General features: G+C 49.5%; 40 protein-coding genes and 1 riboswitch (2 of these 41 cut by a window edge). Of the genes, 11 read left to right on the forward strand and 29 right to left on the reverse strand.

Features of this window, described 5'->3' with window-relative positions:
- From ftsY to nagB, 7 genes are all read right to left on the reverse strand, one after another.
- Window positions 1-732, reverse strand: the 5' portion of a protein-coding gene (ftsY, locus tag NGM62_RS00525; RefSeq protein ID WP_262245096.1) for a signal recognition particle-docking protein FtsY. The gene continues 231 nt to the left of window position 1, outside the view; only the first 732 of its 963 coding nucleotides appear in the window; the start codon lies at window positions 730-732; the stop codon falls past the left edge of the window.
- 78 nt (window positions 733-810) lie between these two features.
- Window positions 811-996: a DUF4295 domain-containing protein gene (locus NGM62_RS00530; RefSeq protein WP_262245098.1), complete on the reverse strand. Its 186-nt coding sequence runs from the start codon at window positions 994-996 to the stop codon at window positions 811-813.
- 46 nt (window positions 997-1,042) lie between these two features.
- On the reverse strand, window positions 1,043-1,225 hold the full coding sequence (gene rpmG / locus NGM62_RS00535) for a 50S ribosomal protein L33 (protein ID WP_079718388.1): 183 nt from the start codon (window positions 1,223-1,225) through the stop codon (window positions 1,043-1,045).
- 45 nt (window positions 1,226-1,270) lie between these two features.
- The gene (rpmB, locus tag NGM62_RS00540) at window positions 1,271-1,504 is read right to left on the reverse strand and encodes a 50S ribosomal protein L28 (RefSeq protein ID WP_262245102.1); all 234 of its coding nucleotides are present in this window, start codon (window positions 1,502-1,504) and stop codon (window positions 1,271-1,273) included.
- 334 nt (window positions 1,505-1,838) lie between these two features.
- The gene (locus NGM62_RS00545; protein ID WP_262245104.1) at window positions 1,839-3,749 is read right to left on the reverse strand and encodes a RagB/SusD family nutrient uptake outer membrane protein; all 1,911 of its coding nucleotides are present in this window, start codon (window positions 3,747-3,749) and stop codon (window positions 1,839-1,841) included.
- 17 nt (window positions 3,750-3,766) lie between these two features.
- Entirely contained in the window at window positions 3,767-6,835 is a 3,069-nt protein-coding gene (locus NGM62_RS00550; RefSeq protein WP_262245106.1) for a SusC/RagA family TonB-linked outer membrane protein, read from the reverse strand.
- A gap of 527 nt (window positions 6,836-7,362) precedes the next feature.
- Entirely contained in the window at window positions 7,363-9,288 is a 1,926-nt protein-coding gene (gene nagB, locus NGM62_RS00555) for a glucosamine-6-phosphate deaminase (protein WP_262245109.1), read from the reverse strand.
- Window positions 9,289-9,897: 609 nt separating this feature from the next.
- Here nagB and NGM62_RS00560 point away from each other — a divergent pair.
- The 5 genes from NGM62_RS00560 (at window position 9,898) to NGM62_RS00580 (ending at window position 19,626) form a co-directional block, all read left to right on the forward strand.
- A complete protein-coding gene (locus tag NGM62_RS00560) occupies window positions 9,898-12,903 on the forward strand; it encodes a SusC/RagA family TonB-linked outer membrane protein (RefSeq protein ID WP_262245324.1) in 3,006 nt (1,001 codons plus the stop codon).
- A gap of 11 nt (window positions 12,904-12,914) precedes the next feature.
- Entirely contained in the window at window positions 12,915-14,618 is a 1,704-nt protein-coding gene (locus NGM62_RS00565) for a RagB/SusD family nutrient uptake outer membrane protein (RefSeq protein WP_262245110.1), read from the forward strand.
- Window positions 14,619-14,710: 92 nt separating this feature from the next.
- The gene (locus tag NGM62_RS00570) at window positions 14,711-16,639 is read left to right on the forward strand and encodes a heparinase II/III-family protein (protein WP_262245112.1); all 1,929 of its coding nucleotides are present in this window, start codon (window positions 14,711-14,713) and stop codon (window positions 16,637-16,639) included.
- Between the two features lie 51 nt (window positions 16,640-16,690).
- Entirely contained in the window at window positions 16,691-18,346 is a 1,656-nt protein-coding gene (locus NGM62_RS00575; RefSeq protein ID WP_262245114.1) for a beta-N-acetylhexosaminidase, read from the forward strand.
- A 95-nt stretch (window positions 18,347-18,441) separates the two neighbouring features.
- Window positions 18,442-19,626, forward strand: coding sequence for a glycoside hydrolase family 88 protein (locus NGM62_RS00580; RefSeq protein ID WP_262245116.1), 1,185 nt, complete (start codon window positions 18,442-18,444; stop codon window positions 19,624-19,626).
- 140 nt (window positions 19,627-19,766) lie between these two features.
- Here NGM62_RS00580 and NGM62_RS22140 read toward each other — a convergent pair whose 3' ends face one another.
- Together NGM62_RS22140 and NGM62_RS00585 are read right to left on the reverse strand one after the other, a co-directional pair.
- The gene (locus tag NGM62_RS22140; protein ID WP_390936059.1) at window positions 19,767-20,024 is read right to left on the reverse strand and encodes a Txe/YoeB family addiction module toxin; all 258 of its coding nucleotides are present in this window, start codon (window positions 20,022-20,024) and stop codon (window positions 19,767-19,769) included.
- A complete protein-coding gene (locus NGM62_RS00585) occupies window positions 20,021-20,245 on the reverse strand; it encodes a DUF2683 family protein (RefSeq protein WP_262245117.1) in 225 nt (74 codons plus the stop codon). Before NGM62_RS00585 ends, NGM62_RS22140 begins: the two co-directional genes overlap by 4 nt.
- 373 nt (window positions 20,246-20,618) lie before the next feature.
- Between NGM62_RS00585 and NGM62_RS00590 the strand changes: the two genes are divergently transcribed.
- Window positions 20,619-22,040, forward strand: a complete 1,422-nt coding sequence (locus tag NGM62_RS00590; protein ID WP_262245119.1) for a Gfo/Idh/MocA family protein — start codon at window positions 20,619-20,621, stop codon at window positions 22,038-22,040.
- A 22-nt stretch (window positions 22,041-22,062) separates the two neighbouring features.
- On the opposite strand, the gene NGM62_RS00595 is transcribed toward NGM62_RS00590, so the two are convergent.
- Both NGM62_RS00595 and NGM62_RS00600 read right to left on the reverse strand, forming a co-directional pair.
- On the reverse strand, window positions 22,063-23,217 hold the full coding sequence (locus NGM62_RS00595) for a methionine aminotransferase (RefSeq protein WP_262245121.1): 1,155 nt from the start codon (window positions 23,215-23,217) through the stop codon (window positions 22,063-22,065).
- Between the two features lie 14 nt (window positions 23,218-23,231).
- On the reverse strand, window positions 23,232-23,588 hold the full coding sequence (locus NGM62_RS00600; protein WP_262245123.1) for a helix-turn-helix domain-containing protein: 357 nt from the start codon (window positions 23,586-23,588) through the stop codon (window positions 23,232-23,234).
- Between the two features lie 275 nt (window positions 23,589-23,863).
- Window positions 23,864-23,967: riboswitch (SAM riboswitch) on the forward strand.
- A 161-nt stretch (window positions 23,968-24,128) separates the two neighbouring features.
- Here NGM62_RS00600 and NGM62_RS00605 point away from each other — a divergent pair.
- From NGM62_RS00605 to NGM62_RS00620, 4 genes are all read left to right on the forward strand, one after another.
- Window positions 24,129-25,529, forward strand: a complete 1,401-nt coding sequence (locus tag NGM62_RS00605; protein WP_262245325.1) for an amidohydrolase — start codon at window positions 24,129-24,131, stop codon at window positions 25,527-25,529.
- Between the two features lie 10 nt (window positions 25,530-25,539).
- A complete protein-coding gene (locus NGM62_RS00610) occupies window positions 25,540-26,532 on the forward strand; it encodes a TlpA disulfide reductase family protein (protein ID WP_262245125.1) in 993 nt (330 codons plus the stop codon).
- Between the two features lie 114 nt (window positions 26,533-26,646).
- Window positions 26,647-29,823: a SusC/RagA family TonB-linked outer membrane protein gene (locus tag NGM62_RS00615; RefSeq protein WP_262245127.1), complete on the forward strand. Its 3,177-nt coding sequence runs from the start codon at window positions 26,647-26,649 to the stop codon at window positions 29,821-29,823.
- Between the two features lie 19 nt (window positions 29,824-29,842).
- A complete protein-coding gene (locus NGM62_RS00620) occupies window positions 29,843-31,345 on the forward strand; it encodes a RagB/SusD family nutrient uptake outer membrane protein (RefSeq protein WP_262245129.1) in 1,503 nt (500 codons plus the stop codon).
- A gap of 160 nt (window positions 31,346-31,505) precedes the next feature.
- Here the strand turns inward: NGM62_RS00620 and NGM62_RS00625 are convergent, their stop codons facing one another.
- Both NGM62_RS00625 and NGM62_RS00630 read right to left on the reverse strand, forming a co-directional pair.
- Window positions 31,506-32,753: a YeiH family protein gene (locus NGM62_RS00625; RefSeq protein WP_262245133.1), complete on the reverse strand. Its 1,248-nt coding sequence runs from the start codon at window positions 32,751-32,753 to the stop codon at window positions 31,506-31,508.
- 21 nt (window positions 32,754-32,774) lie between these two features.
- Window positions 32,775-34,202 (reverse strand): phytoene desaturase family protein, encoded by a 1,428-nt coding sequence (locus NGM62_RS00630; RefSeq protein ID WP_262245134.1) that lies wholly within the window; start codon window positions 34,200-34,202, stop codon window positions 32,775-32,777.
- Window positions 34,203-34,473: 271 nt separating this feature from the next.
- On the opposite strand from NGM62_RS00630, the gene NGM62_RS00635 reads away from it, so the two are divergent.
- Window positions 34,474-35,112: a DUF6266 family protein gene (locus NGM62_RS00635; protein WP_262245136.1), complete on the forward strand. Its 639-nt coding sequence runs from the start codon at window positions 34,474-34,476 to the stop codon at window positions 35,110-35,112.
- A gap of 10 nt (window positions 35,113-35,122) precedes the next feature.
- On the opposite strand, the gene NGM62_RS00640 is transcribed toward NGM62_RS00635, so the two are convergent.
- The 16 genes from NGM62_RS00640 to NGM62_RS00715 all read right to left on the reverse strand — a co-directional run.
- Complete coding sequence (locus tag NGM62_RS00640; protein WP_315975840.1) at window positions 35,123-35,599, reverse strand: methylated-DNA--[protein]-cysteine S-methyltransferase; 477 nt, start codon at window positions 35,597-35,599, stop codon at window positions 35,123-35,125.
- A 32-nt stretch (window positions 35,600-35,631) separates the two neighbouring features.
- Window positions 35,632-36,510, reverse strand: a complete 879-nt coding sequence (gene lipA / locus NGM62_RS00645; protein ID WP_262245137.1) for a lipoyl synthase — start codon at window positions 36,508-36,510, stop codon at window positions 35,632-35,634.
- Between the two features lie 197 nt (window positions 36,511-36,707).
- On the reverse strand, window positions 36,708-37,439 hold the full coding sequence (locus NGM62_RS00650; RefSeq protein ID WP_262245138.1) for a (Fe-S)-binding protein: 732 nt from the start codon (window positions 37,437-37,439) through the stop codon (window positions 36,708-36,710).
- Window positions 37,436-38,221, reverse strand: a complete 786-nt coding sequence (locus NGM62_RS00655) for an SDR family oxidoreductase (protein ID WP_262245139.1) — start codon at window positions 38,219-38,221, stop codon at window positions 37,436-37,438. Before NGM62_RS00655 ends, NGM62_RS00650 begins: the two co-directional genes overlap by 4 nt.
- A 24-nt stretch (window positions 38,222-38,245) precedes the next feature.
- Window positions 38,246-38,884, reverse strand: a complete 639-nt coding sequence (locus NGM62_RS00660) for a LutC/YkgG family protein (RefSeq protein WP_262245141.1) — start codon at window positions 38,882-38,884, stop codon at window positions 38,246-38,248.
- 4 nt (window positions 38,885-38,888) lie between these two features.
- The gene (locus tag NGM62_RS00665) at window positions 38,889-40,247 is read right to left on the reverse strand and encodes a LutB/LldF family L-lactate oxidation iron-sulfur protein (protein ID WP_262245143.1); all 1,359 of its coding nucleotides are present in this window, start codon (window positions 40,245-40,247) and stop codon (window positions 38,889-38,891) included.
- 29 nt (window positions 40,248-40,276) lie between these two features.
- Window positions 40,277-40,750, reverse strand: a complete 474-nt coding sequence (locus NGM62_RS00670) for an L-rhamnose mutarotase (RefSeq protein ID WP_262245144.1) — start codon at window positions 40,748-40,750, stop codon at window positions 40,277-40,279.
- A gap of 2 nt (window positions 40,751-40,752) precedes the next feature.
- Window positions 40,753-42,408: a sodium:solute symporter gene (locus NGM62_RS00675; protein ID WP_262245146.1), complete on the reverse strand. Its 1,656-nt coding sequence runs from the start codon at window positions 42,406-42,408 to the stop codon at window positions 40,753-40,755.
- A 3-nt stretch (window positions 42,409-42,411) separates the two neighbouring features.
- Window positions 42,412-44,442 carry a hypothetical protein gene (locus NGM62_RS00680; RefSeq protein WP_262245148.1) on the reverse strand — a complete coding sequence of 677 codons (2,031 nt, stop codon included), beginning with the start codon at window positions 44,440-44,442 and terminating at the stop codon, window positions 42,412-42,414.
- 35 nt (window positions 44,443-44,477) lie between these two features.
- Entirely contained in the window at window positions 44,478-45,863 is a 1,386-nt protein-coding gene (locus NGM62_RS00685; protein ID WP_262245149.1) for an alpha-L-fucosidase, read from the reverse strand.
- 26 nt (window positions 45,864-45,889) lie between these two features.
- Complete coding sequence (locus NGM62_RS00690) at window positions 45,890-48,154, reverse strand: alpha-L-fucosidase (RefSeq protein WP_262245151.1); 2,265 nt, start codon at window positions 48,152-48,154, stop codon at window positions 45,890-45,892.
- Between the two features lie 103 nt (window positions 48,155-48,257).
- A complete protein-coding gene (locus NGM62_RS00695) occupies window positions 48,258-50,606 on the reverse strand; it encodes an alpha-L-rhamnosidase-related protein (RefSeq protein ID WP_262245153.1) in 2,349 nt (782 codons plus the stop codon).
- Window positions 50,549-51,865, reverse strand: a complete 1,317-nt coding sequence (locus tag NGM62_RS00700; RefSeq protein WP_262245154.1) for a DUF4998 domain-containing protein — start codon at window positions 51,863-51,865, stop codon at window positions 50,549-50,551. The genes NGM62_RS00695 and NGM62_RS00700 overlap by 58 nt, the downstream gene beginning before the upstream one ends.
- A gap of 26 nt (window positions 51,866-51,891) precedes the next feature.
- The gene (locus NGM62_RS00705; RefSeq protein WP_262245155.1) at window positions 51,892-53,127 is read right to left on the reverse strand and encodes a DUF5000 domain-containing lipoprotein; all 1,236 of its coding nucleotides are present in this window, start codon (window positions 53,125-53,127) and stop codon (window positions 51,892-51,894) included.
- A 48-nt stretch (window positions 53,128-53,175) separates the two neighbouring features.
- Window positions 53,176-55,122: a RagB/SusD family nutrient uptake outer membrane protein gene (locus tag NGM62_RS00710; RefSeq protein ID WP_262245157.1), complete on the reverse strand. Its 1,947-nt coding sequence runs from the start codon at window positions 55,120-55,122 to the stop codon at window positions 53,176-53,178.
- A 12-nt stretch (window positions 55,123-55,134) separates the two neighbouring features.
- Window positions 55,135-57,671: the 3' portion of a SusC/RagA family TonB-linked outer membrane protein gene (locus NGM62_RS00715; protein WP_315975841.1), read on the reverse strand. 676 nt of this gene lie beyond the right edge of the window; the window shows 2,537 of its 3,213 coding nt (coding positions 677-3,213); its start codon lies beyond the right edge, outside the window; its stop codon occupies window positions 55,135-55,137.

Below are 57,671 nucleotides of genomic sequence, written 5' to 3' on the forward strand. Positions count from 1 at the left end.
CACAAGCAGGATTTCATGTGGCGCACCGGGCACGATCTTCTGCATCACCTGCTTGATTTTGGTCAGCTCGTTCATGAGGGCCACCTTGTTATGCAGCCTTCCGGCTGTATCTATGATAGCCACATCGTCGCCGTTGGCTACCGCCGATTTAACCGTATCGTATGCTACAGAGGCGGGGTCAGACCCCATGGCCTGGGCAACCACACGCACGCCTACCCGCTCACCCCAAAGCTTGATCTGGTCTACGGCAGCAGCCCGGAATGTATCTGCTGCACCCAGCACCACACTATTGCCGGCCTGCTTAAGCTGGTGGGCAAGCTTACCGATGGTAGTTGTTTTCCCTACACCGTTTACACCCACCACCATAATCACGTAGGGCTTATGGTCGCCGTATTCGAAGTGCTCGAAATCAGCACTGTTGTTTTCAGCAAGCAGCCCTTGGATCTCGTCGCGCAGAATCGCGTTGAGCTCTGATGTGTTGATGTATTTATCCCGCGCTACCCGCGCTTCTATACGGTCGATGATTTTCAGGGTGGTAGTTACACCTACGTCCGAGGTGACAAGCACTTCTTCCAAGTCGTCGAGCACATCATCGTCTACGGTAGACTTGCCCACAACGGCCTTGGTAATCTTCGCCAGAAACCCCTCTTTGGTTTTTTCGAGGCCCTTATCGAGTGCTTCCTGGGCTTCGGGTGTTTCCTGCTTCTTCTTGAAAAAATCAAATAGTCCCATAGCTGAATGCAAACATAACAAAAAAGCCCTTCCGGTAACATCCCGAAACGGCTTTTCGCAATATCATATATGCAGAAATTATTCTGCTGCCGACTCTGCAACGGCTTCTTTAGCTACCTCTACGGCTTCTTTGATTTGGTCGTTGTGTGCGATAAGCTCCTTAAAGGTATACGCCCCCGTTTTTGGCGACCTAACAGCGGTAATAACCTTCGTATAGTCTTTACCTTTACCTGTCTTGAGTGATGCTACTGCTTTCTTTGCCATCTCTTTTATTCTTAATGCAGGTTGCTAATTGAAAGCAACCGCTGATTTACTTAATCTCTTTGTGAACGGTAACACGGCGCAACACGGGATTGAATTTCTTCAATTCAAGCCGCTCGGTGGTGTTTTTCTTATTTTTCGTGGTGATGTAACGCGACATCCCCGGCAGACCGCTCTCTTTATGCTCGGTGCATTCTAGAATAACCTGCACCCTGTTTCCTTTTTTTGCCATTGCTTCGTTGTATTAATGATCCGCCCAACCGGTACGGATGGTTTCTCACACGTATCCCTTTTTGATAAACTTATTGATAACGGCAGTGATACCGTTTTTGTTGATCGTTTTTATCGCTGAGGCAGATACTTTCAGGGTAATCCAACGGTTTTCTTCAGGGATGAAGAACCGCTTGGTATGCAGGTTGGGGTAAAACTTGCGCTTCGTCTTCGCATTCGAATTGGAAACGTTATACCCGTTCATCGCCCCTTTTCCTGTTAAATCACAAACTCTTGACATGATGATATGCTATTTTATACCTATTAAACACCTTTTCGCAAAGGGTTTGCAAATATCAGCATTTGTTTTTTATTATACAATTATTTTTTCGAATTGACGGCTTTACAGGATTGTTGTCATTGTTCTGCACCTCTTGTTGCCGAAAACGCTACGCTTTTAATTACCGCTTGCACTTACGCCTAGAGATCTCCCACAGGGCCAATTCGCCTCTTGTTTATACAATTCCTTGAAACGGTAAAGCTATCGCAGACCGCAGATTCGAACCGACACGAACGGATACGGGCGGCCCCGACTGATTGGTGGCCGCCCGTATTGCCTGTTGCACGATGATGTCTTAGCTTCCGGCTTGCGGCCCCAATACGGTGCCTTCTTCAGGTACCTGAAGCGGTTCTACATTTCGCTCAGCACCGGGGTAACCAATATTTTGATTAATCACACCCTTGATGTTCGTGTTAATCGCATTGGCTGGCACTGGCCACAGGATGTGGTGCACGCTGATCTTATATTCAGCCCACTTATGCTTAACGCCTTTATTATAAAAATTGCTCCTCGCTACCACGCGATCATACCAGAAATTAACACCTTCCTGTTTGACATTGGAACCCGTTCCGCCCGGCCCACTGAGGTTCTGCAGATTGTAGGTGCGTCCCCCGAATATTTCGCAGGGTTTGCCCGTTCTCGCATAAATGTAGGAAATCCTGACCAGCTCCACATGGCGGTTTTCTTCGTAATACAGCTCTCGCGCACGCTCATCCAAGATTTCGCCGATATTAATATCGCCGGCAGTGAGTGGCTCGGCCCCCGCCCGTGTGCGCACCTCATTCAATGCTTCAGCAGCGAGCGCCGGTTGGTCTTTCCAATAATAACACTCTGCGATCAATAGGTAAACTTCGGCCGACCGGTAAATGTACCACGGGGTTTCGCCACCGGCCCAGGTCGATTGCAGCGGATCGGGTACAAACGTTTTGAAATGCGGCCACGGATACCATGTTCTGATGGTATCTTCCACACTCATGCTTGCCGGCTTTTCAAAGTGTTTGCCATACCAGGGACTTCCGCTGGTTTTCAATCCGGGTGCATTATACCTCAAGTCTTCCATCCGTTTCCAGCTATCGCGGTTGTAAATGCCCCGCATATCATCAACCTCCTTATCTGCTCGCCAAATATAACTGGTGAAATAAGACGTGGAGCGCAAGCGGCCGATACCGCGTCCATAGGTCTTATTGAGGTCCATTTCGGGATCGGTCTCACCGGCCGCTGGCGCGATGCTTGTGCCGCCTTGTCCGTCGGGGGTTCTAATACTCCCACTATTCCAGAAGGGGACAGCATTTCGCATAATCTGGATGCGCGCTGAACCTTCCTGTTCTGGGTAAGACACCACATACATCAACCCTTCGGTATTGGACATATCCAGCTTTGCCTCAACACTGTGCAAATCAAACATCAGGTTGGTATTCGGCTTACTCTGATTTGGGGTAAATCGATTCCTCATCAACGGATGCTTCGCTACAATTTCTTGTCCAACCTGTATAGCCCGGTCAAAGTCGCCCAGCACCATACAGATTTTCATCAGCAACAATCCGCAGGCAGCTTTCGAAGTCCGCCCACGGTCCACGACTTCGGGCACCCATTGGTACGCAAATTCCAGATCTTTACGCATCCGTTCGAGTATACCCCATCGATCGTATGAGTAGAAATCATACTTGGGCGCTTCGATTTCCCAGTCCAGATAGGGCACATCACCGAATTGATGAGTAAGTTTGTAATAGCGGTATGCCCGGTGGAAATAGGCCGATCCCAACACGGCATTACGCTCTTCCTCACTGCCAAATTCGGCATTATCGATCCGTGAAATCACCGTGTTTGCGTACTTGACGCCCTTGTAGCCCTCGTACCAGTACCATCCCACCTTGGTAAAATCCGTATGATTCAATTGTGCGTCGGGTAATAGGGCGACGTCCATATCCATCTGTGGCCCCGCCTTGTCTGTCGTGCCCTCAACAGCCACTTCCGAATGAATAATCTCCGTCAATATCGGTGCGGCATCGCCGAAATATTCATGCCGCATATTACGCTCCAACGTGGTAAGAGCAGAATACATCCCTTCGGCATTGGACAGGGCGACACCGGGTTCGTAAAATGACAATGGCTTGGGTTGGAGCCAATCTTCGCTACAGCTTACTGTAGTTAAAGCTAAGGTGGCGAGTGCCAAGGCAGCCTTTGTATATATCTTGTTATTATTCATTTTCTTATGTTTTGATGTTATAGCGAAAAATTGACACTCATATTGTACGTCCTTGGAGTGGGCATCCCACCCAAATCGGCGTTATCGTATGACTCTGGATCGCCGAACGTCCAATCCGGCGCCCAAACCGCTACGTTACGCACGGTGGCCGATATCCGTAAATTCTGGATGTTAAACCGCTGCAGGAACGTGTTGGGCACGGTATAGGACAGCGACACGTTATCCAATCGGATAAACGATCGCGAAACGTAGTTGGAGCCAATGTTTTTAGAACCAATACGGCCGTAGTCATTAATCGGGTTATCCGGCGTCCATCTGGGCTGTGCATAGTCGGTGGCCCGGTCGGCAAAGTTCGCGTTGTTTGCAGCCCGATTGTAGGTATCGTAATGCCCCCAATTGGAATAGATGAAAAATGAGAAGTCAAAATTGCCATAACGGAAGTCATTCCGGAGCGACCACCTGAACCGGGGTGTCGTCCATTGTTGGAAAACACGGTCTTCATCGGTCATTACTCCATCTTCGTTTTGGTCTTTGTATTTGAAGTCGCCCGGCTGTAACCCGTAAGGCTCAGCTTCTGCCTCTTCGCCTACCTGCCACACGCCAATCCGCTCGTAATGCCATATCCGATCGGGATCCTGGCCGATAAACCACCGGTTTTTGATATCGTCGGCTTCGCGTTGTCCGATGACATTGCCATTGTCATCCAGGATGTCTACCATATCGCCATAGAGGTGTTTGATTTCCCGACGGTTGAGCATAAAGATCGCCGAAGCGTTCCAATTGAACTTCTCGCGCTCGATAATCCGGCTATTCAGCGCAACTTCAAAGCCTTTATTCTCTAACTCACCCAAGTTGGCCGCCACACTATTGAATCCGATGATTTCGGGAAGTGCTCGGTCTACCAGCAAATCCATCGTAGTAGACGTATAAAAATCCAATGCGCCTCCTATCTTATTGTTGAACAGCGAGAAATCGAATCCGACATTATAGGACGATTTGTTTTCCCACCGCAACCCTAAATTGGCCATGCGATTCACATACAGTTGGGAGTAGAGATAGATGTTGCCATTTTGGTCGATATAGGGGTGCAGGCCGGAGGTCATATCCGATAAGGCTTCGTACTGGCCGATGTCTCGGTTACCGTTACGCCCCCAAGACAACCGGAGTTTACCATAATCAAGCCAGCTTGAGGCACTTTCCATGAACTTTTCGTCAGAGAGGTCCCAGGCGAAAGCTAAAGCGGAGAATGTTGCCCGCGGATTTTGGGCGCCAAATGCAGAATAGCCGTCGCGCCGTACGGAAGCAGTGAGCATGTAGCGATCGTGCAACGAATAAAACAAACGAGCCATCAAGGCGTCGCCCGTGCGATAGGTATCATTGCTCTCGTTAAGAGGGACAGCGCCTGCTTGCAGCCGGTGCCACCCGAGGATGTCACTGGGACTGTAGTTGGACGCTGTCGCTTTGGTAGACCAGTACTGACCCTTCTCCGCATTTTGCAGAAGAGTTACCTCAAAGTTGTGTGCGTCGAACCGCTTGTTCCAGCGCAGCACATTATCGATTTGCCAGTTATAGGTTTTCTGGAACGTACGCTCCGAACTCCCCCCACGGTTGGCCCATTCGGGGTTCTGTGAAGATTCGTGGTTGTAATATTCTCGCCACACATACGACGGGGTGAAGTTGGTTTGGAATTCGACCCCAAACGGCAACGAAATCACACCATATAAGGAGGCATTAAGGGTATTGTACCGGTCAACGCGGTCCCGATATAAATTATCAAAGAACGGGTTCTGCGGCGTAACATCACCTGTTGGGAAACGCTGATAAGGGCTTTCGGGATCGCCGATATTATTAGATCCATAGGGCGATATAACGGCCGACTGACCCCAATTGGCCTGTAAAAAGCCTTCGTTGCGCGTGGCAAAGTTTGCATTGGCACCTACCCGAAGGAAGGACGTGACAGTTGATTCGAGGTTCAGCCGGGACCGTAGGTTTTTGAATCGATTCCCTACGATGATGCCCTCACGATCCACATGGTTTAGCGACCAATAATAATTAACATTGTCTGTCTTATTGGAGATACTAACCGAATAATCCTGCTGAATGCCCTGCTGGAAAACGAGGTCTTGCCAGTTCGTAATCCGATTAATCATGTAATTGTCAATTTCAGGCGTCTTCAGCTCAAGCCGAGATAACCAGCTACGTACGAGTTGCTCCTCCGTAACGGAAGATACGGGGTCATTTTGATCGTAGTTATACCAAGTCAATTGATCGACTTGGCTTAATTTGCGGGGGTCCACAAACATTTCAGGGTACTCTTGATGATACTCATCGGTACGTCGCCCCATTTCGTAATCGTAGCGGTAAGCGAGGAACTCCTCTCCGGTCATAACACGCGGCATATTTGCGTTTTCAACAAAGCCAATATTACCGTTGAACGAAATCCTGGGTTTCCCGACCTGGCCTTTTTTCGTGGTGATTAACACCACACCGTTCGCAGCCTTGGCGCCATACACCGCCGATGCACTAGCATCTTTCAGGATATCGATAGATTGGATGTCATTGGGGTTGAGGTCAGATAATGCTCCGTCGAATATCACCCCATCCACCACATGTAATGGACTGCTACCCGCCTTCAATGTCCCCTTCCCGCGGATAAGCAACGAAGCATCGCCTTTAGCCGTATTGCCTTGCCCTATAATCATACCAGCCGCATTTGCGCGGAGCAAATCTTGCACCGAGCGGGGTGCTTGGGTCTCGAGCTTCTCAGCTTGGACAGAAGAGATAGCTCCCGTGAGGTCTTTTCGCTTCGCCGTACCATACCCGATTACAACAACTTCATCGAGGTCCTGGATGTCTGCATTTAATACGACATCAATCACAGCACGTTGCCCCACTTGTACTTCCTGCGTACTGTATCCGGTGGATGAAAATACTAATATAAGCCCATCCGCTGGCAAGGCAAGGCTGTAACGACCCTCCGAATCAGTTTGGGTACCCGTACCGGAGCCCTTTATAATTACGGTTACCCCTGCTAATGGAAAGCCCGAACCACCGGTGACCGTACCGGAAACAGTACGCTGGAGCATACTGCTATTGTGATACGGAACGCGGGGTTCGGATAAAACATATTGTACGCAAAAAAGCGCCAATATCAATAATGACAATTTTGGAAACTGTTTGCTCATCGGTTCATTTTTTGGTTAAACAAATACAAATAACAATCGGCTTGGTTGCGCCCCACTGTTGCTGTAAAGCCGCTCTGTATTACGTAGGGCACCAATCCGCTTGGCCAATGATAATCCGATTTAGTATAATACAAAACTGTTTCATGGAAGATTCCTCCTATAATTAGGGGTGTATTAATTGGTAACCCGCCCAACGGAAAATCGTTGTTGATTTTTATTACCCGTAGTGCTTGTTCAAATATAATGAAAGTTATCTCCTCACCATATTGCCAGCGGGCAAACAAGCACAATTAAATTACAAAACCGTGTTTTTAACACTATTCAATCGGTGGACTGATTTCACAATGGGTAATAACGGACAGGAATAGGATATAGGCCAAGAATAGGAGAAAAGTTGCCCATGGTAGTCCATGGGCAACACAAGCGGTTTATTCGTCAAATTTCCACCGCACGAACGCTTCGATGGCCTCGTATTCAGCCATGCCCAGACGGTCGTACAGCTTTGCCGTTTCGCGGGTCCGGTCTTCGGCACGCACCCAAAACTCACGCGCATCATCGCCGGGGAAAACCGGCAGGTCTTTCTGCGATTGGTGTTTGAATATCGCATGCCGCTTGCGCAACACCTCTTGCGGCGATAGCGGAACGGCCATTTCAATTTCGTGGATTTCAAATTCATGCCACGCACCGCGGTAAAGCCACAGCCAGCAATCCTTGGTCCATGCTTCGGTTTTGCGGAGCCGCACCATCGCTTGGTGGATGATATCGAAGCACACCTTGTGGGTGCCGTGCGGATCGGCGAAGTCGCCAGCAGCAAAAACCTGGTGTGGCTTGATCTGCTGGAGCAGCTCCATCGTGGCTACGATATCGTCTTCAAAATCGATCTCTTTGCTGTATTTGCCACGATCGTAGAAAGGCAGGTCCTGGAAATGGATGTTTTCATCGGGCAGTCCGGCAAAACGGGCACCGGCAATGGCCTCCCCTTTGCGGATAAGCCCCTTCACAGTGAGCAGCTCGGCTGTGTCCACCTGATTAGGCTTCTTTTCAGCGATAAACCTGCGCGCATCATGATAGAGTACCTCCAGTTTCTGCGTATCGATGCCCTGCGATTTCACGAAATCGGTGGCAAACTCGATGAAGCGGAGCGCATCGTCATCCCAAACGGCAGTATTGCCGGAGGTCTGGTAGGCTACGTGCACCTCGTGCCCCTGATCGGCTAAGCGGATGAAAGTCCCCCCCATGGATATGACATCGTCATCGGGGTGCGGTGAAAAAATAATCGCACGTTTTTTCGCGGGATCACGTCTTTCGGGCCGCTGGCTATCATCCGCCCCCGGCTTTCCCCCGGGCCAACCGGTTATGGTGTGTTGCAGCTGATTGAATATATCGATATTGATATTGTATACCGGCGCCTTTTCGGTGGCCAGCTGTGCCATACCGTTGTTATTGTAATCGTCAAGCGTCAGCTTCAGAATAGGCTTATTCAGCGTTTGCGACAGCCAAACCACCGCCTTTTTTATGGTTTTGTCGTCCCAAACACAATCTTTCACCAACCACGGGGTATCAAAGCGGGTGAGCATCGATGCCGCATCCGCATCCAGTACGAACTCCACGTTGTCTGAAAGCTGCAGGAAAGTCGCCGGTACATCTGCCGAAATTTCCCCCTCTACGGCTTTCTTCACAATTTCGGCCTTGGTCTGGTTCCAAGCCATCAGGATGATTTCCCGGGCTTTAAAGATGGTTCCGATACCCATCGTAATCGCCTTGGTGGGTACGTTTTCTTTACCCCCGAATCCCCGCGACGCATCCCGGCGTGTCAGGTCATTAAGCGTCACAAGCCGTGTACCGGAGTTGGGGGCAGACCCGGGCTCATTAAAGCCGATGTGCCCGGTACGGCCGATGCCGAGGATCTGCAGGTCCAATCCACCCAATGCGGTGATTTTCTGTTCGTAAGCCAAACAATACTCATGGATCGCCTCTTCTGCCAAGGTCCCGTCGGGGATATGCACATTTGCCCGTTCAATGTCTACATGGTCAAAAAGGTGCCTGTTCATGAAGGTTACATAGCTCTGTTCAGAGTCAGGCTGCATCGGGTAATATTCATCGAGGTTGAAGGTTACCACGTTTTGGAAACTGAGCCCTTCTTCCCGGTGCATACGGATCAGCTCCGCATACACTTTTACAGGGGTTGCACCTGTAGCAAGGCCAAGGATAGCCTGCTCACCTCTTTCTTTCTTGCCGCGGATCAGATCTGCGATACGCTTTGCCACGGCCAGTGAGGCCGCGGTAGGATCGGAGTAAACACTCACGGGAACTTTCTCGAAGCGTGTTTCTTCCAGTAAATTTAATCTTGCCATTATAAGGTATTACGTAAAAGGTGAGTAGCAAAAATAGGCATAAATGCCATATATACGGTATGTTTTCATCGAAATATTTGCTAATCGGGGAAGATTACTGTATGCAATCGAGTGCGTTTGACGGTAATCGTTTGCAATATACTGATCATATTGATACTATCTATCGAATAACTGTTGCAAACCGAATAGAAAACAAACGATTGCGTAAAATTAAGCAAACGATTGCGTTGTGCTAACGCTTCTTTATTTGATTAACCCTTTCTAAATTGCTAGACCAAAACGGAAACAATAGGCATAATAATGCTGTTCTATTTAAACAAAAAGAAAGGAGCTAAATGACAGATTAACTTTTACAAACCTACCACCCTACAGAAAACATATTTGCCGAAAGACAAGTATCAATGAAATGATTGTAAATATTATAAACACACCTCTTTATGATACCAAAAAAACTAATCCCCTTACCCAATAGTTGGGTATGCACAGTTAGACGGACATGTACCGCAGGCTTATTAAGCGCCTTAATGTCTACTGTGGAGTGCTGCTGATGCGAATGCTGCATCGATACCTTCTCTTACCGAGACCAATCCGATATCCGCCCAGCGGAACATCACAGGTAAAGTGGTAGACGAGTCGGGAAATCCCATTGTGGGGGCTACTGTTGCTATAAAAGGTAGCGGCCGTTCGTCCATCACCGACGCGTCGGGTAGCTTCCGGCTAAGTGTTGATGATAGCAACGCCGTGTTCGTTGTTTCTTACATCGGCTACGAGAACCAAGAAATCACCATTGGCAACCAAACCGAGCTGAACATCATATTAAATCCCTCCGTCAGCAGTTTGAGTGAAGTTGTGGTTGTCGGATTCGGAACCCAGCGAAAGGAAAACCTCACCGGGTCTGTTTCGTCCATCAATATGGCTGAACAGGCAGAAGGCCGCCCCATCACCTCGCTTTCTGCCAGCTTGGCGGGATTGGCATCGGGCTTACATGTAAATCAAGGAAATGGCAGGCCAGGTGGCGATGGTGCCACATTGAGAATACGCGGACAGGGCACACTAAACAATGCAAACCCGCTGGTCATTATCGACGGTGCGGTGGGAGATATGAACCTGTTGAACCCACAAGATGTCGAAAGCGTTTCTGTGTTGAAAGATGCTGCTTCGGCCGCCATCTACGGGTCGAGGGCAGCAAACGGCGTCATCCTTATCACCACAAAAAAGGGCCGATCCGGAGATTTCAGGGTAAACTATAACGCGCTCTTCTCCAATGCACAGCCTTCAAACCTGATTAAAATGGTATCCAATTATGCGGATTATATGGAGTTGGTCAATGAAGGATTCAGGAACTCAGACCCTAATGTCACACCAACATTTTCGCAAGACATGATCGATCTCTGGAGGCAAAATGAAGGCGGCGACCCATTGAAATATCCCAACACAGAATGGACAGACGAGGTTTTCCAGCCAAACCTGCTGCAAAACCACAACCTTTCATTTTCCGGCGGATCCCCCAACATCATCTATTTCGGGTCATTTGGCTACCTCGATAATCCAGGGATCATCGAAAAAGCAGGTTACGAAAGGTACTCCGGCCGGGTCAACCTGGAAGCGAAAGTAAAACCCTGGCTTACACTGGGCTCTAACCTCCATGGCATCGTCGCCAGAACAGATATCGGAACAAATATCCTTGACGACGTATTCACGTATGCGGGCGCAAGCACCCCCGGCATGGTATTGAGAACGCCGGACGGCCGATTCGGCAGCCCGAATAATCCGGAGGATGACCCCCAATCCAACAACGTATTGCATCGGCTGTATAGCCAAAAAGGCGATATCCGCGAAAACAGGATGTCGGCCCGATTCTATGGCAAACTGCAGCCGCTCGAAGGGCTGTCTATCGAGGGGTCATTTAATTATGTCTTTCGCGATCGTCTTCGCTATCAACAACCGGTCTTCAATGATCGGTGGAACTTCCTGACCAACAGTATTGCAAATGCGGGAACGGGACGGACATCGGTGACTAATCAGAACGATAAGAACTTCCAATATTACATGGACGGCATCGCGCGCTATGAACGGACCTTTATGGACCGCTTACAGATGAACATCATGATAGGTGCCAGCCAAGAGTACTACAAAGATCAATGGTTCAATGCCAGTAAACTGGATTTAATCGATCCTTCGCTCAGTGTTATCAATGCCGCAACTGTCGACGCTTCTGCCGGAGGAAACGCCACCGATTGGGCCATGCAGTCTTATTTCGGAAGGCTTAATCTGAATCTGGACCAAAAGTACCTCTTCGAAGCCAATTTGAGGCGCGACGGCACATCCCGCTTTGCTGCCGGCCCGGGCCGTTGGGGATGGTTTCCCTCATTCTCCGCAGGATGGCGTATCTCTGAAGAGAGCTTCTATGATGTGCCTTGGCTCAGCGATTTAAAAATCAGGGCCTCTTATGGGTCGTTGGGCAACAATGCCATCGGCGACTATGAGTACCAGGCCGTATACAACTCCGCCAATTATGTCCTGAATAACGCACTGTTTGTGGGATTTGCGCAAACCGCACTGTCGAACATCGGGCTGACATGGGAAAGCACCTATATCGCCAATGCCGGTCTTGACTTCGGGCTATTCGGCAACCGGGTGAGCGGCTCCTTAGAAGTATTCGATAAAACAACAAAAAATATACTCATCGACCTACCCGCACCATTGGTTGTCGGAAACGCCTCCATCCCTAAGCAAAATGCGGCTGAAGTGAAAAATAAGGGGGTTGAGCTTAACGTAGCCTACCGGAATCAAACCGACGGAGGATTCAACTATGAGATCGGTGGTAATTTCTCCTTTGTAGACAATAAAGTGACCAGATATAAAGGCGGCGAGCGTACCATCAGTGGTGCCAACCTGATCCAGGAAGGGTACGCAATAAACACACAGTATATCCTACAGGTCGATCGGCTGATCCAGACGGAGGCAGACCTTCAGCTGGTGCAGCAAATGATAGACAACGCCCCGGTGAACGAGGAAACCGGACAGAAACTCAATCCATTCTCAGCATACGGTACGCCGACATTGGGCGACTTCTTATATAAAGACACCAACAATGACGGGTTGATTAACGACGACGACCGAACAGAAATAGGGCATGGAACCGCTCCCCGCTACTCCTTCGGCCTTAACTTCGGCTTCGATTACAAAAACTTCGATTTTTCACTGTTGTTGCAAGGCAATGCCGGCCTGCAGACGATTTGGAGAGACCTTTATTATACTACCGGTGTGAGGTGGGGGTACCAAATCAACCAGGAAATTGCCGATGGAAGGTGGTACGAGGGACGAACCGACGCTACCTATCCGAGATTGCTGAACTATACGGATAACCGTAACCTGATTAACAGCGATTTCTGGCTACAAGACAGGTCGTTCATGCGTGTGAAAAATATCCAACTTGGATATACCATCCCTTCATCGATTTCCGAGAAAGCCAAAATCTCAGCATTGCGGATCTACGGGTCGTTAGAAAATTATTTCACGCTCACTTCCTATAAGGGCTTCGACCCGGAAGTTAGCGGAACGAACTACCCCACCTTGAAGCAGGCTTTATTTGGCATAAGTGTCACCTTTTAATTATGACAACAATGAAAAAATTAACATATTTAATCACGATTCTTATCCTATCATCGTGTTATAAGTTAGACACGGCACCCTATGACAAGGTGAGCGCAAGTTCGTTTTGGAAAACAGAGGAACATGCATTGCAAGGGATACTGGGCTGTTACGCCGATATGAGAGATGGCAATTTGTTCGGTCAATTTTTCTTCTACGATAATCTTACAGACATTGCAATGGGATATGACATTGGGTTTGGAGATGTCATCGGAGGAGCAATCACCAACCGCACAGGCTCCATCGTCAATCGGTGGCGCCGTACGTTTGATGGTATACAACGTACCAACCACGCTATCCAGAACATTACTGCAATGGATATCGAGGCAGACAAAAAAGAAGCCTTTATTGCCGAGGCAAAGTTTCTACGGGCATTATTTTACTTCCATCTGATGAACCTTTTCGGTGGTGTGCCGCTATATGACGAAACAGTTGACCTCAACAAAGATTTCAACAATTTGATGGAACCCCGGGCATCGGAAGATGAAGTGCGTGCGTTCATTCTCAGGGATCTGGAAACTGCGATTGGCGGTCTACCCGTCCAGTATGACACACAACATGCTGGCCGGGCCACCAAAGGAGCTGCCTATGCCCTAAGGGGTAAAGTTTACCTCTACAACCAGCAATGGGACAACGCCATACAGGATTTTGAAGAAATCGTTTACAACAAGTCCAACAACTATGGATATGCCTTGCATACAAGCTATGCGGAGTTGTTTAACCTGAAAGGCGACAACAGCGCCGAGATGATTTTTGCTATCCAAAATAAAGGGGGAGTTGGTTTTCCTTATGGTATGCCAATGGCATTTTATTTAGGAACACGGTCAACATTTGGAAGCTGCTGGAACAACGGTATGCCCAGCACCGCATTTGCCGACAGCTACGAAAATCTGGATGGCACCCCATTCAATTGGGATGACCACTTCCCCGGCTATACCACTGATAACAATGTGAAGCGGGCGGCAATGATATCGACCCATACGAACGGGGTCTACAACACCCTGCCCGACACCGCGAAACTAGGCGAAATTTACCGGAACCGCGACCCGCGTATGATGGAAACATTGGTGGTGCCGTATTCTTGGTATACCGGTTGGGTGGCAAACCAAGCACGCCCTATGCAACTGGTGATGGCAACCGGCGTGAATGAAAATTTCGGCCAAATCCGGAATAACAGGGGATGGCTGACCTACGTGTGGAGAAAGTTTGTGCCAGAGGGAAATCTGGACGGCGAGCTGACAAATAGAGAGCATACGCCTTTCAACTTCCCGCTGATCCGCCTGGGAGATGTGCTACTGATGCTAGCCGAAGCTTATAACGAGACCGGCCAGTTAGACAAGGCCATCGTCGAATTGAATAAAGTGAGGGCCCGCTCGAATATGCCCGGACTGAATAGCGGTCCCGCCTGGCTGGCCGTGAACAATGGTGAAGAAGTGTTCGACCGCATTTTCCACGAGCGTGCCGTTGAGCTTGCCGGCGAAGGACTACGTTACTTCGACCTCAAGCGCTGGAACATGCTGGAAGAGGTAACCGGGGGTGGAGTGATTGAAAAAAGCGTGGTGGGCGACAACCTGCTGACCCGCGGATTCCAGAGCCGGCACGTCCTCTGGCCGGTGCCTGCCCAGGAAATTGAGCTGAATCCGGCACTTGCACCAAATAACCCCGGTTGGGAATAATCCATTGTAATAGGTACCGCCTTTCAGCATATAAAAAAGGCGGTACCTTTAACTAATTTTAATGCAAAGCTTTCCACTAAAAAGACCACACAATGAGAAAGACCCTGCTTATTGCCGTTGCCTTTATTACCTGCATGGCCGCCCGCGCAGGTGAGAAAAGAGATCTATTGCAACATGCCGCTTCCGAAGCCGAGCTGAAACCATTGCTGGTAACCGACAAATCTTGGATCCCCTATCCTGCCTACCAAGATCGGGCCGGCTGGGAAAAGCTTACGGAGCCGGTGCGGGAACAACTGATAGCAGCTGGAGAAAAATACCTCGACTATCCATGGCGGGTCGTAAAAGCCACCGACTACATCGAATATGAGAAAAGTGGCTCACGTACCGCAATGGAAGCACCGTTCGGAGCAAACACCAATGCCCTAAGTGCGCTCGTAATGGCCGAGCTGTGTGAAGGAAAGGGGAGATTCGTGGACCAAATCGTCAACGGTGTTTGGCTGTTCACAGAAATGACTTCCTGGGCGCTGTCGGCTCATTTACCGGGTCCCCAAAAGTCCAATCGGTCGCTCCCGGATGATAGCGGACACGTAATCGACCTGACAGCAGGCGACATGGGTTCATTCTTATCATGGACCTATTACTTTTTCAAGGAATCTTTTGATGAAGTCAATCCCAGCATCTCCTCCAGGCTCCTCGCCACACTGAAAGAGCGCATACTTGACACCTATATGGAGCGCGACGATTTCTGGTGGCAGGCCATCAACCTGAAAGAGGGCGGCATGGTAAATAACTGGAACCCATGGTGCAATTTCAATGTGCTTACCTGTTTCATGCTGTTGGAAGACAACCCGGATAAATTGGCAGCCGGAGTTTACCGCTCGATGCGCTCTGTCGATCAGTTCATAAACTATAACCATTCGGATGGCGCCTGCGAAGAAGGCCCATCTTATTGGGGGCACGCGGCAGGCAAGCTATACGACTACCTGCAACTGTTGAGTTATGCCACAAAAAACCAAGTGACCATCTTTGATCATCCAATTGTCCGGAATATGGGCGAATATATTGCCAAGTCTTATGTTGGCAATGGATGGGTGGTTAATTTCGCAGATGCTTCAGCTAAGGGAGGCGGCGATATGTCGCTTATTTACCGGTATGGCACCGCCGTCAAAAGCGCGGAAATGCAACAATTCGCCGCTTATCTCTTTGAACGTGCCAACCGGAAATTCAGTATTTCCCCCGGGCGCGATATTTTCCGCGCGATGGAAGCACTCACCTCTCATGACGCATTGATTGCTGAAAATCCCGCACTTCCCGATTTCGACCACGCCTGGTACAACGAAACCGAATTCTGCTATATGAAAACCGATAAAGGGCTGTTTTTTGCCGCGAAAGGGGGCTACAATAGCGAAAGCCATAACCATAATGATATCGGCACATTCTCGCTCTATGCAGACAATACGCCATTCTTTATCGACGCAGGCGTAGGCACCTATACCAGGCAAACGTTTAGCAGCGAACGATACACCATCTGGACCATGCAAAGCGGCTACCACAACGTGCCGAAGGTGAATGGGTTCGAGCAGCAGTTCGGAGCAAAATACCGTTCGGCTGATGTGAAGTTTAATGACTCCAAACATGAGTTTTCCCTCAATATCGGGAACGCATACCCGTCGCAAGCCAAAATTGACCACTGGACACGCAGCTACCGACTGGACGGCGGCACGTTGTATATCAGTGATCGGTTTACGCTGGATGAGGCAATTGAACCGCAAGAAGTCCATTTCCTCACGTGGGCAAAACCCGATACGGCAACACCAGGAGAAGTGCTACTGGTTAAAGACGGCCAGCGGATGAAACTGGTCTATCCTTCGAATAGCTTTACGGTGGAGACAGAAGCCATCGAACTCACAGACCGGCGGCTCTCCAATGTTTGGGGAGGCGAAATCCACCGGCTAATCTTAAAAGAAAAGAAGGCGGCAAAAAAAGGCAACTACAAATTCCGCATTGAGAAATTACAATAATCTCCCGTAATTAGCAAGCCAAGCACGGGTTGTTGAATATTTAAAAACGCTATGAGGTTCGAGGCATTTATATTTATTGTCCTATTCCTGACAGCCCGTATTGCTACGGTATACGGAAAGGAAGTACCCATCATACCGAAGCCCCTGGTGAGTACGCCCGTGGATGAGGTATTTGTGCTTACCCGGGCAACACCGATTATTATCGCGGATAAGGAAGCAGAGAAAACAGGTTATTTCCTGCAAAAGGAACTATTGAAACATACCGGGATTCCGGTCACTATCCAGGATTCCGGAACTGAACCAGCTATCGTGTTGAGTTTATCAACAGACAGCGACTTGGCGGATAAGGCCTACCGGCTCACCATGGACGCCCAACAGATCCATATCATGTCGTCGGATGATGAAGGATTGTTTTTGGGCACCATGAGTTTGATGCAGATTATCCGGCAAACAGACCTAAAAGACAGCGCGTTGCACCTTGCTTGCTGGCACATCGAAGATAAACCTCACTTTGAGTGGCGGGGGGTCATGCTCGACGAATCCCGCCATTTTTTTGGAAAGGAAACGGTGAAGCGTATACTGGATTGGATGGCTTTCTACAAACTGAACCGGTTCCATTGGCACCTGACTGATCAAACGGGTTGGCGGATTGAAATAAAACAGTACCCCAAGTTGACATTGGTGGGCGGAATAGGAAATCATTCGAATCCACTCTCAACAGCGGCATACTACACACAGGAAGACATTACGGAAATCGTTGCTTATGCTACGGAACGGCATATCGAGATCATCCCCGAAATTGATATGCCGGGACATGCAACCGCCGCTAACATGGCATATCCGGAGTTCAGCGGCGGGGGATCGGAACGGTATCCCGAATTTACGTTCAATCCCGGAAAGGAAGCGGTTTATGAATACCTGACGAATATTTTAAGGGAAGTGGATGCGCTATTCCCGTTTCAGAAAATTCACCTGGGCGGTGATGAAGTCCATTTTGGAAATGCAAATTGGAAGGTAGACATATCTGTGCAAAGGCTAATGCGCGAGCAGGGGCTGGAGACGTTAAAGGAAGTGGAAAATTACTTCATCCGGCGGATGGCCGACAGTGTATTCAGCTTGAATAACGAAGTGATGGCCTGGGATGAAGTGGTGGGGGCTGATCTCCCTACCAAGGGAACAACCGTGTTGTGGTGGCGGCATGATAAACCGGAGGAATTAAGAAAAGGTCTTGATAGGGGCTTCAACACGATATTGTGCCCACGGATCCCGCTTTATTTTGATTTCGTCCAGGATAGTTCACACACCATCGGCCGCAAATGGCAGAAAGCATTCGTTCCTATCGAGGCCGTTTACGGCTTCCCTTCCAAAGAGCTCATGGATTATCCAAATGCAGATAAACTGGTCAAAGGGATACAGGCTAACCTTTGGACAGAAGCCTTATCTGCCGATGAACATATTGAGTACATGCTGTTTCCCCGGATTACGGCACTTGCCGAATCAGCGTGGTCCGACCCGAAACAGAAGGATTATTCGAAATTTACAAAAAGGTTAGCGAATCATCTGGTTCTTTTTGCAAGAGCAGGCCTCTATTATTTTGATCCTTTTGACCCTAAAAAGTTCCCAGAGTACCTCAGCCCGGTTCAACGGAATAACATAGCCCCGGATTTTGAGGAGTTGATGCGACAAGAACAAAAATCAACTGATTAATAACAAGTCATTAGTTAAGACTGAAAGATAGAAAAATTATGCTAAAGTTAAATTTATTAGGAATAGCGGGGCTGTGCTTTATAGCTTCATCATTCATGGGATGCACCGCACAAAAGGGCGAAACTCCGCAGGGGGCAATCATCGACACCGGGTTTACAAGGGCATCGGTTCAATTTACGAACATGCTGGATACGGTTGCTAAATACCGGACTGATAATAAATTCTTACCCAAATCAGTAGGTAAAGATGGTAAAAATACGTTGTCGGGCATTTACGATTGGACGAGTGGCTTTTTCCCTGGTTCCCTGTGGTACCTTTATGAATACAGCCAGGACCAGAAGTGGAAAGCAGAAGCAGAAAAATGGACGTCTTTTTTAGAGCCGGTGAAAGACTTCCACGGCCATCATGATGTCGGTTTTATGATTTATAGCAGCTATGGCAACGGTTACCGGTTGATGGGGAACGACGCGTATAAAGCGGTAATCATTCAGGCGGCCCGATCATTGAGCAAGCGTTATAATGAAAAGGTAGGCGCCATCTTATCATGGGATACGGACAAGGGGTGGCAGTCTGAAAGGGGATGGGAATATCCAGTAATCATCGATAACATGATTAACCTGGAACTCCTTTTCAAAGCAACGGAGTTCAGTGGCGACTCCTCCTTTTATAAAATTGCCGTTTCGCATGCAGATCGGACCCTTGAAAACCACTTCCGGCCAGACTACAGTTCTTTCCATGTGGTCGACTACGACCCTGAAACAGGAGAAGTGAGGCATCGGCACACGGCTCAGGGCTTCTCACACGAATCTGCGTGGGCACGTGGACAGGCGTGGGCCGTATATGGTTATGCCCTTTGTTACAGCGCAACGGGGGACGAACGCTATTTGGTGCAGGCGCAACACATCGCCGACTATATTTTGAACCATCCTAACCTACCGGCTGATCTCATTCCCTATTGGGATTTTAATGACCCCAAAATCCCCAATACGTATCGGGATGCCTCCGCCGGTGCAATCATCGCTTCGGCGTTATTGAGCCTTGCGGATATGGCCGATCCGGAGAAAGCAGCTACCTATCAGGATGCAGCGGTCAAGATGTTGCAATCGCTTTCGTCTGACGATTATTTAGCGAAACCGGGCACCAACAATGGCTTTATCCTAAAGCATAGTGTGGGCTCCATTCCGCATGACAATGAAATCGATGTGCCATTATCCTACGCGGATTATTATTACTTGGAAGCTTTATTAAAATACCAGGCCATCTTGAAAGCTGGGAACTGATATAACCGTCAGTTACAGCCCAGCTTTGGTTTAGTCAAATAGCGATAGACAATCGCCCTCTTAGACAATCGGTTGCGTGAGGGAAAGCTCAAGCGGTGAGACAATATATAGTAAAGGCATCATTTATCCTCATAATGCCCTCATAATGAAAGTATTAAGACAATGACAGTCTCCTCTTGGATTCTATATACTAACCGGTGCTTGCCAGTAATCCTCCTTGACCAGGTAGGTGTATGGTAATACTTCAATTTCTCTGGTTTCCCAGTTCCGAAGCTAGGGTGTTCGCGGAGTTCATCCAATAACTTGTCGATCTTAACAAGCACTTTCCTATCCCCCGCCTTTTTATGCCTTTCTATATCCTGTTCAGCCTCAGGCGTTACCTCAATGGCATAACTCATAATCCCAAAAATTCGCGTTGCTTATCTTTAGTGAGTGTTTTGGTGTTCCCTTGTTCGGCCTGGGTCAGCGACTTGTCTATTTTGGCGACAAAATCTTCTTCACTTAACCATATGTCGTCTTTCGTGTTTGCTATTTCAAACCGGACCTTCATTTCTTCCAACAGGGACTTGAGCAAAGATTTTTGCTTTTCATTCTTCGGATAAATGGTGATACTTTCCATGACTCCAACGTTATAACCGCAATATTATACCTGAGGCAAAAATACAAATTTTATTTAACGAAACCGTGAATCGCGACTGAGCCCGGCGAATCAGCCTCCTCGGTTTAGCAGGTTAAATTTAAGCAGCTATACGTGCGAGATGACCGAAGAAATGGCCAACGCCTGCAAAGCAGCAATCAAAGCGATGGACTTACCCAAGCCGAAAGTGGATATCAGCAGGCTGACAGGCAAGCGGTAACCTGAAATTAGACAATCGGTTGCGTTGCTCTCCTATTTTGATAACTCAGCAAACTATCTTATACTTGTTAAACAAACAAGTCCGTCCGGCTAAGGCAGGACAGTCGCTGGTCAATGAAGATTAAATGATAAGCAGATGAACTATAATCGCAGAAATTTCCTGAAAAGCGCCACACTCCTCTCAGGGGCTGTCGCCGCACTGCCCGCCGTGGCACGCGAGGTACATGAAACCGGCAACGATTGGTTGCTCAATACCCAGCCGGGACTTCCGCAGCGATTCAATATGAGTGGCTATGCCGCACCAAAAATCGATAAAGTCCGCATCGGATTCATCGGCCTGGGCCAGCGCGGCCCGGGTGCCGTGACCCGTATGTCGCGCATCGAAGGGGTTGAAATCAAAGCATTGTGCGATAAGTTCCCCGATCGCGCAGCAAAGGCCCAAAACATCCTGGCAAAAGCAGGCCTGCCCAAAGCCAAAGAGTATTCGGGCGAGGATGGCTGGAAAGATATGGTGGCCAATGAGGACCTGGACCTCGTATACATCTGCACACCATGGGACCTCCATACGCCCATGGCAGTATATGCCATGGAGCACGGCAAACACGCGGCAAGCGAAGTGCCTATCGCCATCACACTGGATGAATGCTGGCAACTGGTGGAAACATCGGAACGAACGAAGAAGCACTGCATGATGCTCGAGAACTGCTGCTACGACTTCTTCGAGATGCTCACCCTCAACATGGCCCGCAACGGCCTGTTCGGCGAAATCCTGCATGCCGAGGGGGCATATATCCACGATCTGCTCGATCTCAACTTCGATAAAGACGGGTATGCCGACATGTGGCGGCTGCGGATGAATGCCACCCACAACGGTAACCTCTACCCCACACATGGCCTAGGCCCCATCGCACAGTGCCTCAATATAAACCGTGGCGACAAGATGGACTACCTCGTGTCGATGTCTACCAACGACTTCATGATGGCCGAAACAGCCGATGCGAAAGCTGCCGATGATTCGTTTTTCGAACGGTTTGCCGGGCGCACCTACCGCGGCAACATGAACACCACGCTCATACATACCGCTAAGGGCAAGACGATGATGGTACAGCACGACGTAACCTCTCCACGGCCATACTCCCGTATCCACCTCATCAGTGGTACCAAAGGCGTGGCCCGCAAATGGCCATCGCCCGAGCGCATCGCTTTTGGCCACAACTGGGTAAAAGACGACGAACTGAAAGACCTTTACGATAAGCATACCCCCGCACTCATTAAACATGTGGGTGAAGTAGCAAAGCAGGTGGGTGGCCACGGCGGTATGGACTTCATTATGGACTGGCGGTTGATCGATTGCCTGCGCAACGGGCTGCCGTTAGACCAGGATGTCTACGACGGCGTGGCGTGGAGCTGCATATTCCCGCTGAGCGAACAGTCAGTTGCACGGCGCTCGCAGTCGCTGGATATCCCCGATTTTACCCGGGGGGCCTGGAAACACAACAAGCCCGTAGATCTGACCCTCGAAGGTGGGGCCACCACCGGCGTACGTAAAGTCGGATAACATCACTATTCACAGATGCGCCTCATACCGCTTTGACGGCCATGAGGTGCTCTATTGCCCTTTCTAGAGTTTCTTCGCGCTTGGCAAAGCAAATCCTGATCAACCCCTGATTGACCGCACCACTGTAGAATGCCGATACCGGTATCGTGGCCACACTGTGCTTGCGGGTAAGCCATTGGCAGAATGCCAGCTCGGACTGGTCGCTGATGGCAGCATAATCCGCCAGCAGAAAATACGTGCCTTGGCAGGGTAACGGCACAAACGGGGTGCCCGCAAGCCCATGCAGCAACAGGTCACGTTTTTTCTGGAAAAATGTATGGAGCCACCGGTATTCATCCGGTATGCCCAAGAAATCGGCCAGCGCATATTGGATAGGGGTATTAACACTGAACACATTGAACTGATGCACCTTGCGGAACTCTGCCATCAGGTCGCGCGCCGCAAGGCAGTATCCCACTTTCCAGCCCGTTATATGGTAGAGCTTGCCAAACGACGCCACAACGAACGTACGCTCGCGTAAGTCGGCATAATGGGCTGCACTACGGTGTGTCTTGCCGTCGAATACCACATGTTCGTAAACCTCATCGCTCAACAGGAAACAATCTGTCCTCCGGACGATGTTTGAAAGCATACGGTAATCAGCATCATCCAATACACGTGCCGTCGGATTGTTGGGCGAATTGATAACAATGAGCCTGGTCCTGCTGGTCACCAGCTCCGCCACAGTTTGCCAATCGATCGCAAAATCAGGCGCCAACAAAGCAATGGGTTTGGGAATACCCCCGAATATACGTACGGTGGGCGAGTAGGCATCATACGCAGGTTCGAAAAGGATAACCTCATCGCCCGGCCGTATAAGCGCTGCCATCGCGGTAAACAACGCTTGGGTAGCCCCAGCAGTCACGGTAATTTCAGTTTCAGGGTGATAACAATTGCCCGAACTCGCCTCCACTTTGGCGGCAATACGTTCGCGAAGGGCCGTTACGCCGGCCATCGGGGCGTACTGATTGTGGCCGGCCCGCATGTAGTGGCCAACCAATTCGACAAGCCGCGGCGAACAGTCAAAATCAGGGAACCCCTGGGAAAGGTTAATCGCCCCATATTGGGCAGCCAGCGAAGACATCTCGCTGAAGATAGATGTACCGGTATCGGGCAACTTTGATTTCAACAGTACCATATAGATGTAACCAATTAGAATGCCTTGGTCTCCTTCAGGATTTCCTGATAGAAACGGATGTTGTCTTCCAACCGTGCAATATACGCTTCTTTATCGTGTATGATTTTATCATATAATGCTTTCTCTTCGTTGATAAACCGCTCGACATCTTCCTGAGGCAGTTTTTCGGCACCTACCAGTGTAGCCAATGTTACGTCCAATACGGCTGCTATCTGGTCAAGCCGGTCGATATCTATCCGTGTAATACTCCCCTCAATGTTCTGGTAGGTCTTCAGGGCAATGTGCAAGGCCGTGGCCATTTCGGCTTGGGACAAGCCCCGATCTTTTCGCAACCGTTTAATTTTCGCCAGAATAGTTGTCTGTCCCATCATCGTATCGTTTGGTAAAAAATAGTTGGTGTCCGACATGCCTTGTCCCTTTTTAGTGACTTTACCAATACCCCGCTGTTGTCGACGAGGCAAATGTATAATTTTTTTAAAAAGACTACTTGAATAGTAGATTATTTTTTTACATACAGATGATGCAAGAATGATTAGTAAAACAGCTTTGTCATACGAATATCACAACATTCCACTCACACAGATAAAATCTATTGAATAAGTAGATTTAATTCCTACATTTGCGGCGCATCAGTTCTTTTGTTTTATGCTTATCAAGAAAGACCGAGGGAAAGGCCCAGTGACGTCTTAGCAACCTGAAGCTCTCTTAAGGTGCTAAATCCTGCTTCCGATGTAGAGGCAAAGATAAGTGACTACAATCTTGGTAACCCTGAAAATACCGCAACGGCATGTCGCCGGCACAAGGAAAATGAACAGCAAAAGAGCTCGTTGCACTTGACTGGCATCTTACTTAACATTAATAGATTTCATATGATCAATAAACAGACAATAATAATCGGGGCAGTGGCTTTAATGTTTCCGGCCATATTGCTGGGGCAGCAACAGGCGGCAGTACCGCTCAACTACCTCGATAACGAGTTCACTACGTACGACCGTATTCAAAAGGCGATATGGTCTGCGCCCGAGCTGGGCTTTTTGGAAACGCAGAGTTCGGGCCTGCTGCAGGAGCACCTCCGGTCGGAAGGGTTTACTGTCGAGACCGGACAGGCCGGCATGCCTACCGCTTTTGTTGCCACGTATGGGAGTGGTGCACCTGTCATCGGGCTCCTGGCCGAGTTTGACGCCCTACCCGGCATTTCGCAAGATACCGTACCGTACCGCAAGCCCGTGGAGGCTGACGGAGACGGCCACGCTTGCGGCCATAATGTATTCGGCACAGCCTCCGTCGCCGGTGCTGTAGCCATCAAGAAGTGGCTCGCCGAAACCGGCCACCAGGGCACCGTCAAAGTATATGGCACACCGGCCGAAGAAGGCGGCGGCGGTAAGGTTTACCTCGTACGCGACGGGTTCTTCGAGGGTGTCGACATCGTGCTGGATTGGCATCCATCCACCAGGAATGCAGTGAATATGACCACCGGCACAGCCATCCAGATGGTAGACTATACCTTCAGGGGCAAAGCAGCGCACGCGGCTGCCAGCCCCGATAAAGGGCGGTCTGCGCTCGATGGTGTGGAGGCATTCAATTACATGGTCAATATGCTGCGCGAACATATCCCAACCGCATCACGGATCCATTACGTAATCACAAACGGCGGCGAAGCACCCAACATCGTCCCCGAAGTCGCAACGGTATCCTACTACATACGCCACCCGAACCGGGAAGTGCTGCAAGATCTCACCAAATGGTTGGGTGAAGCCGCAGCAGGCGCAGCCCAGGGCACGCAGACCACCGTAGAAACGGAGATTGTCGCCGGGTTTTACGAAAGGTTGCCTAATAGGGCCCTGGCCGAAGTGGTACAGAAAAACCTGGAGTCGGTCGGCGGTATCCATTACGATACCCGCGAGCGGGCATTCGCCGAAGAAATCGTCAAAGGCAACGGCCTGCCCATCACCGCCCTCGATGAAGTGGCTAGGGTACAACCCCTGGCCGATGAAAAACCCTCCCAGGGAGGCGGGTCGTCGGATGTAGGCGACGTCAGTTGGAATGTACCCACCGTCTCATTCGGAACAGCTACATTCGTTCCGGGAAGTCCGGGCCATAGCTGGCAGAATGTAGCCGCCGGCGGCACCACCATTGGCACCAAATCGCTCATCAACACCGCCAAAGTCTTTGCACTTACCGCCATCGACCTGTATACGAAGCCCACACTGGTTGAGGAAGTGAAAAAAGAATTTGACTCCCGGAGAGGTGCCGGTTTCAAATACGAGTCGTTGCTTGGCGACCGCACACCCGCATTGGATTACCGAAAATAAATGATTGGATATGAAAAGGAAAATATCAATAGGAACTCTTCTCCTGCTGTTCTTGGCTTCAGCCCAAGCACAGCAACTAACCGCGCTGCAGCTCGAAGGGACCGTAACCGGAAGCGACAATGGCACCATCTACCTCCAGCGTTTCGATAACAAGATCTTCCGTGTAGTAGACTCGGCAGCGATACGGAATGGCAACTTCGCTTTCAGCACAGCTGTGGAGCTGCCCGAACTCTATGGCCTTACCCTCGATACCAACAGGACACCGCTCTATGTCTTTTTGGAAGACGCACCCATTACCGTAGCCTTTGATACCGACGACTACCGGAATTCAGTCGTCACGGGGTCCAAATCCCACGATCGGTTCGTCGACTACAATGAGCGCCAGCGAAACGTCCAAATCGCAGACTTCATCAAAGAAGATCCCGCATCTATCACCACAGCCTACGTGCTGTACCGCAATTTCGCCTACCGGATGGGGCCCCAAGAGATCAGGGAACATACCGCCCTCCTGGCCCCCTCACTCCAAAACACGCAATACGTAACCGTTTTGCATGGCCTGGCTAATACATTGAAAACCGTTTTGCCGGGGAAAAAGGCGCCCGATTTCACGTCGACCGCCCCCGATGGCAGTACCGTCCGGTTTTCAGACCACCTGGGTAAGGGCTATGTATTGCTCGATTTCTGGGCAGCGTGGTGCGGGCCATGCCGCCGCGAAAACCCCAATGTCGTGGCCGCATACCAGCAGTATAAAGACAAAGGGTTTACCGTGTTCGGCGTATCGCTCGATAAGACCAAAGCCGCCTGGCTCAAAGCCATTGAAGCAGATGGGCTTACTTGGCCCCATGTGTCAGAACTTACTTTCTGGGACAGCAAAGCCGCTGCGATTTACGGTGTACGGGCCATCCCCAGCAACTTCCTCATCGGACCCGACGGAACCATCGTAGCACGGAACCTCCGTGGAGAAGAGCTGCACAACAAACTTAAGGAGCTCATCGGTGGGTAACCAGATACGTTAAGAAGAAATCAAACATATCCATAAAAAAAGATAAGCGCTCCCTGAAGCCAATTGCAGTCGGACACTCGGAAGCGCTTACTTCTAAAGCAACTGTTCAGAATTATGACAAATATAACGCTTTTTAATAGCGGCAGGTTTTCTAATCGGCTGCTAAACCGATATATCCCCGCATTTTTTATCTTTTTCCTATACGCCATCGCCTCCTATGGGCAACACACCATACGCGGCACGGTTGTAGACGATGCCGGAAATGCCATAGCCGGAGCCACCATTGCTATCCAATCGACAAACAAAAGCACGGTTACCGATACGGATGGCAACTTTGCCATCACTGCCGACGGGTCGCTGCCCGTTACCCTTACGGCAACATTCATCGGGTACAAGCCCCAGCAGCTCACCGTGGCAACTGCCAGCACCCCGCTCACCATCAGCTTAGCCGAAGACGTGAACGTACTGGATGAAACCGTGGTGGTAGGCTACACCACTGCCAAACGATCGAGCTATACGGGGTCGGTGGCGGTGGTGGGCGCCCGCGAACTGGAAAACCTGCAGATCACCACGGTAGGGAAAGCGCTGCAAGGGACAGTCCCCGGCATGCAGTCCGTTGCCCAAGCCGGCCAGCCCGGAAGTGATGCAGAGCTGTTCGTACGCGGGGTGGGTTCCGTAAATGCGTCCACGGCACCGCTCTATGTGATAGACGGCGTGCCCGGTGCAAGCATCAACCAATTGAACCCGAAAGACATCCAATCCATATCGGTATTGAAAGACGCCACGGCGAGTGCGCTCTATGGATCGAGGGGCGCCAACGGTGTCATCGTGGTAACCACCAAATCAGGCCGCTTGAACGCGAAGCCTACCGTCAATTTTTCCACCAACTTCGGGTACACCGGCCGGGCAGTGAAAGATTACGAATACCTTTCCACAACGGCATATTACGAACTGCAATGGGAGGCTATACGCAACACCCAACTGGACCAGGGCAAATCGGCCGCCGAAGCCGCACAATACGCCACGGATTACCTCGTGGATGGGGCACTGAAGGTCAACATTTTCGGGCCACAGTACCCGAATCCCGTCGGCACGGATGGCCAATTGGCTGCCGGGGCAACACCGCTGTGGAATGACGACTGGGGGAGTGCTATCTCACGCCCGGGCCTGCGGCAACAGTATGACCTGAGTGTAAGCGGCGGAAGCAGCAATACCAAATATTATTTTTCAGGTGGCTACCTGAATGAGCAGGGCTGGATCAGGACGTCCGAATTCGAGCGTTACAATTTCCGCACGAACGTACAGTCGAAAATAAACGATTGGTTCGATATCGGCGCAAACGTCTCGCTATCGTCCAGCCACCAGCGCGCACCCACGCAGAGCGACAGCAACCAAGGCAATGTTGCCAATTTCCAGCGGCTCATCTCGAATATTTACCCCGTGTACGAACGCAATCCGGACGGATCCTATAAACTCGATGAAAATGGCAACAAGAAGTGGGACTACGGCATCTGGCGTCCCACCACTGCGGCCAGTGGCTTCAATGTGCTGGGAAGTTCGGAACATGCCATCTTCGGCAACCGGACCGACGCCGTACTGCTCGGCACCAACCTAACGGTGACCTTCCTGGATGGCTTGTTTTTGCGCTCCACGGCAAGTATCGACTATAGGGCCGGCAACGCCCACACCTATTCCCACCCGTATTACAGCACGGGCGTGATCGCAGACGGTGCGGGCTCCGCCAGCAGAAGCTCCAGCCGTACACTCAACTACACCATAAATAGCTTCATCAACTACGCGCCTTACCTGGGTGGTTCACACAATGTCACTCTCCTGGCTGGCCCGGAAGTCTACGTAAACCGGATAGAATCGCTCTCGGGGAGCAGGTCTGGATTCCCTATTTTGGGAAAAACCGAACCCTCTGCCGGAACGGTGATCGACGGGTTCGACGGTACTTCGGCCGACTACCACCTATCAAGCTGGCTGGCGCAGGTAAACTACGACTACCTGGGCCGATACCATTTCTCGGCCAGTTTCCGCCGCGATGGCTCGTCCCGCTTCAGCCAACAGGCACGCTGGGGTAATTTCTGGTCGGTAGGGGCAGCCTGGAATGTTAAGCAGGAGAACTTCTTGAACGATGTGAGTGCCATAGACAATGCCAACCTGCGGTTCAGCTATGGTGCACAGGGCAATGACAATGTAGGCAACTACGCTTACGGCGGCTTCTATTCGATCTACAACAGCTTGGATATGCTCGGCTTACTGCCCTCGGACCTCCCCACGCCCAACCTGAAATGGGAAACCAACCTGAACCTCAACTTCGGGGTTGATATCTCATTGTTCAACAACCGCCTCATTGCCCAGCTCGACGTATTCGACCGGCAGTCGAAAGACCTGCTGTTCACCAAACCGCTCTCCCCTTCGACGGGTTACAGCGGCATCGATGCCAACATCGGCTCCTTGAGCAACCGCGGTATCGACGGGCAGATTACGGGTGTCCCCATCCGCAACAACGACTTCCGCTGGGACGTGACGCTCAATTTCGGGCACTATACAAACAAAATCACCAAGCTGCCGCAAGATGAGATACTGACCGGCTCGATCGGCCAATACGGCAACACCAAAAAAATGGTGGAAGGTGGGTCAATCTACGATTTCTACATCAAGGAATGGGCTGGCGTGAACCCTGAGAATGGCAAAGCCATGTGGTATAAGGACGTGGTAGATGCAAATGGAAATGTCACGGGAAGGACTACAACAGAAAACCAGACCGAAGCGACCCCTTACTTCCAAGGAAGTTCGCTCCCCGATCTCTACGGGGGCTTGAGCAACAGCTTTTCGTACAAGGGATTCGATCTCTCATTCCTTCTGTCATACAATATCGGCGGCAAAATTTTCGATGGCGACCAGCCAATGGTCATGCACCTGGGCTACGCACCGGGGCGCAACTGGTCTAACGAAGCACTCACCCGATGGACACCGGAAAATACCGATACGGATTTCCCACGGCTCTCCTACGTTTCTGACTCCTGGAACACCATCCCCTCCACCCGCTTCCTGTTCGACGCGACGTATGCACGGCTGAGGAATGTCAACCTCTCGTATACCTTGCCGCAAAACCTCGTTTCGCGGTGGGGGCTCGACGATATACGGATTGGATTGGTCGGTGAAAACCTATTGACCTTTTATGGGCATAAAGGGCTAGACCCCGAACAAACCGTGTCGGGCACAACCTATTACCGCTACCCGGCCCAAAAAGCGTATTCCTTGGTGCTCAATGTTTCTTTTTAACCTACTTATCTTTTCATATATGAAACGCAGATCTAATTATATAGCAATAGCGCTGATTCTATTCGCCTCATGCAGCGACAGCTTTTTCGACACCACCCCAGCAACACAGGTTACTACGCCCGAAGTTTTCTCTTCCGAGAGTAATATCGATGCTTTTGTCAATGGAGCTATCCGCTTCCTGATGGAAAACAGCACCTCGCAAGACAACCCCGGGCTCCCCACTATTTTCCTTACCCACGATGTGATGGGGGAAGATGCCTTCGCCCGCGATGGCCGATACGGTTACCGCGACTCCTACCCCTACCGGGACCCTTTTGACAATACGACCCGCCGTGCATTGTTTTTCTGGACGTTGCAATACACGTCAATAGACCATGCAAACAACATCATCGCCAACATTGCACTTGATGATAACAGCACGCCTACCCTGAGGTATCTCAAAGGACAGGGTTATGCATTGCGTGCCCTCAACTACCTGAACCTGGTGCGGCAGTACCAATTCACTTATGCAAAAGACGCGAATGCGAAAGCCATACCGATTTATACCGAGCCAACCACACCCGAAACGGAGCCCAAACCGCTGTCTACCGTCCAAGAGGTGTATAACCAAGTAATCAGCGACCTCACGGAAGCCGAGAAACTATTGCCGGGCTTTGAGCGGGTCGTAAAGAACCGGCTCGATATCCATGTAGTCTATGGCTTGTTTGCCCGTACCTACCTGACGCTCGAAAACTGGGACCTCGCCAAAACCTATGCTGCCAAAGCACGGGAGGGATATCCCATTATGACCGCCGTACAGTATACCGAAGGTTTCAACGATGTCAACAATCCCGAATGGATTTGGGGCCACCCCCAAACCGCCACCCAGAACCTCGGCGGCGCCTCCTATCTCGCATACATCGAGACAACACCCTATACAACCAACGCCGAAGGCACCAACCTGTATTACGGATATAATAGCATCATGCCCGACCCGTATTTCATTGCCTTGTTTGAGGATGGCGATATCCGTAAGTCGTTGTTCGAGATTGCCTCCCAACCCAACGAGGCGCTGTACCGCCACTACCGCTACCGCAAATTCCGCAACAAATACCCCAACCATGATGGGCATATCGTGCTGATGCGCGCATCCGAGCAACTGCTCATCGAGGCCGAAAGCGAAGCGCGGCTGGGCGATGTGGCTGCGGCCGTGGAGACGCTCAACGAATTGCGGCGCAACCGCAACCTTCCCGACCTGTCGCCAGCGGAATACAACCAGACCACCATCATCGATGAAATCCTGTTGGAGCGCCGGAAGGAACTCTGGGGCGAAGGATTCCGTTTATACGACATCCTACGGCTGCAGACCGCGCCCGTAAGACGGGAAACAACACAAACCTTTGTCGACGATGCGGGTAACACGGTATCGCTCAGGGGGCACTGGATCACCAAATTCCCCGATGGATCGGAACTGACACCCAACAGCAAATACTACCTGTTCCCGATACCGCTGAATGAAATCAATAACAACCCGAACCTGTGACAACCACAGAAACAGGCAATAAACATAAGCGATAAAAAAAGCGAAGGTCGTATCACCTTCGCTTTTTTTTTACTTATTATCACCCGAGAGGCCCACAGCCCATTAAAACACATCAAAGCCCTCACCTATCTCGCGGCATCATGGTCTAGTTGAGGCCACACTAGGCAAACAGCCACCAGGCAACGGCCAATGTGATCAAGATATTGAAAAACTGGGCGGCAAGGAACACGTAGAAAGGTTTGATGCTATTGTTGCCCAACAGGTCTTTGAAATTCGTTTCGAGGCCTATACTGGTAAAGGCCAGCGCGAACCATAGCCCTTGTATACTTTTCACCCCTCCTTTCACGGCGCTTACCGTGGCGGCATCAAGCACGAACGAGAACAAGAGAGATGCCCCGATGAATCCCAGCACGAACTTGGGGAAGCGCTCCCAGATCACACCCAGGCCGGGCTTTTCCACATACTGCCCATCAGGCGTGCCCCGGTAAGTCCAGTAGATGGAAATGGCCAATGCGGCAATACCCAGCAATACGTTCTGTGAAAATTTCACAATGGTACTGATCTCGAGCGCACGCTCGCCCACCAAGCTACCCGAGGCCACCACGGCACCTGTGGTATCGATACTCCCGCCCAGCCATGCACCGGTCACCTCCTCGGGGAAGCCCAGCGCATTGGCTATATAGGGCATGCCGATCATCATCGGTATAGCCGCTATCAGCACCATCGAAACAACGTATGACAGCTTCTTGGAATCACCTTTGATGGCGCCGGATGTGGCAATGGCTGCCGACACACCGCAGATAGAGACCGCACTCGAAATCATCATCGTCAGCTCATCATCCACCTTGAACTTGCGGCAGAGCCAAAATGCAAAATACCATACCGACAATACGACAATAAGCGATTGCACCAGCCCCAGCGACCCGGCTTTGAGGATATCGGAGAAGATTACCCGGGTACCCAACAGCACCAGCCCGATCTTCACCAGCAGCTCGGCATTCAACGAATCGCGGAACCACTGCGGCAGTTTGAATAAGTTGCCCACCAGCAGCCCGAGCAATAAGCTGAAAATAACCGTCTCCAGGCCGAGATCATTCAGAAAAGCATTGCCCGACAGGACCAGCGCCACGAGGGTAAGCATGAAAACGAACGGAAATCCCACAAGCTGGGATCTGACCGATTTACCGGTGATAAACGCTCCGATGATGACAATGGCGTAGGCAAACAGGAACTGGAAGAAAACACTCGTGCCATTGCTAGCGGTAAGGAGGGAGGCCAAAGCGGTACCGTCGTTCCACTTATACTGCGGGGTAGGTATAGATAGGCCCGCAACGGCCAATAAGATAATGAGAAAACCCAAAAAAACGACAGCCCAATCTTCGGATAGCGTTATACGTGATGATGACATAGTAAAAAGAAAATAGTTAGCTTAAAAAATATCTTTTAGCGCCTGCGTTGCTGCATAGTAACCACACATGCCGTGCACTCCTCCACCCGGCGGCGTCGACGCGGAGCAAATATAAACACCTTTGGCGGAAGTACGGTAAGGTGAAGGGCGAAAAACCGGGCGATTGAACAAATGGGCAATATTGACCACCCCACCGTTGATATCGCCACCGATGTAATTCGCATTATATCCCTCCATCTGGGCGGTATTGAATGTATGCGTAGCTAAAACAGTATCCCTGAACCCCGGAGCGAAGCGTTCCACCTGGTCGGTAATGGCCTCGGTCATGTCTCTCGTGGATCCATTGGGTACGTGGCAATAGGCCCAACCGGTATGTTGGCCTGCGGGTGCCCGCGATGCGTCGAATATACTTTGCTGTGCAAAAAGCACAAAAGGTTTCTCGGGGTGCCTCCCTTTCCATACCTGGCGCTCGCCATGGGCAATCGCTTCAAATGTGCCGCCCAGGTGCACGGTGCCGGCTTTCCTTGCCGCCTCCGCTCGGAAAGGAACGGGCTCACTCAGCGCCCAGTCCACTTTAAACACCCCCATACCATAACGGTGGTGCCCCAGTTGCCATCGGTAAAGTGACGACAGCCTATCCCCGCAGATCTCCATGAGCTGCTTGGGCGACGTGTCGAATAATATAGCCTTTGTTTCGGGGATATCGCTTAACCTTTTAACTTCCCTGTTGGTCTCAATGGTCCCGCCGAGTGACCTGAAGTAGGCCTTCATGGCATCGGCAATGGATTGCGACCCTCCTCTTGGGATGGGCCAACCGCCGCAATGGCCAGCTATGGTGAGTACAAAACCTATCGCCGACGAAGTGAGCGCATCCAGGGGAATCATGCTGTGTGCTACGATACCCGCCCAAAGTCCACGGGCCTCGCGGGTACGGAACCGATTAGCTATCTGTTTACCCGATTGCAGTGATTTTATGCCAAAAGCCGCTAATGCCAGCGGACTCTTCGGTATTTTCAGTATCGGCCCTAAAATGTGGCTATCGATTTTAGACCAGTTTCTCACCAGTGGCCCGAACAGCTGCTTATAGGCAGCACCATCTTCCCCCAATGTTGATGCCGTGCCGTCGAGGGATGCATCCAATGCCGCTGCCGTGCCGTCGTCGAACGGATGGGCCGCCAGCACGTCGGGATGGATGTACTCAAGTCCGAACTCGTGCAAGGGCAGCGATCGCAGGAACGGCGAAGCCATGCCCATGGGGTGCACAGCGGAGCACACGTCATGGTGGAAGCCCGGCAGTGTGAGTTCGGCCGTCCGCATTCCACCACCAATAGTCGGTTTGGCCTCCAGCAGCAGCACCTGTACGCCTGCTTGCTGCAGGGTGATGGCAGCAGCCAGTCCGTTCGGACCGGAGCCGATCACGATGGCGTCGTATGATTGTCGGTCGCTCACTGTCTTGCAATTATACTATTAAATTGTGAAGTGCTTCGTTCAATTCTGGAAATGGCAGTATTCATGGTGCCAGTGTTGCACCTCATCCGACACTTATACGATATTCATTTAATATTAATAGTGATTATATAGTGGGTTAATAGTGTCTTGATAGTGGGTTAACATAGGTAAAACCACTATCAATTATATATCAGCACACTACTAATAATTTATTAATACTATATTTGTATGGACTGAGCCTCGAATGAGGTACAAATAAAGCACGAATATCATGGCAATAGCACACGGGGGCATCAATGGCCCCTTCAGCGGAAAAGTAGGAACCGTCGTTGGGTATACGCTCAACGGGCAGCAAGTGATGCGGATGGTAGGCAGGCGCAAGCGGCCGTTTACGGCGCTGGAACTTCTAAACCAGGCAAAGATGAGGGCCGTTTCAAAGTTTCTGGCTCCCATCAAGCCATTTGTGAAATTTGGATACCAGCGTGAAGCTCCTCCGGGGAGCCGGGTAGGCGCATTTCAGCTGGCCCAATCGTATGTCTGGAAAAATGCAATTGTGGTGAATGATGGTGGAGAGGTTTTCGTCGATCCGGCGAAGGTGTTGATTTCGCGGGGCACACTGGCGCCCCCACTGAACGCCACCGTGGAACTCGAAGATACCCGGTTTACCATCCGTTGGGAACAATCGGACGGAGCCAGGGGTGATGACCGGCTTATGTTTTTATTATATGACGGCGGCACATTCCGCCATTTCCAGGAAATCGGTGCCGAACGGAAGGCGGGGATGGAGAGCAAGGAAATAAGCTGGCTACGTTTTGCTGAAAATCCGATACATGTATATGCGGCGTTCCGGGACACATTTTTCGATCGGATTTCCGACAGTGTGCATTGCGGTGTCTTAACACCTGCGTAAACCGGTTGTATTAAAACAGGGCCTGCTGTCTGTAGGGGCTCTCGTGCTCCAGCAGCCACTTTTTGCGCCATAGGCCGCCGGCATATCCGGTAAGCGACCCATCGCGACCGATTACCCGGTGACAGGGCACCATAATCCAAAGCGGGTTCTGTCCGTTGGCGGCGGCCACAGCGCGTATCGCTTTCACGTCGCCTAGGCGCCGGGATAATTCCAAGTAGGAGATGGTTTTCCCGTAAGGGATGTTCAGCAGTTCTTTCCAGACACGCTGCTGGAAATCCGTTCCCGACGGGTTCAGCTTCAGCTGGAACGTCTGCCGTGTTCCTGCAAAATACTCATTGAGTTGTTGGGCGGCTTCAGTCAATGCTTCTGGGATATCCCCGGACGGTTTAATGGCACCTTCTTCCATCACGGAGACAGCCATTATTCCCCCGCCGTCGCCCTTGATGGCGGCGATTCCGAGTGGTGTTTGTATGAAAACTTCCTCCATATTTCCCGCTGGCCGGGGTCACGTGGTTTTCGCTACATATCGAACAGGTGCTTCTCAGCATGGTAAGACGAGCGCACCAAGGGGCCGCTTTCCACGTATTTGAAGCCCATGCGCAACCCTATTTCCTGGTAGTACTTGAACTGTTCGGGCGTAATCCACTCCACAACGGGGTGGTGTGCCTTGGTAGGTTGCAGGTATTGCCCCAATGTGAGCACGTGTACGCCCACGTTATAGAGATCGGTCATTGCTTCGATCACATCAGCCTCCGTTTCGCCAAAGCCCAGCATGATGCCCGACTTGGTACGCAGACCCGCAGCTGAGATACGGCGCAGGCATTCGAGGCTACGGTCGTATTTCGCCTGGATCCGCACCTCGCGAGTGAGCCGCCGTACTGTTTCCAGGTTGTGCGATACCACTTCCGGGCGTACGGCCAATACGCGGTCGAGGTTTTCCCACTGCCCCTTGAAATCGGGGATCAGGGTTTCCAACGTTGTGCCGGGGCTTTCGCGCCGTATGGCGTTCACCGTCTCTGCCCATATCGTTGAGCCCCCGTCTTTGAGGTCATCGCGGTCTACGGAGGTGATTACACAGTGTTTCACCTCCATGAGTTTCACCGACTGGGCGACCCTGTTGGGTTCATCCCAGTCGACCGCCAGCGGCCGGCCGGTAGCCACGGCACAGAAAGAGCACGAGCGGGTGCAGATATTTCCCAATATCATGAATGTTGCCGTGCCGGCGCCCCAGCACTCCCCCATATTGGGGCAATTGCCGCTCTCGCAGATGGTATGGAGTTTATGCTCATCTACCAAACTGCGCACATGCCGGTATTCTTTGCCTACCGGCAGTTTCACGCGCAGCCAATCGGGCTTGCGCTGCAATTGGTTCGCTGGAATAACGGGAAGCTCGATCATAGGCACAAAGTTAAAGATTAATATCGGAATTACCGCCAGTGGGGCTGTCCATCTTATAATCTGACGTTAGTCAAACAGTTGGCCTATAGGTTGCACTAAACCAACAGGTTGTTTCCTCTAAATCACCTTCAAGTAGGTTAAAGACGATGGTTTCGGTAATCGAGACAGGCCTATGCAATACACCCATGCGCACGTAGTCAGTGCCTCCCCTTCCGGGAAGCTAGCACGTCAGCGATATGCATAACTTTGATATTGCATTTGTGTTTTCTGATATATGCATCCAGCTGCATTAGGCAAGAGGAATCCGTGGAGATAATATACTCCGCGCCTAATTTCATTGCATTCACTACTTTTTGTTCAGCCATGCTCGTGGAAATAGGCTCAAATTTAACAGCAAATGTTCCACCGAAGCCACAGCACACCTCACAATCGGCTGCCTCGACCAATTCGAGACCCAAGACTTTCTGCAACAATTTTCTAGGCGCGTCTTTTATGCCACACTCCCGTAAAGCTCCGCATGCATCGTGATAAGTAGCCTTTGCATGCAAAGCAGCACCAACATTCGTCACACCTAACACATCGACAAGAAATTCAGAAAACTCATAGACCTGCTTTTGGATGGGCAAGATTTCACCATCACCGGGCCCTTCTTCTTGAAAAAGCTGCCCGTAGTAATTCCTTACAAATCCGGTACATGATCCGCTTGGTGCGACAATCGGGTCTGCTGCGTTAAAGTCTCCAATAAACTTTTCCGCTACCGCACGGCAATCATTCCGAAAACCTGCATTGAATGCGGGTTGTCCGCAACAGGTTTGTTCAGGATTGTAGCACACTTCACATCCCAAACCTTCCAAGATGCTCACCATATTGAATGCGGTATCCGGAAAAAGTTGATCCACAAAACAAGGAACGAATAGCTGTATTTTCACGGTTGAATCGAGCGGTCTAAATGTACATAACCTCCATCAACATGGATAAGCTGCCCAGTGGTATGGCTAGAACGCTCCGACAACAGGAAAGCAACCATGTTACCCAGTTCTTCTGCCGTGGTCATCCGGTTTTCAAACGGAATGACAGCGAGAATTGATTTCAACTTTTCTTCGGGGTTAGGGAAAGTGTTAACCCAATAGTCGTACAATGGCGTCCAGCAATCGCCCACGATGAGCGCGTTCACACGGATGCCATATGGAAGCAATTCTACTGCCCACTCTCTCGTCAGTGCATTACGCCCCCCGTTGGACGCAGCATAGGCTGATGTGCCACCCTGCCCGGTCTCCGCGGTACGCGAACCGATATTTACAATCGGACCTTTAGATGCTTTCAGATAAGGGAGGGCGTGGTGTGCCATCAAGTAGTAGTGCACCAAGTTTTTATGCAGACTGTCCATGAATCGCTCATAACTTCCGCCTTCCAATCCCACGCCGTCATTCACTCCGGCATTATTGACCAAACCATCTATACGACCAAATTGACCAACCACCTGCTGAACGGCTGCGCCGCATTGTTCCGGCTGCGTCAGTTCGGCTACTACCTGCTCAGCTCGTCCACCAGCTTTGCCCACCTGGGTCACCACCCTCAGGTTGTCTTTTTCATTTCGCCCCACGATCACGGGTATCGCCCCTTCGTTGGCCAGGACGTGTACGATTCCTTCTCCAATCCCCTTACCCCCTCCGGTGACGATGATTACCTTATCTTTTAGTCCTAAATCCATTTTATTGTTATTATATCAATTCCACTATTTTAGTATAAACACATACACCTCGACCGGTCCATGAACACCCAGCACCAGAGTTTTCTCGATGTCGCCCGTTCGGCTGGGGCCCGAGACCAGGTACCACCCTGATGGATAATCGGGGTGGTAGCGCTGTTCCATCACCGCAATAGCCTCACCCAGATCATAAACAAGCTGCTTTTCATGAGCAATAACGATATGCTTGGGTATGTAAATCGGGAACGTCCTGCCGGCTTGTTGAGCGGTACTCATCACAATGGTACCGGTTCGTGCAACCAAGCATTCACAATCGGTAATCCCGACCTCCACCCGCCCCAGATTTTCATCATCAACAACAGTGCTAATCGATTCAAGCTGGGTTTGTTCTCCACACTTTTTTAGTATAGCCGACTTCGCCACCACATTCTTCCAGTTATTACATTTGATTAGTTCTGTTAACTTTTCAGCTAGTTGTTGAAAATCGTCACAACGTATTACGTTACCATCAATAGCTAAAAATTCACGTACGAATCCTTCAACCAACCCCCCTTCGCGATTTTTAAATAACAGGCTACTGTCCGTTGGTTTGGCCGTAGTGTGCTCCACCCCATCTTTCAACGCCAACCGGATATCGGTGAGTATTTTATCCCTAATTGTATCCATAAGGTTATTTCTGTTGCCTCCTGGCTTTCCATTGCTGACTAAAATTTTTCTTGGGGAACATAGGGAGTTCCCGATCTTTGCCCCAGATTTTTGACACGAATACTTTAAATACCCAATTTTTTACGTCACCACTTCCCGCATTCATAAGCTTCCGGTTTAACATCATCTTTTTCCACGTTAAAAACATTACTTTCTCCATCCCACTGTTATAACCGGCCGCAACGGATTGTTGTCGGTTGTAAAGCAACAAGTTGTGTAGCGGAATACGGACAGGGCACACTTCAGTACAGCTTCCACAAAGTGATGAAGCATAACTGAGGTGTTTATTATCTTTCAATCCATTCAGATGCGGCGTAATCACAGAACCGATCGGTCCGCTATATGTCGTATCATAGGTGTGCCCACCAATATTTTTATAGACCGGGCACACGTTGAGGCACGCCCCGCATCGGATACAATACAGGCTTTCACGTGCGGTAGGATCTGCCAAGATGTTGGTTCGCCCGTTATCCAGCAATATGATATACATCTCCTCGGGTCCATCTGCTTCATCGGCCTTACGGGGGCCGGTCAGGATAGCATTGTATACCGTGATATGCTGCCCCGATGCGTGGGTCGCAAGCAACGGCAGAAACAAGCTGAGCTGATGGACCGAAGGCAATATCTTTTCGATGCCAGTCAGGGCAATGTGCACTTTGGGGAACCCCGTTGTTAACCTGCCGTTACCTTCATTTTCAGTCAGCACCATCCCTCCGATATCAGCCAACAGAAAGTTAACACCGGTAATACCGACTTCGGCTTCCCTAAACTTCTTGCGAAGCACCTTTCTGGCCACCTGCGTGAGCTGATCTGGGCGGAGCTCCGGCTCGGTGCCCAGTTTGTCTACAAACAGCTGCGCCACCTCTTCTTTACTCTTATGCAAGGAAGGAGCCACGATATGATAGGGAGCTTCATCAGCCAACTGCTGGATATACTCGCCCAAGTCGGTCTCAACCACTTCCACGCCCCCATCCTTCAATGCCTGATTAAGACGGATCTCTTCCGAGACCATTGATTTGCTTTTCACCACCGTCTTTGCCCGATGCCTACTACAAATCGCTTTGACAGCCTCAACGGCCTGGTCTGCGGTCTGTGCCCAGATTACCTTACCCCCTCTGCTCGTAAATTTCCGCTCAAATTCGCAAAGATAGGTGTCCAGTTGCATGATGGCGTCGCGCTTGATGGCATTTGCCCAGTCGCGGGCCAATTCCAAATCCGAAAACTGCCCTTTTCCTTTTTCAAACGCATCGTCAGACTGCTTTAACGCGTGGTTCATTTTTTGGCGATGGGCCAAGTCCTTGCTCTTTTCGAGACTTTGCTTCAAAAAAATCTGCTCTCTATTTCCCACCGCTATCAATTTGTATGAAATACCTCTTCCATTGGTGTCCACACTTCCCCTTTCGCTAGTGCCTCGGGCAGCGGCAATTGACAAGGGTCGGTTTCCTGCCACCAACGCTGGGTTGTGGTATCTGCCGCAATCCGCTTCATATCCGCCTCGTAGTCATCGCCGATATACTCATAATAGCTGAACAAGTACAGTTTACCCTCGATTTCATGGAGGTAGATGGAGTAATTCCGGATATTGTATTGTCTTATTGCAGCCAACACACCTTCCCAGGTGTCCGCATGGAGTTTTTTGTAATACTCGGCTTTTTCCGGGCTCAATCCGGTAACCATGCCAACACGTTGGGGTTCCGTAACGGTTGACGGCTCGCCGGATTCATCCTTCGTGGTATCGGTATCCCGTGCCGTTTGGCACGAAAACAACAAAAGCCCTGCTAACAAGTACAGGCATATCAAATTGTTCCTCATATTCAATCTGTTCATGACTAGTTAAAAAAAACATACAAAATGGCCATGGTAATGAGCAGTAACGCTGATAACAGTTTGTAGTTACCGAGTCCCTTCCAAGCCGGACGGCGGAGCGGCTCCCACGGTGATTTCCAATACAGGGCGCCACTCACAGCATTATGCACGGCTGGATACCAAACGGACAGCATTACCTGCAGCAATACGCAGGCACAAAACAGGTAAAACGCCATCATCATAAACGGCACCTGTCCGATGAGGCCGCCTGGAAACAATTTGCCGGTTGCATATACCATTACCCCTAACAGCGAACCAATCCATAGCGTCCACTTCGCCGCTACGGCTGATGCCCTTTTCCAAAAAACACCCAATAAAAAAACACAGGTAATCGGCGGCGCTATGTGGGCAATGATATCATTCAATCCCACAAAAAGGCTTTCATACCGGTTCAACAAGGGTAACAGACCGATAGACAACACCAGGGCTACAGCTGCTGACCAACGGCCGTACCCTATCAAGCGGCTATCGGATACGTGCGGCCGGTGCCGTTTAATGAGATCGTAACTCACCAACGTAGCAATGGAGTTCAGTGCCCCCGATACCTGGCTCATCAGGCCAGACAGCAATGCCGCCACCACCACCCCAACCAACCCCGTGGGAAGCAGCTGGGTAATCATCAGGGTATAAATGCCCTTACTGTTTACATCGGCCTTACCGTCCGCGGCCGCAGACGTAATCGAAGAAAGATCGAGTTGGCCATTCTGGGCCAATGCATAGGCAAACAATCCGGGGAGCACAAAAATAAAAACCGGTAAAATCTTGATGAATCCACAGAAAAGTGCACCAATACGTGCATGGTTTTCATCCTTTGCCCCCAGCACACGCTGTACGATTGTCTGGTCGGCGCACCAGTACCAAATGCCCAATACAGGATATCCCAGGAAAATGGCATACCACGCCATGCCGCTGCTGTCTCCCTTAGGCCTGAGCATGGATAGCTTGTCCATGTCGCCCGTCGTCTGCAAGGTATCGACCAACGCACCCCACCCGCCCAATTTCATCCAAGCAGCTACCGTAATGACCAACGCACCTGCTACCAGCACAATGGTTTGCACAGATTCGGTCACCACCACTGCACGCAAGCCGCCAATGATCGTGTAAAGGGCCACCAATACCGATATGGCTGATACGCTGATGTACATATCGACACCGAAAAGTGCCTCAATGACGATACCTCCGGCCAATAGGGAGAATGCGATGTGCAACACTACCGCAGATACCAGCGAGATGACGGTCAGCCAATCGCGACATGCGCTGTTATAACGCTGTTCCATAAAAACCGGCAACGTAGGCACGCCTGATTTGATATAGAACGGCACGAAAAACAAGGCCAGCAGGATGAGCGTAAAAGCTGCCATCCATTCGAAATTACCATTGAGCAGCCCGGTATCAAAGCCCGATTGTGCTAAACTCACCAGGTGGATACAGGAAATATTGGTAGCAAACAACGCCAAGCCGATCATGGGCCAGCGGAGGGATTGCCCGGCAAGGAAGTAGCCTGCCGACAGGCTGCCTTTTGTTGCACCCTTTCGGTGTGCCACCCCGACCCAGAAACCGATGCCAACCATCACCAGGATGTAGCAAGCACTTATGAACGTATCGAGCCCCGAAATCATTCGTTATTTCTCTTCATTTACAAATTGTACAATACTATGAATCGCGACGGCAGGCACTGCTACCGTGACGATACCGCTTTCCCGGTCATAGCCATATTTTAATGGCCTATTTTCGGGCTGTAACAAAACCCTTCTTGGTTTGCGATTAATTTTTAAGCGAACCGATAAGGGAGCTGACGGCGCAATGTGATCATAAGCCATTACCTGATCATTAACATGCGGTCCGTCCGCATTAATCAAATTGACCAAGATGTCACTATCCTTGTAGGTAAGCGTCGTATGGATTTTATCTGAACCGATAACCTGAAGTTTCGGATTAGGAAAAATGTTTTGAATCAGTGTATTGATCAGCCTATTATAGACCGGATGACGAGACCCTTTGTAAGGTGCTGTCAGGTCAAAATAAACAGCCGCAATTTTTCCTGCTCCAAGGGGGGTAATACTCGCTGCAACGTAGGGGGTAGCGAAGCGGTAATCACGTTGGTGGTAGATATGCCCCACCGTTTGGGTAGTGGGTTGGGCAATTGCACGTTGCCATCGGGTACGTATGCCTGTGACACCGCCCAATACCGCACTTCCTATATTAAACTGTTCTTCTTTATCAGGCCCTTCGAATGTGACGCCAAGCCAAGGCTCAAACTCACGAGTAGCTTTCGCGCCTATTACAAGCAAGCTTGCCCCGTTAGCCACATGATCCAAGAGCCTCTTTTTTAGCACGTCGTCAAAATTATCCCATTCAGGAATAACGATTAGTGGGTACGCTTCAAGATTGTCCTGCAGGTGGTGGTCCATTGTGATATCCACAACGTGTTGCCCATCTAGGAGCAAGCTGGTTAGTGACTCCAAGTGGGAAGGCCAACCATACACCCCCATGTTGTGTTTTTTCCAACCCGCTACGGAATACCATAGCGCAACCTGTGGTATGGTCCGGGCGTTTTCGGTAAAGGGCTGCCTGGCCCTACAAAAAGCTGCCAAATCAGCCATTGCATCCACATCGATGGTCGTTTGAAAGGAGGCGTCCCGGTTTTGCTGGAAGTACACCTGGAACCCTCCTCCCATCGCAAGCACTTCGGCCGCTTCTTGTTTCAGCTGTACAGCGGATTTCGGGCTATGTATGCCTCCAGAAAAATCCATAGGCACAAAGCCCCATGCCATAAGGTCCCAAGGCTTGCCTTGCAAAGCCAAACAACGGGATTGAAAGGCTGCGCTGTAAATGCTGTTCCGTCCGGAAACGTCTCCTGAAAGGAAATCGACATCGGTATCGACAGGCTCGGGCATCATCGACGAATAAGCCCAGTTACTGGCTACCTGGAATGTCGGCATAAATCGATGGAGTTCATCGACGTAGCCGCGTAAATAATCCCGGAAGATTCGTCTGTTATAGTCCTGCCAGCTAGAAAAACCCGGTTCACCCGCTGAACGGGGCACTTCGGCCATGCCGGAAGACTCCAGAAACCCGGCGACAACATTGGGCGAATAATCAAGACCGGTAGACCAACAATCGCCATCTATCCAAATGCCGTCGATTTCATAACGGTTGATTATTTCTTTAATTTGCGGGACCATCAGTTCTTGCGGATAGCCTCCCAATACGGAGGCTTTGGTTAAATCAACTGACCCATCTGCATTGATACGGCCCCATTCAGGGTTAGTTCCAATTGCTTTGTCATCCCATATCGAAGAGTAATGTACATATAGCGGTAAGTTGAAACGGGCGGTAACATCACGCCACTGCCGAATCGGGTCACCGAAAAATGACCCCGAAGAATAACCTACCTCCGTAGGATAGCTCGAATAGCCGGGGTGCCCTTTACTGTCTATTTGGATAAAGTCGGGCTTCGTCCGCATGAGGAAGTCTTCCAACGTTGACGCTTCAAAGTATTTCCCGATTTCCTTATCATTAGCTGAAGCGTGAAAATCAAAATGAAATCCGAAAAACCGGTCTACCCGCCGCGGCATTTCTTGCGAATACGTGGGAAACACATATAGCATACAAATGGCTAACGGTATCAATATATTTTCCTTTAAAATCATTTTTATTGCACTGAAAAAAACAAAGATTAAAGCCCCTAGCTTGTTATTTTAATTACGATAGGCAAGTGAGTTTCCGGATGGTCAGGCACTTCTATCCTGATTCCGTTGTCGACCCTCGTGTAGGCTAGCCCCCGTTTCTTACGATCTGACAACGCATGGACATGTTTTATCGTGTACCCGATGTCAGGCAACCAAACATTGCCGTCTATTGGGCGGGTAAAGACATGCAGGTAAAGTATCGACCCTTTCTTTGTCACCCGCCCCCAATCGAACGATTGTGGAAATGGACTGGCCGCTGCGCCATAAATACTCTCGCTATTGATGCTCATCCATTTCCCTATCGTATCAAGCCGGGCAATACTGGCAGCCGGAAAGCGGCCAAGCGGATCTGGCCCAACATTCAGTAGGTAATTGCCGCCTTTGCTCGCTGCGTCAACCAACTGTTGGATAAGGACCTTTGCAGTCTTCCAATTGTTATCTTGCTTTACATAAAACCATGTGTCGTTCATGGTCATACAAGTTTCCCAATAAGCATCAGGAACTCCAGTAGCGGGTATCGTCTGTTCGGGCGTAAAATAATCCCCGTCTACTTCGCTCTTACCGATACGGTTGTTGATGATGATATGCGGTTGAAGATTACGGATAAAAGCTTCCAGATCATTTGCCATGTCCATTGTCCAATCATCAATCCATTGGCCATCAAACCACAGCAGGTCAATCTTTCCGTAGCGCGTTAACAAATCCTTAATTTGCGATTTCACCCGAGGGATAAATTTTTCCGGATTAACGATCCATCCATCCGGAAATGTCCTTGCCACATGATTACCCATCGCATCCGGATCATGCCAATCCAATTGCGAATAATAAAACCCGATTTTCATGCCGTGTTTCCGACAAGCCTCGACAAACATGGCCACGGGGTCACCTCCAAATTGGGTTTCCCGAATGTCATATCCCGCCAGCCCCGGCCACATTAGAAAACCGTTATGGTGTTTAGTGGTCAATACCACGTATTTCATACCCGCCTCTTTTGCCATCTTCACCCAAGCCTCCGGATCGTAGGCTGTTGGGTTAAAATTTACGATGACATCATCTTCCCAATCCGTTCGTGGAATATTCAGTATTGACTCATGCGCAGGATAAAGTGGTATCTGGTGCCTTTCGCCTAATTGCGGCACATGGCCATTCCAGTACACACCCTTCCATTGCAGGGAAGGAACTGCATCGGGGCCCCAATGTATGAACATGCCGAACCGGGCATCGGCCCACCACTTCATCCGGGCCCGTTTGGGGTCATCAACATGTACCAGATTGTCGCCAGGAGCATATCCCAAGTCGCTTACCGGTTCGGCCCCCTGGCTCCGTGTGGCTAACGAAACCAAACTGATCATATAAACAATTACGGCACCGATTTCTCTCATAACTTTTTCCTGAATTTTTGGGTATCCTAATACACGGCAATTTTTTTGATTACGGGTGGCAGGGTTCCATTCCCCACCAGATGGATCCGCAGGCGGTCCGTCGTGAGCGAGTCGTGCCTTTCAAGCCTCCGCCGGCCGATGCTTTGGCCTTCGCTGATTGTTTTCCACTCCTGATTGACCAATGCGTCAATCGAGTACCTAGCTACCCGTTGACCCTGCTTGATATCTTCCACCAGTTCAATGACCCGGACATCATTTTTAGGAATTGTTAGTTCGATATAATTGTCGCCTTCCATTTGCGGAAAATCTTTGATGACCAGTGGGGTGCCGAATGTGTGCTCCAGGTGTTTGCCGAATTTCTTGAGGAACTCAACTTCCGCGGGAGGAACAAGGCCACTCGTATCCGGAGACATGTTTATCAGCAGATTAGCTCCCCTTCCAATCGATTGAAAGTACACCTCTTCCATAAACGGGATATCCCGCAATGTATGGTCGGAGTCGGGTGTCCAAAACCACGTACTTCTGGGGTGTATATTGGCCTCGGCAGGTATCCAGCCCGTATTCTGGGGACCAACCCAATTCTGCAGTTGCTCCCCATCCCTTATAACGTTCCAAAGGGGATAAGAAGCCCATCCCTGTTCGCTACCAGACCACCGCACATCGGGCTGGGTTCCACCAAAAACCACTGCCTGTGGTTGTAAATTACGAATTAGCGCCCTTATGGCATCACCATAGGCAGTTCCCAATGGCAACCCCGTTTCCGGGTGGCTAACATCCCATCCAAACGGATCGTGTGCTCCGTCAAACCACACATAATCAATTGCACCGTAGTTGGTGAGTAGTTCCCGTACCTGCTCAAAAAAAACCGGAAAATAAGTATCGATATCGCCTACCAATTTTCGTTCGCCCATCGGGTCGGGTGTACTTGTGCAACCTAAGTATTTATCACCCGACGAAATATATAGCCCCGGTTTCACTCCATATTTCCGGCAGGCAGCAACGAATTCGGCGACTACATCGCCTTGGCCATCCCGCCACGGTACATTTTTAACGGAGTAGTCCGTTGTTATGGTTGGCCACAGGCAAAAGCCGTTGTGGTGTTTTGCCGTCAGCACAACATGCTTAGCACCAAATGATACTGCGGTTTTCACCCACTGCTCTGCATCGAGTTGGGTCGGATTAAAAATTTCTACTTCCGGTACGCTCATCATATCGGAATAAATGTATGTAGCCGGGCCGAAATGGATGAAAGCACCGAGCTGGCGTTCTTGCAACTCCAGCTGTTGCGGTGTGGGATAATCCGAGTCGGCAGCTGCTTTGCTATCACCCGAACGTTGCTGTCCGGTGGGCGCGATCAATACCGGCGCCCAGTCTCCGCGATGTTCTGGCGGGGTGGTATCAGACACCAATTTAGATTCAACGCCTTCAAAGAAATACTCAAATAAAGCCCGAGGAGTACCCTCATAAATGGCCCATTGCAAATCTCCCGCAGTTGTTTGGTCACTTCCCGTAAAATACAGGATGGTTTGCCCTTTGAAATAGCACAGCTCAACGTCCGACGCGTTATTCTCCCGAACATTCGGATCGAGTAAGGGTATATTTTGATGGGATTTATCAAATGTCACAAAAGGCCTGTCCTCCGGTGCGTCCTGCCAATTCACAAGATCCTGCGAACGGGTTATCCTCGTCTCAAATCCGCCTTCTACAATTTGCAAATACAGTGTATAGTACCAACCATCCTCAAAATACAATGCGGGTCCGCCCACATATTTATCCCTTCCGTAGATACCATCAGGGACCACGTCCCATTCCACCATATCGGAAGAAGTGAGGTACTTAAATGTAAATGGAGGCCATTGGGCATCGTTCGTTTCGTAGAGCATGACAAATTGGTCGTTCGCCCTGCAGACAGCCGTGTTATAGATGAATTCGCCCGGATCTGCCTCTAGCACGGTTATGGGCTCTGTCCAGTTTTTCAAGTCGGAAGAGCTGGTCATGGTTATCGAGGTCATTTGGCGCCAAGGTTTGCCTCGTCCATAGTTGCCTGCAAAAATATAGACGCGGTTGTTCCACACCAACACCGTACCGAATCCGTGGTTGGTTAAGGGAACGGAAACCAGCTCTCCAGAAGCAACATCCCTGATTCTGACTTCATCTTCATGGAAATTATCGCCGGGCTTTCCATCGGGAAGATCCCAAAACCGTTGATTGTTTTCCAGCAAGTATAACCTATCATCAAAGACAAATGGTGAAACTTCCACCAACGGTGAGCCCAAGCGTCCCTGTTTCACAATCGGATTTGTCCAATCGCCTTGGGAAAATGCTGGTAACGTGATTAATGCGCAAAAAAGAACCGGGAAAAAGCGAAAAATCAAATTGTTCAAAAGCATAAAATTAATGGTTAGCAATAGCATATACGGGTAAATTCGTTTCATTCACTAATTCGACACCGTACCCGTTAGGCACCTGTAGCGAATACGCAAGGCCATCCGCCTCGATTTTCCAACTGATCGAGAGGGTGCCCTCGTCAAGGGGCACTTCATACACGCACCAATCCAAGCCGGTGTTTCTAAACACCAATCGAATCTTTCTGTCCAATACGTTGACTTCATCAATACCGGCCAAGGCACGTTGGTACAAGTAGGCGACGTGGGCGGCAAAACCGTGGGAACAGCTGGTATTAAGGGTACGGTACTGCTGCTCCCATAGCGTTCCAGTAAGTTCTACCTGTTTCATCAGATTAGCCGTGTTTTCTTCGATAAACCGCGGCACCTCATCGTAACGGCACAGCAATTCCATCCTCATGTATTCACCCATAAACGTATTGGACAAATACACATCTGGGTATTGGTTTACATGGTTGTCTCGATACCTTTTCGGTCCAAGTTCTTCGGTGATGACCCGCCACAGCCAAGGGTGCGATTCCGGACTTGCGACATCAAAATAAAATGCATAGTACTGACATGCCTCGGTAGTTGGCGGCTGAACCACAAGGCTGCCCCCTTCCCTCACTGCATGGTCACGAAAAAACCGGCCGTCGAAAGCTTGCTCAAGCACCACGCTTTTGATGTGCCGGGCTTGGTCTTTCCAGGCTTGGTTGCCGTATAGTCTGCCAGCCGCTTCCAATACGCGGGCAAATTGCATATTCGTGGGATAATTAACTCCCGCTGTAAAATCGTTAGATGCTGACCAATCCAGAAAAACCCATTTTTCAAGATTTTCCAATAGCCCGTCCTTATTAAGAAACCCATCGAAATAAGCAATGAGTTTGGCAACACGTTCCTTCAACCCGTGAACCATCTCAACGTCTCCGCTACGGGTGTAATACTCTTCTAACTGAATAACAAACCACATGGCCCAATTGGGGATGAACAATCCATTGGGATGGTCGCATGGATAGCACATAGGCAGCATGCCATCCGGAACATTGTCAAAACTGGCAGGCAACAAGTAATTCTGGAAGAAATTCCGCTCCACGAGCGTATTGCCGGAGATGGTCGCCGCCGCCCTCGCCACAAAATAGCCATCACCAAGCCACGCGCCACGCTCTCGCGAGGGGCAATCCGTTAACACATCCAATGCGTTTTGCCTTACGGTTTCGCGAGCCGCTTCGAACACTTTTTCTAGTCTGGGATCAGATGCGCCAAACGAAGATCCGGCGACATCAGCACTCACGTATTGCCGAACATACCAGTCGGAAATACGACCTTTTCCCCGCCTGAAAACAGGTTTGACGTATTGCATGGTATAGGGCTCGAACGTCTCTAGCGAATAGGTACCCGGTTGTAGTTCGTAGATTAAATAATTCTGGCATACTAGTCGCGTCGGATCGACGTCATCATACTTGAGAATTTCATCGAAATACACCACGAGCTCGGAAGGTTCAGAGACCTGTAAGGTAAAACCGAGGAATCCTGTCGCGTTATATGGAAAACGGTATATGGAGTCACCAATGCTTCCGATTGCCGCGATGACGGAATAGTCTGGATACTTTACCCCCCGAGGTATGATCTCCTTTTCCTCCGTCCGGTGTTGTTCAACGGCTTCAAACGCTGCCTTTTTGTTTGTCTTCCAGTCATGGCTCATATCGTCCAGTATATAATACTCCGTAAAAGGCCGGGCATGACTGTATCGGATTACATCCCGCTTCCGTTGGCCGGAAATCCGCGCTTCAAACTCTTTTTTACCGATGTCGGATCCGGTAGCCACCAGTACTTCTCCATCGGCTATAACCTCCGCTTGCAAAAAAGCAGGCTGGTCGAGCAAATAAAACGAAGGCATATTGTAACCTGCAACCTCGATAGCAATCAGGTTTTCGCCATCTTGCAATAGGTGGCTAAAGTGATATTGGTCGAGACGAAAAAAGCCGTGAGCCGCCACGCAGGGCCCGTGTGCCAGAAACCGGCCATTAACGTGGACTTTATACGCTGACGAAGCCGTGATCGCTAACCGCGTATTTTGCCCCATCGTATGGTCAATCACTGCCCGAAAATGGACGGTGAGGTTTTTTTCTTTTTCCATTCCGACGGGCCAAACTGCCTTGGCTTCACGGAAGGCGGTCTGATTGGGTTCTACCGCAAACGCACCATGAATGCCGATTATGTAAGCCAAAAAAAATAAAACCAACCTTCTCACCTCAAAATACGTCTTTTTCTGAATAGTATAATTCCTATGTTCAGTATGCACTATTGTCCAGTCGGCGTCGGCACCCCCTTTATTACCCCGCTGGCACGAATATCCCATTCCGTCAAATGCGTAAATGTGTTACTATACGTCTCTTCAACCCGATAGCGAACGAAGCGAACAGCGATGTTTGAAGGAATCGTTACATCAATCGGCGCATTACCTGATGCTTCGTCAGGGTTGGTCCTCACCTCACGTTTCAAGAGGGTCCAGCCTTTATCCAATGCCTCCTGCTTCCAATTCGGATCGCTTCCGGGTAGTGATGGCACAGCATTCGTAGTGTCACTGATCCCCCAAAATTCAAAAACCTTCGGATTAACATCATAACAACACTCGATACGGGGATAAAGTCTCACCGACGACAATATTGCCTCTACTCCCAAATCAACCGTAAACATATGGGGGAACGGCTCACCCGGTGCCGAATGGTACCAGTCACCAACAGCAGCGCTATTATTCCATAATTTGGCCAAATCACCGCCAAAGTTAGCACCAGTGATATCGCCCCACAGCAGTGCGGTCCGAAACCTTTGCTTATCGAGTATCAAGTCGTTGGGAATTTCATCCTCATTGGTATAACCATCCTCATACGGCGTGTACACGACATCTAAGGCAGATGGAAGAGGCTTGTAGCCTGTACGATAGCTAAAATTCGTACCTAGCTGATAACTGGGTAACGTCGACATATTTTGGTCTTCTGGTGCTTCGGTGCTCAGAAGCGTATCCGTTATAGTGACTAAGTGGCCATTTTCATCCGTATAGCCAATTTCTACTTCCACCACCTCATCAGCCGCATCATACCACTCAATAGAAAGCCCACCGAAAGCCAGATCACCGGACGGCGTCAGATCTACTCGATAAGTGGCTGCCCGAACCGTCCGATTGCTTAGCGAATTAATGTACTGTTCGCCATACGCAAACGTATTGATTTCAGACTTCAGTGAAATCTGTCCTTCTGAATTTCGGGTAAAAATTTCAAACGTATAGAAATCTTCAGGCAATTCATCGATAATCACATTCACAGTATCAATACCTTCTCTGCGATTTATTGGAATGGATAACGAATCTGATTTAAAATCCCAATACACCATACATTCCACAATATTGGGATCGGATACCAATAACCACTGCAACCCTACTCGGTTCTTACCAGGAAAAGCTCTTAACGAATCCACACGTGCTGGATATATTCTTTCCCCGCCCTCCAAATATTGAGCGTATGTATCCTCATGTCGTTCACATGCTAACATTCCCAAACTAGCACAACCTGCGAGTAATAAAATTACGATCGGAAAATTATTCTTCATTTCAATGCTCATTATGATTTATAGAAAGCAGGCGACTCCTATTGGATGGACTGCCCAAAAAATGTCAACTCGGACAGGTGAAACCCGCCTTGCGGTGCCCGCGCAGAAGACCAACTATTGATATGTTTCCATGCAATATATCTTACGGCGGGTATTCCGTCTTCAAACTCATATTCCTGGCCGGCTTCGGCTACCTCCGTATCTTCCTGTGAAAGCATAGCGAAAGGAAGCCCGGATGGCTTCACCATAACGCGATGATCCAGTTTAATCCAGCTATTTACGTCTTCCGGAGTATTCGTACCCCAAAGCTCCCATTCGCGAGGATTCGACACGGAAAATTCGAAATCAAAATCAGCCCGTTGCCAAATCTTGTACCGACTAAGCCGAGCTTCGACACCCAAATCCATGGGTAGCCATGAAGGTTGGTCGACGGATATAGCTGAGTGGAACATCGAAGACGTGCCACTGGTATTGAAATCAAACATCGCGGAGAAAGGAAATTGAGGTTGGTAAGTAACCATTTCCACGAGGGGTCTTCCGGACATGGGTAATGGCGCAATTTGCGGCACGGGATAGCGCCCCCTAGCATCCATAATTTTTGTACGATCCAGCTCCTCCTCAAACCAAGGTGTCAATTCAAACTGCAACGTATCTGAGTGATTGTCCCATCGATCCCTAACATACAGTCCGAATTTCGTTTCAAGGTCCTCCATTCCTCGAATAGCAACCCGCCCAGTGGCCGACGACGTATAATGGCCACCGATATCTTCCCATAATTGGTTTTCAACATTGAATTTAACTGCAAAAATAGCTACACTTTCCTCTTCCTCATTGGTATATCTGGAGACAAAGCCTCCCCATGATACCTTCGGGTCGAGACTTGTAAATACTTTTTCAATGGGGGGAGCAGTGGGGTGGATAACTACAGATACCGGCTCAGATGACTTTCCACTGCGACTAACAACGTATAGCTTAACAACACGTTCCGAAGTATTGGGAAACCCCTCCACTTTGATGAAGTTATTATAATAGGAGGTAATTGTCTCCACCTCTTCGCCATTCCGATCGAACACCGCCTTTACGTGGAGTATGTCTTTGTTTTGAGGTAAAGTATACGTAATCCGTGCCCCTCCTGACAAATTCTCTACACTGGGATTGCTAATAGGCCCCGGCACTTCTCCTCCCTCATTAATGGGGCCAAATTCGCCGTCTGAGCAGGAAAGCCACATGCCTTGCAGCAACACGAGACAACCTAGAAATTTAACTGCGTTCATAATTACTATATTTTCGTAATAATTGATATTTATAATGTTCGTAACTATTTACCAGCCCGGGTTCTGCGTCAAATTCCCATTGATACGCAATTCTGCGTGTTCAATTGGCCATAGATAGTCTTGTATTCTAAATTGTTGATTAAACAACACTGTTCTTCGGTAGTAGGTGGCAGCCGTCTCACCTTCAATATTCCAACCTACAATGGGTTCATTAAGATCAACATGCGCGCGTTTCCATCTTCGCAAATCCCAATACCTGACACCCTCAAACGCCAGCTCGATTGTTCGTTCCTGTTGAATAATGGCCCTTAACCCTTCCTTTGATCGAAACTTGTCGGGATTAGAGGAAAACGCTGTCCAGCTCGACTCAATAGATTGAAGTCCGGCACGCTCCCTAACCAGGTTTACCCAACTAAGTGCCTCATCCGAAGGACCCTCCCATTCATTCGACGCCTCGGCGGCTAATAGGTATAGGTCGGCCATTCTTATTTCCGGCCAAGGATAAGGTCTAATATTTGCCAGCATATTTCCAGTAGACCGGCTTGCAAAAGTCTCTATGTTTACCAACTTCTTCGGCCAATAGCCCGTAATCACATACCCATCAACGTCAATCCTTGCCGATATTTCTCCAAATCGCGCCCGAGGAAACAACAAACCACCTGCGGCATTTACATTGTAGTTGCCCTCCCAGTTGCCGAACCAAATACCTCGGTCAAAGCCAATCGATGCATAAAAACGGGGTTCCCTATCAAAATGGAGATTTACAGTTTGTTCCCCATCAGCGATTATAAACTTGTCCTCATCCCCGGCAATCCGGAGCGAATACCGTTCGTTGTAATCCCAAGATGTATCCTCTTCAATCGGCACACCATTTTTCGTATAGTATTTTTCGACGAGTTTGAGTGTTGGAGAAATCAATCCCCACGGGTCATTTCCTGAAAACACATATGACGAAAGTCTAGGCATCGAGAGGTGTTGGTTTTTGCTCACCGACGAGTTCACATTCGGCCATATAACCTCAATATTATCATTAACTTCCGTTAATGCCGATCGGATATCCAATTGTGTCGAGATCGTGTCATTGATTACATAACTGGAATTGCCCCGAAATCTAGACAGTCCGTAACCGTTCGCTTCACAAAATGCGATAGCTTCCTTACAAGCCGTTGCTGCTCGCTCCCATTTTTGTTCATTATATTGAGGATTGAATAATGGGCTACCTTTCGCATCGACCAAAAGACTATTATAGTCTGTGTTACCATTAAAAAACGGGCTAGCTGCAGTCACTAATACCTTCGCTTTAATAGCATAAACTACTGCCTTAGTTATCCTTCCTAATTCTGAAGTCTCTGTGCCCGCTATTCGGTTCGGTAACGATTCATTCGTTATAGCTTCATCCAGAAGCGATACAACATAATCTACACATTCATCAATTGGTGCCCGGTAAACACGCACCTCTTCTGACGCAGCAGAGATCGGTAGCGCCTCCCTCATCAATGGGATAGGACCGTACATCCGCATTAGCAAAAAGTGATAATACGCTTTTAAAAAGGTTACCTCACCAATCCACCGTTGCTGTTCAAACGGCTCCATATCGGGCACTTTGTGAATGTTTTCAAGAAAAATATTGCAGGTACGCAAAGCCTCGTACAAGGGTTTACCGCTTCGGCGTCCAGACCAATAGTTTCCAATAGGATCTGTAGCATTTTGCAGCCCTCTTGCCAGACTTATATAGTCTGAACTGTATTGCGCCGAAATCGGGGAGTAATACCACACTTCATCACCGGAGCTAAACCCAGGATTGGTACTCCACGAACCGTTTCCAGGCAAGTAAGAATAGCAGGTATGGAGGAATTTTTCGGCTGAACTTCGTAGGGAAAATGCATGTTCAATCGTAGGCACATTATCTGGCATTACATCCAAATAATTACTACACGCTCCTAAAGTCAATAAGTAAACAGAAAGTGTTAGCGAACGCATCGTTATATTTTTCATACTATAATTAGTTTAGAGTTCTAGTTGGAGACCAAAATTTATCACTCGCTGCAATGGATAACCTAAACCGTTTCCGCCCATCTCGATATCCCACATATCGAAGCCGCTCCACACAGCGAGGTTGGTTCCATTCATGTATAACCTGAAATTATCGATTCCGATTGACTTCAACCACGTGCTGGGAACTGTATAACCGATTTCTACTTGCTTGAGCCGAATGAATGACCCGTCACGAAGAAACCATGTGCTGGGTTGGGTATTGTTTCCATTTTCGACATTACTCAACCTAGGCCACAATGCGTAGAGATTGTTGCTATTGTCTTCTGACCAATGATTCTCAGCGTATGCCTTCAGCAATTGCTTATCATCAACAAAAGGTGAAGTAGCAACCGGATCCATCCAGAACGATGAGCGCCCGGACCCCTGTGCAAATAAAGAGAAGTCAACTTGCTTATACTTGGCCGAGAATCCAAAGCCGAACACAATTTCCGGAACCGTGGGAAAGCCGATCGGCACCATATCATCTTCGTTAATGAAGCCATTGTTATCTATATCGCGATATTTAATGTCACCCCCTCTGGTTGGCTGATCACCAAAAATCTGGGTGGGTGAGTTCCGCACCTCTTCATCGTCTACAAATAGCCGTTCGGCAATATATCCATAAAACTGGTGAATAGGTCTACCAGCACGATAGGACCATTGATTGGCATATATCGGTTCTTCATATGCAACGAACTCGTTCTTAGCATACGTTAGGTTTCCAAGGGCCGATAGATAAAAACCGTTTGAAAAAGTATTATTATAATTCAAGCTGATATCTAAAGACCTCGATTTAGCCTTTCCGACATTAGCTTTCGGAACACTCCCTTGGAGTCCCAATGTTTTGGGTATTGAGGCCCTTGTCATTAAAATATTTGTGCGATTCTCAAAAAAGTATTCGGCTATCAGATCTAATTGATTTAATAGGCCCAACTCTAACCCGATGGTGGAATTTTTTGCAGTTTCCCAGGTGATTGCTTGATTTTCGTACCGCAAAAACGAAATTCCATTTCTCACAACAGCCCCCCCACGCCCAAAAGCGACTGCATAATTAGGATCGTTCATATTAATCTCGGACATGTAAAAAAAGCGTTCGTCTGCACTGCCAATTGCATCATTCCCCACCAAACCGTAATTTGCTCTTAGTCTCAGTTTATTAATTATTGGCTGGGTGCTTTCAAAAAAAGGCTCATTTGATATATTCCAGGCAACACCAGCAGAAGGGAAGAATCCAAAGCGCTCAGTCCTATAGAAACGCTCAGATCCATTATAACCAAAATTGAACTCAGCAAAGTACCTGTCATCATAATCATATGTCAACCGACCACCTAGTGTCGCATTGCGATAAGGCAATGACTGCTGTAGCGTCTCTTCATTACTATTAACGGAACTCCTTGCTATAAATAAAAGCATTGCAGAAACGCCGCTCTTACCAAACGAGCCGTTGTAGTTCGCCGCAGCTTCACTATGGAATGTGGAAGACACTAACTTCTCGCCCGGCTCATAACTTAAATAGTCCGTCCCTGTCTCGGGATTAATGGCATTCAAGACATATCGATTACTTAACCGGTCATATCCCGACAACCGATAATAGAATGGATTATAAGAGCGACTCAAAGTGAAGAAAGCCTGCCTATTTGTGTTTAGCATTCCACGGAGCGACAACCCGGGTATTAGCATCGAAAGGTCCTGTTTTAACTCGTATTGAACACCCATCAGCGTTCTGGAGTATTCACGATAGCCTTTCACCAAGTCGGCATAAGGATTAAGAAAATTTCCCGTATCATAGTTACCAAATAGTATATGATTTACATCGGCAACGTCGCCAACAGGTGTATAGTACGGTTGAAATAAAACCGGATTTGATCTAACAACTTTTTGGTAGATTTCAGCCCCTCCTTCCAAAGGTCCAGTATAGTCATCGAATGTCCCGAACATCCGGATCATTGATTCAGTACTTTTCGTTAATCTCACGTTGATGTTAGATCTCAACGAATACGTTTTTAAATCTACATTGCTATTGAAATTATTCCGCTGATCAACTTTCAGGTTTCCTTTGTCCACATTGGCCGCAGCCGCAATATAGTAAGTGGCGATTTGTCCTCCTCCATGGATGTTAAAGTTCAGCCGCTGGTTAAGGGTATTTTCCTTGAAGATTATTTTTCGCCAATCCAATGCGGGAAATACTTCGGGGTTTAATCCGGCCTCGGTATTGTCAATTTTGCCTTGCGGATAACGGGCTACACCCAGCGGATTTCTAGTGAGGATAGACTCATTATGTAACTTCATGTAGGTAATGGGGTCAGCCATTTCAACCATCCGTGTGGGCGAGGAGATTGAATTCTCCAAGCGTATACTCATTCTGGCTTTCCCTTCTCTACCCTCTTTCGTCGTAATCAGAATTACGCCATTGGCTCCTCTTGCTCCATAAAGTGCATTTGCAGTTGCATCTTTCAATATAGAAAACCCCGCAATATCATCGATATTCAATCTGGCCAATTCCGTCGTTG

Source organism: Parapedobacter soli (assembly GCF_025460835.1).
GTDB classification, from domain to species: domain Bacteria; phylum Bacteroidota; class Bacteroidia; order Sphingobacteriales; family Sphingobacteriaceae; genus Parapedobacter; species Parapedobacter soli.

Bases quoted from the DNA above. Each gene is read 5' to 3' on its own strand.
- NGM62_RS00580 (WP_262245116.1), top strand. From the start codon at position 18,442: ATGGGATGCACCGCACAAAAGGGCGAAACTCCGCAGGGGGCAATCATC.
- NGM62_RS00695 (WP_262245153.1), bottom strand. From the start codon at position 50,606: ATGGGATATTCGTGCCAGCGGGGTAATAAAGGGGGTGCCGACGCCGAC.
- NGM62_RS00600 (WP_262245123.1), bottom strand. From the start codon at position 23,588: ATGATGGGACAGACAACTATTCTGGCGAAAATTAAACGGTTGCGAAAA.
- NGM62_RS00585 (WP_262245117.1), bottom strand. From the start codon at position 20,245: ATGGAAAGTATCACCATTTATCCGAAGAATGAAAAGCAAAAATCTTTG.
- NGM62_RS00670 (WP_262245144.1), bottom strand. From the start codon at position 40,750: ATGAACAGATTGAATATGAGGAACAATTTGATATGCCTGTACTTGTTA.
- NGM62_RS00625 (WP_262245133.1), bottom strand. From the start codon at position 32,753: ATGTCATCATCACGTATAACGCTATCCGAAGATTGGGCTGTCGTTTTT.
- NGM62_RS00710 (WP_262245157.1), bottom strand. From the start codon at position 55,122: ATGAAAAATATAACGATGCGTTCGCTAACACTTTCTGTTTACTTATTG.
- rpmG (WP_079718388.1), bottom strand. From the start codon at position 1,225: ATGGCAAAAAAAGGAAACAGGGTGCAGGTTATTCTAGAATGCACCGAG.
- NGM62_RS00570 (WP_262245112.1), top strand. From the start codon at position 14,711: ATGAGAAAGACCCTGCTTATTGCCGTTGCCTTTATTACCTGCATGGCC.
- NGM62_RS00685 (WP_262245149.1), bottom strand. From the start codon at position 45,863: ATGAGAGAAATCGGTGCCGTAATTGTTTATATGATCAGTTTGGTTTCG.
- NGM62_RS00635 (WP_262245136.1), top strand. From the start codon at position 34,474: ATGGCAATAGCACACGGGGGCATCAATGGCCCCTTCAGCGGAAAAGTA.
- NGM62_RS00620 (WP_262245129.1), top strand. From the start codon at position 29,843: ATGAAACGCAGATCTAATTATATAGCAATAGCGCTGATTCTATTCGCC.
- NGM62_RS00545 (WP_262245104.1), bottom strand. From the start codon at position 3,749: ATGAATAATAACAAGATATATACAAAGGCTGCCTTGGCACTCGCCACC.
- NGM62_RS00610 (WP_262245125.1), top strand. From the start codon at position 25,540: ATGAAAAGGAAAATATCAATAGGAACTCTTCTCCTGCTGTTCTTGGCT.
- NGM62_RS00590 (WP_262245119.1), top strand. From the start codon at position 20,619: ATGAACTATAATCGCAGAAATTTCCTGAAAAGCGCCACACTCCTCTCA.
- rpmB (WP_262245102.1), bottom strand. From the start codon at position 1,504: ATGTCAAGAGTTTGTGATTTAACAGGAAAAGGGGCGATGAACGGGTAT.
- NGM62_RS00565 (WP_262245110.1), top strand. From the start codon at position 12,915: ATGAAAAAATTAACATATTTAATCACGATTCTTATCCTATCATCGTGT.
- NGM62_RS00595 (WP_262245121.1), bottom strand. From the start codon at position 23,217: ATGGTACTGTTGAAATCAAAGTTGCCCGATACCGGTACATCTATCTTC.
- NGM62_RS00705 (WP_262245155.1), bottom strand. From the start codon at position 53,127: ATGAACGCAGTTAAATTTCTAGGTTGTCTCGTGTTGCTGCAAGGCATG.
- NGM62_RS00615 (WP_262245127.1), top strand. From the start codon at position 26,647: ATGACAAATATAACGCTTTTTAATAGCGGCAGGTTTTCTAATCGGCTG.
- NGM62_RS00530 (WP_262245098.1), bottom strand. From the start codon at position 996: ATGGCAAAGAAAGCAGTAGCATCACTCAAGACAGGTAAAGGTAAAGAC.
- NGM62_RS00700 (WP_262245154.1), bottom strand. From the start codon at position 51,865: ATGAGCATTGAAATGAAGAATAATTTTCCGATCGTAATTTTATTACTC.
- NGM62_RS00655 (WP_262245139.1), bottom strand. From the start codon at position 38,221: ATGGATTTAGGACTAAAAGATAAGGTAATCATCGTCACCGGAGGGGGT.
- nagB (WP_262245109.1), bottom strand. From the start codon at position 9,288: ATGGCAAGATTAAATTTACTGGAAGAAACACGCTTCGAGAAAGTTCCC.
- NGM62_RS00550 (WP_262245106.1), bottom strand. From the start codon at position 6,835: ATGCTCCAGCGTACTGTTTCCGGTACGGTCACCGGTGGTTCGGGCTTT.
- NGM62_RS00640 (WP_315975840.1), bottom strand. From the start codon at position 35,599: ATGGAGGAAGTTTTCATACAAACACCACTCGGAATCGCCGCCATCAAG.
- NGM62_RS00575 (WP_262245114.1), top strand. From the start codon at position 16,691: ATGAGGTTCGAGGCATTTATATTTATTGTCCTATTCCTGACAGCCCGT.
- lipA (WP_262245137.1), bottom strand. From the start codon at position 36,510: ATGATCGAGCTTCCCGTTATTCCAGCGAACCAATTGCAGCGCAAGCCC.
- NGM62_RS00660 (WP_262245141.1), bottom strand. From the start codon at position 38,884: ATGGATACAATTAGGGATAAAATACTCACCGATATCCGGTTGGCGTTG.
- NGM62_RS22140 (WP_390936059.1), bottom strand. From the start codon at position 20,024: ATGAGTTATGCCATTGAGGTAACGCCTGAGGCTGAACAGGATATAGAA.
- NGM62_RS00680 (WP_262245148.1), bottom strand. From the start codon at position 44,442: ATGATTTTAAAGGAAAATATATTGATACCGTTAGCCATTTGTATGCTA.
- NGM62_RS00605 (WP_262245325.1), top strand. From the start codon at position 24,129: ATGTTTCCGGCCATATTGCTGGGGCAGCAACAGGCGGCAGTACCGCTC.
- NGM62_RS00675 (WP_262245146.1), bottom strand. From the start codon at position 42,408: ATGATTTCGGGGCTCGATACGTTCATAAGTGCTTGCTACATCCTGGTG.